This is a genomic window from Frigoribacterium sp. ACAM 257, from assembly GCF_007954365.1.
Lineage (GTDB): Bacteria > Actinomycetota > Actinomycetes > Actinomycetales > Microbacteriaceae > Frigoribacterium.
Map to the genome: position 1 here is coordinate 1 of NZ_VOLO01000005.1, position 54828 is coordinate 54828.

A 54828-nucleotide genomic window follows, 5' to 3' on the forward strand; every position below is an offset into this window, starting at 1 on the left:
CGACGGGGCGGCGGAGGACGACGAGCCGGAGCCGGCGTCGGTGGAGGAGCAGGCCGCGAGGCTGAAGATGAGGGCGCCGGAGGCGACGATGCCGAAGGCGGACTTGGTGATGGTCTTGCGTGAGATGTTCACGATGTTTCTCCTTGTCTGTGGTTCCCGGTGGGGAGTTGACAGGGGTTCGCCACCCTCACTGGATGAGATTGGTGCGTTACCTGACCGTTACCTCCAGCCAGCTGGCCAGCCAGCCAGCCGCAGCAGTATTCAGGAACCGGCGGTGCGAGGGTCCTGAGTCGTGCACAACTCAGGACGAATGTGTCCTGAGTTGCGCGACTCAGGACCCATGTTCCTGAATGAGGAGAGGGAGAGCGCGAACAGGGCGCGCGCGGGCGGCCGGGGGACGGCGGGGCGTCAGGGGTCGAGCAGGACGCGCATGGCCTCGGTGAGGACGCGGTTGCCGGCTCGCAGCGCCGCGACCTCCGCCTCGAGGGCGGCGATCTCGCCGGTGCGGTGCGTCCGAGCGGGTGCGGCGACGGCGGCCCCGACAGGAGGCGCGGGCCGGGTCTCGACGTCTGGCCCGGCGAGCGTGTGCGGGACGCTCGGTCGAGGTCGCGGCTCGTCCGACTCTGCCTCGACCTCCGTGGGCGGCTGCTCCGCCTCGACGTCCGGCTCCGCCTCGACGTCCGGCTGCGCCTCGGCGTCCGGCTCGGGCTGGACCTCGGCCGCCGACTCCTGCGCTGCCTCCGCCTCGGGCGCCGGCGCGGGCTCGATCCGCGTCGTCACGACCTGCGAGAACTTCGGGCGGCGCTTCCGGGCCGGCTTCTCGGGCTCGGGCGCCGCCTCCTCGACCCAGGCTCGCAGCGTCTGCTGCGGGATGCCGAACTCGTCGGCGACCACCGTGAGGACGTTGCGGTCGCCCGGCTTCGTGGCCCGGCGCTCGAGGACCCGTGCCGTCGCCGCCTGGCGCGTGTCGTCGTCGTACCACTCGTCGTAGGGCATGCGCCGATTCTAGGGACGGCCGCGCGCTCGGGGCAGCGGCGCCTCCGGCCGGCCGCGAGCGACCGCGCCCTACGCCGCGATGTCGAAGACCACGACCCGGGCCGCCGAGTCGCGCAGGAAGCCCGCGACCGGCAGGTGCTCGGGGTGCGGGAGGTACGCGTCGAGAGCGGCGCGGTCGCGGAAGCGGACGACGAGCATCCAGTCGAAGCCTCCCTCGAGGCCCTCGCCGCTGACGGTGGGGCCGCTCGAGACGGACAGCACGCCGTCGATCGTCGTCAGGTGCTCGTCGGACATCGTCGTGGCCTGCGCGGACGCGTCGACTCCGTCGTTCCACTCGGCCAGCACCACGTGCAGCACCTCTGTCGTCTCGGCCATGTCGTGTCCCTCTCGTCGTCGACCGGCTCCCGGTCGCTCGCTCCAGCCTGGACCCCGAGGAGGCGCGGCGCCGGGCACGCAGACGGGGAGCGCGACGGGACGGTCGGGGCGTGATGGCCGGGAGGCGAGTGCCGGGCCTCGCGAAGCTGGGAGCGAGCCGGAGGTGCGTGACGGGAGGGGAGCGGGACACGACTTGATGGGGAGCCCTGCACCGCACCTCCCACGAGGATCGCGGGCGGCCGGGGCCGAGACCAGGAGGCACCCCGTGACCGACAAGGGCACCGACGACAAGAGCACCTCGGACGACGTCCGCAGCGGACCGCGTCTGCGCGACCAGCTGGGCAGCCGGGCCGACCAGCTGGGCAGCCGTGCGATCGAGCCCATCGTGAAGGCCGTGCGCGGCGAGATCGGCAAGGCGAAGGCCGAGGTGGCCGACCGTGCCAAGAGCGCGCGGGCCGGGCTCGTCCTCGTAGGGGTCGGCGTCGTGCTCGCCGTCGTCACCGTCGGGCTGCTCGCGGCCGTGGTCGTCGCCGCCCTCGCCGTCGCGCTGCCCCTGTGGGCCGCGACGCTCATCGCCTTCGCCGTGTTCGCCCTCGCCGCGGCGGTCGTCGTGAAGGTCGGCGTCTCGGCGCTGGGACGCGGAGTCCCGCCCGTCCCGAAGGACACGATCGCCGAGCTGACATCCCGCGGCGACCAGCCCGCGACCGCCCGCGACTGACCACCCGCACCTCCGACAGCACCGCACCCGCCAGGGCTGACCTGCGCCTACGATCCGCAGCACCACGACACCCCGCGAACCACACCACGAACCACGGTCCGCTCATCGCGGCCAGACGAGGAGACACCCGTGAGCGAGTCCTTCAGCGAGAAGGCGAAGCGCGCCGCCAGCCGCGCCCTGGACGAGGCGGAGCGCCGCTGGGCGGCCCCGGGCGAGCAGGTCGACGACGGTCGCAGCAGCAGCAGCAGCAGCAGCGGCAGCGGCGGCAGCGGCAGCGCAGACCGGCTGCTGCAGAAGGCGAAGGAGGCGGCGTCCGAGGTGCTGGACCGCGCCCAGGACCGAGGCGAGCGCTTCGCCGACAAGGCCGGCCGGGCCACCGCCGACGTCGTCGACCGCACCGTGGGGTCGCTCGACCCGGACGACGAGGGCGCCGGGGTCGGGGCGTTCGTGCGCCGGAACGCCCGTCGTCGACCGGTCGCGACCGTCGTCGCGGCGGTGCTCGTGGGCGTCGCGATCGGCAAGACCATCAGCCGGTAGCGGGCACCGCAGCCTGGGCCACCGTGGTCGCGGGCGCAGGGGTTCGACACAGGGCTTCCCAAGCGGCCGCAAATCAGTGACACTTGCTCAGAACCTTTCTCGATGCGACGGCGCACTCCTGCGCGCAGACGCCGTGATGGGGGGATCACCGTTCTGCCGCCCCTCACTCGGCGCGGCTCACTCTGAGAAAAAGGATCACCTGTGAAGCAGTCCCGCATCTTCTCCGTGGCCGTGGCGTCCGCCGCGGTCATCGGTTCCGTCGTCGCCGTCTCCGGCACGGCGAACGCCGTGTTCGACCCCACCACCGCCGACCGCGTCACCACGAACGACCAGCTCGGCCAGGAAGTGCCCGGCACGCCCTACCCCGCGACCGGCTGGTTCCTGGGCGACGTGGCGGCTCCCGCCGGCGAGGTCACCTTCGACGGTGCCGGCCTCAACTCGGCCGGCGGCGACGTCCAGGTCCTCAACGCCTTCGACGCTCCCGCCAGCACCCTGACCGACCTCGTCCTCGACGCCGACTTCGCGTCTGTCGGCGACGCCACCTTCCAGGTGCCGATCTTCGCGAACGCCACCGGCACCGGCACCGACTTCACGACCCTGCGTCCCGTCCTGACGGGCGACGAGGGCTTCACCGCCACGAGCCAGTGGGTCACCTCGCAGGCGCTCGGCACCTACGCCGCCGGCGCCGTCGCGACGCTCGCGGAGTTCCAGGCCCAGATCGCCGTCATCGACGCCGCCGGCGACCCGGCTGCCGACGCCGCGATCCTCGCCTACGGCTTCATCACCCCGTCGCCCCTGGCCTCGTCGGTCCAGGCCGTCGCGTTCGGCGACGAGAGCACCTGGTTCATCCCCGCGCCCACCGGCACGTACCAGCCCGCGACCGTGACCGTCACCCAGGCCCGGACCACCGGCATCACCGTCGACGGGGCCGGCTTCTTCCCGAACGAGGAGCTCGAGGTCTACTTCGTGGACGAGAACGCCCAGGGCGCGAGCCCGCTGGACGTCGTCCTGACGGCCGACGCCCAGGGACGTGTCCAGGACACCGTCGTCATCCCTGCCGACGCCGTGCCCGCCGCGGGCTCGTACGTCATCACCATCGGCGGCCTCGAGTCCGGCGTGATCCTCCAGGGCGCCGTCACGGTCACCGCCGACGCCGTCGTCGCACCCGTGCCCGTGCCCGCCGGCCCGACCGCTCCGGTCGCCGTCCCCGTGCGCGCGAACGCCGCCTTCACCGGCTAGTCAGCACAGTCGCACAGCGACGCCAGCACCGCCCGGAGGGCCGTCCGACGAGAGATCGTCGGGCGGCCCTCCGTCGTGTCCGGCGCGACTCAGCCTGCGAGACGCGTCGCTGCCGCACGGTGCCGGCTGCGAAAGCCGACCGGCACGCCTGCAACGACGGGATATCCGGGGGTTGCGGGCTGCTGGGCAGCCTGATGGTCGGCAGGTGCGGAGGTGCGGACTTCCGGAGGCGCGCAGAGGCGACCGCAGGAGGTGCGCGAGCGGCGGGCGGGACGCACCCGCGCCTCCTACGGCGCCGGTTCGGACGAGGACTCGCGGCGCTCGGGCCACTCGCCGACGACGTGGTGCCGTCCGAGCGGCAGCATCATCGGCGCACCCGTCGTCGGGTCGTCGACGACCCGGCTGTCGAGGCCGAAGACGGCGCGGACGCAGTCCTCGGTCAGCACCTCGTGCGGCGTGCCGGCGGCGTGCACCCGGCCCTCGGCGAGGGCGACGAGGTGGTCGGCGTAGCGCGCGGCCAGGTTGAGGTCGTGCAGCACCATCACGACGGTGGTGCCTCGGCTGCGGTTGAGGTCGGTGAGCAGGTCGAGCACCTCCACCTGGTGGCTCACGTCGAGGAACGTCGTGGGCTCGTCGAGCAGCAGCACGTCGGTCTGCTGCGCCAGCGCCATCGCGATCCAGACTCGCTGGCGCTGGCCGCCGGACAGCTCGTCGACCGAGCGGTCGGCGAGGCCGGTGGTCTCGGTCGCCTCGAGCGCCTCGGCGACGGCGAGGTCGTCGGCCGAGCTCCAGCGCGAGAGCAGGCCCTGGTGCGGGTGCCGCCCCCGGCCGACGAGGTCGGCGACCGTGATGCCCTCGGGCGCGACGGGCGACTGGGGCAGGAGGCCGAGCGTCCGGGCCAGCTGCCGCGCGGGCGTCCGGTGCACCTCGGCGCCGTCGAGCACGACCTGCCCGGCCCGCGGCTTGAGCAAGCGCGACATCGAGCGCAGCAGCGTCGACTTGCCGCAGGCGTTCGCGCCGACGATCGCGGTGATGCGGCCGGGCGGCACGACGAGGTCGAGGTCGTCGACGACGACGCGGTCGCCGTAGCCGAGGGTGAGTCGTCGGGCGACGAGCGTGTGGTCGGTGGTCACAACGAGCCTCCGGCACGGTTGGTGCGGACGATGAGATAGATCAGGTACGGGGCGCCGAGCACCCCGGTGACGACCCCGACGGGGAACCGCGTGCCGAGCGCGAACTGCCCCACGACGTCGGCGACGAGCACCAGCAGCGCCCCGACGAGCGCCGACGGCACCAGCAGCGAGCCGTGCGGCCCGACGATCCGGGCCGCGATCGGGCCGGCCAGGAACGCGACGAACGCGATCGGCCCGCAGGCCGCGGTCGCGAACGAGATGAGCCCCACGGCCGCGAGGATGACGACCAGCCGCGTGCGGTCGACCCGCACCCCGAGCGCCGAGGCCGTGTCGTCGCCGAGCTGCGTGACCGAGAGGTCGCGCGAGCGCGAGAGCAGCACGGGCGTCAGCACGACGAGCGCGACCAGCACCGGGACGACCTGCGGCCAGTTCGTGCCGTTGAGGCTCCCCGTCAACCAGCGCAGCGCCTCCTGCAGGTCCCACTGCGCCGCGCCCGACAGCACGTAAGCCGTCAGGCTGTCGAGCATCGCCGCGACCCCGATGCCGACGAGCACGAGTCGCGTGCCGGCGACGCCGCCCTTCTTCGACAGCAAGTAGACGAGCACCGCTACGGCCAGCCCGGCGGCGATGGCGAAGGCCGAGACCTGCGCGTCGTCGAGCGAGAGGGTGACGATCGCGAACGCGGCGGCGGCGCTGGCGCCCGAGCTGATGCCGATGATGTCGGGGCTCGCGAGCGGGTTGCGCAGCATCGTCTGGAACGTCACGCCGCCCAGGCCGAAGCAGAGCCCGGCGGCGATCGCGAGCACGGCCCGCGGCAGTCGCAGGCGGCCGACCGTGAAGGAGGCGCCGGGCACGTCCTCTCCGAGGACCACGCCGAGCACGTCGCCGGGCCCGTAGAAGGTGCGCCCGACCATGAGGGTGAGCACGAAGACGACGAGCACGGCGGCGGCCAGCAGGCCGATCACGGCACGGCGGCGACGGCCGCGACGCGCGCGGCCGCGGGCGACGTCGGCGGCGACGCTCGCGATCCGCGCGGCACCGGCAGCCGTCGAGGAGGCGCCCCTCGCGGAGCGCAGGTCGGCGTCGCTCACAGCGCCCTCAGCTTCGCGCGGCGCACGATCCAGATGAAGAACGGAGCACCGATCAGCGCCGTGACGATCCCCACGTCGATCTCGGCGGGCCGGGCGACGACGCGCCCGACGACGTCGGCGGCGGTGAGCAAGACCGCGCCCCCGACCGCCGAGAACGGCAGCAGCCAGCGGTGGTCGACGCCGGTCAGCAGCCGGCAGGCGTGCGGCACGACGAGGCCGACGAAGCCGATCGGGCCCGTGACGGCGGTCGCGGCGCCGCAGAGCACCACGGCGCCGAGGGCCGACAGCCCGCGGACGACCGCGACGCGCTCGCCGAGGCCTGCCGCGAGCTCGTCGCCGAGGGCCAGCGAGTTCAGCGCCTTGGCCGACAGCAGGCAGACGACGAGCCCGACGACGAGGAAGGGCAGCACCTGGCCGAGGCTCGAGAACGTGCCGCCGCCCACGCCGCCGATCTGCCACGAGCGGATGTTCGCCGAGATGTCGCCGCGGGGCAGCGCGACGGCCGTGATGAACGAGGCGAGCGCGGCCGAGGTCGCGGCACCGGCCAGGGCCAGCTTGAGGGGAGTGGCGCCTCCTCGTCCCAGGGACCCGACCGTGTAGACGAACAGGGCCGTGGCGGCCGCGCCGAGGATCGCGACCCAGACGATGCTGGTCGCGGCGCTCAGGCCGAAGAACGCGAGACCGGTGACGACCGCGAGGGAGGCGCCTGTCGTGACCCCGAGGATCCCCGGGTCGGCCAGCGGGTTGCGCGTCACCCCCTGCATCACGGCCCCGGCGACGGCGAGGGCCGCTCCGGCGGCGACCGCGAGCAGGGTGCGAGGGATGCGCTTCGCGACGGAGGCGCGATCGAATCCGTCCGTCGCGCCTCCCAGTGCTGCCAGCACGTCGTCGAGCGACACCGAGCGCGAGCCGATCGTCAGCGACAGCACCATGACGACGACGAGCACGCCCAGCAGCGCGAGCAGCCAGGCGGCACGGAGACGCCTCGGACGGCGCACGGCGGCGACGTCCGAGGCGGCCCCGGAGGTGGTGGTGAGGGTCACGCTGCTGCTGACTGCTCTCGACGGCTCGGCTGGTGGCTACTTCTGCGACGCCTCGGCGAGGAGGTCGGCGTACTCGGCGAGGATCCACGAGATCGACAGGGGCGTCGGGTTCGCGGCCGTGCCCAGCGGGCCGGTGCTCGGCAGCGCGACGATCGCCTTGTTCGCCACGGCGGGCATCTGCGACAGGACGGGGTCGCCCTCGAGCGTCTGGACGAGCTCGTCGTCGCCGTACGTGACGATCACGTCGACGTCGTCGAACGTGTCGGCCGTCTCGGCGCTCTGCGTGAGCGAGAACAGGTCGGTCGAGTCGGACGCCTCCTGGATGCTCGCGGGCTGCTGCAGGCCGAGGTCGTCGAAGAACTGCACGCGGGTGTCGTGCGTCGTGTAGAAGCTCACCTCGCTGAGGTCGTTCGTGTCGACGTGCGTGAGGAACATCGCGGTCGAGTCGGTCAGCTCGGGGTGCGCGTCGGCGACGTCGGCGATCTCGCCCTCGAGGTCGGCGACGAGCTGCTCGCCCTCGTCGGCCATGCCCATGGCCTGGCTGTTGTAGGCGATCATGTCGCGCCACGAGGTGCCCCACGCGGTCTCGGGGTACGCGACCACGGGAGCGATCTCGCTGAGCGTGTCGTAGTCCTCCTGCGTCAGGCCGGAGTACGCGGCGAGGATCACGTCGGGCTCGGTGTCGGCCACGGCCTCGAAGTCGACCCCGTCGGTCTCGTCGAACAGCACGGGGGCCTCGCCGCCGAGCTCGTCCAGCTTCTCGGTCACCCACGGAAGGACGCCGTCCCCGTCGTCGTCGCCGAAGTCCGCACGCGCCATGCCGACCGGGACGACGCCCAGCGCGAGGGGCACCTCCTGGTTGGCCCAGTTCACCGTGGCGATCCGCTCGGGCTTCTCGTCGATCGTCGTCGTGCCGAGCGCGTGCTCGATCGTGACGGGCGTGAAGTCGCCGGACGCTGCGCCGTCGGTGCTGCCGCCGTCGGTGCCGGTACCGGCACCGGTCGAGCAGGCGGTCAGGCCGAGGGCGAGGACGGAGGCGGCGCTCAGGGCGAGGAGGCGCGAGGTGCGGGACATGGGGGCCTTCCGGAGGGGGGCGAGGGGAGGAGGTGCGGTCGAGGCGGTGCGGACCTGCTGCGGCGAGTGCCACGGCTGCGGGAGGCGTGGCGGACGTGCTGCGGGCACGACGGATCGCCCGGTGTCGGGGAGGGCACGCCGGGTGCGTGCCGCGTCGACGGACAGCCCCTCTCGCCGGTGCTGTCCGGTTCGGGGGCCCTCACGGGTGATCGCCGTGTTAGGTGTGCCTAACCTTATCTGGAGCGACGGGTGTCGGCAACCTCGTCCCGGCCGCAGATGCCGACCGGGAGGCTCCGCGATCGTGGGACACGCCCCGCGTGGAGGTGCATCCCGGGCGTGTCAGTCGGCATCTGCGGAGGTGTGGCCACTGGCGACCCCAGACCGAGAGTGATCCTGTTCCGCGCGGCGGCGGGAGCCTGCGGCGGCGGCCCGGCTGAGGTCGATCACTCTCAAATTACGGCGCAGGTGTGAGCGGGGGCGGGGAGACAGCACGCTCTCGATGTGAGGCGACGCGAGAGCGACGAACCTCCGCGGAACATCGCGTCGCCTTGTCGCTGTCGCGTGGGCTCACCGGCCCCGCGCGAAGGTGAGGTCAGATCCCGGGCGAAGGAGGCGGCGGCCCGGACACAGCAGAACGCCGCGCCCCCGAGACGGGGACGCGGCGCTCTGCGGCGGTGCGGTGCGGTGCGGTGCGGGCGGGCAGAGCCGGCGGGCTAGTGCGCCGAGCTGTCGTCCTTCCGCGAGGCGGCCGAGTCGTGCGCGTGCGTGATCGGCTCGCCCTCGACGGTCTCGCGCTTCTTCTTGTCGGCGTCGCCGCGGGTCTTGGCGAGGCTGGCCACGGTCGCGACCGTGATCGTCGCGCCGATGAAGAGCAGCGACAGCCAGATCGGGATCTCGGGCACCCAGAGCAGCGGCTCGCCGCCGTTGATGAAGGGCACCTCGTTGACGTGCAGGGCGTGGAACACGAGCTTGACGCCGATGAAGGCGAGGATGACCGCGAGGCCCTGCGACAGGTAGACGAGGCGCTCGAGCAGCCCGCCGATCAGGAAGTACAGCTGGCGCAGGCCCATCAGAGCGAACGCGTTGGCCGTGAAGACGATGTACGCCTCGTTGGTGAGGCCGTAGATCGCCGGGATCGAGTCGAGCGCGAAGACCAGGTCGACGAAGCCGATCGCGATGACGCAGAGCAGCAGCGGCGTGACGAAGCGCTTGCCCGAGACCTTCACGGTGAACTTGTCGCCGTTGAAGTCGTCGTGCACCGGCAGGATGCGTCGCGCGACACGGACGAACATGTTGTCGGCCGCGTTGCCGCCGTGGTCGCCCTTGAGCTGCTGGTAGGCCAGCACGAAGAGCAGGGCGCCGAAGATGTAGAAGACCCACGAGAAGTTCTCGATCAGCGCGGCGCCGGCGGCGATGAAGCCGGCGCGCATGATGAGGGCGATGACGATGCCGATCATCAGCACCTTCTGCTGGTACATCCGAGGGATGGCGAACCCGGTCATGATCAGCAGGAACACGAAGAGGTTGTCGATCGACAGCGCCTTCTCGGTGAGGTAGCCGGCGAAGTACTCGCCGCCGAAGCCCCAGCCGCTCGTGAAGCCGATGCCGACGCCGAAGAGCAGCGCGAGGCCGATGTAGAAGGCCGACCAGCGAGCGGACTCGCCGATCGTGGGCTCGTGCGGCTTGCGCACGTGCGTGAAGAACTCGTAGACGAAGAAGGCGATCGTCACACCGATGGTGATGAGCCAGGTGGTCAGGGTGATGTTCACGGGGGTCTCTCCGCAGAGGTCGGGCTGTGAGGCAGCGGGCCCTGCGCACGCGCGGCGAAGGGGGTCTGATCGACCGTAGGGCGATCAGCGCTGTCAGCGTGCCCCCAAGCTGCCTCGACACTGCTGTGAAGCTGCGGCCCCTGCAAGCTTCAGACGGTAGAGCCCTCGACGTCGGGAGCGCGACCCGAGGAGGCGGCGACCCGGTCGATCTCGGCGGTCACGCCTCCCAGGACCTTCGTCATGTACGGCCCCCAGAGCAGCCGGACCACGGCGCGGACCAACAGGCCGCGGCCGGGCTTGGCGTCGAACGAGTACTGCCAGCAGACGCGCGTGCCCGAGCCCTCCTCGTCGTGACGGTCCAGGGGCTCGTACCACCACTCGGCACGGCCGCGCTCGACGAGCGAGCGGAGGGGGCCGCGGAAGTCGCTCAGCTCGTAGACGAACAGCGCCGGACGGGCCACGGTCACGAGCGTCTCGACGAGCTGGCCGCCGCCGGAGAGCTCCAGGCGACGGGTCTGGCCCGGGGCGTCCCAGGGGCCGGTCTGCCCGTGCACGGCGACGACGGCCGGCAGGGGGCCGGAGCGCGGGTAGAACCCGACCGGCGTCATCGGGGTCCCGATCTCCCACGCCCGCTCGAGGGACGCCGTCGTCACTCCCTCGCGGATCGCGCTCGCTGTGGTGGTCATGAGGATGGTTCGGAGTCACCCGCCCGGGGGACTGGTCGGTCTGCGCGCGCTTACCGTCGCCTCCTCGGCTCGCACATCACAGAGTCGCCCGGGAGACCGCTGGGAGCCGCGCACCGCACCACGTGGTTCGTTCTGCCTGTCAGCCGTCGCACCCGCGGGGCCCCACCGAACGGACCACCATGACAGGCCGAGTCGCCGTCTTCGCTCCCTCTCCCGTGCTCACCGTCACCGTCGAGGACCACGGCGCCGGCGCCGACGTGCACGTCCACGCGGGCGGGCAGGGGCTCTGGCAGGCCCGGATGCTGCAGACGCTCGGGGCCGACGTCGTCGTGGTCGCCGCGCTCGTCGGCGAGACGGGCTCGGTCGTCGGGCACCTCTGCGACGACGAGGGCGTGCCGCTGCTCTCGGTCCGCCGCGAGGGGCGCGGCGCGGCCTACGTGCACGACCGCCGAGACGGCGAGCGGGACGAGCTCGTCGAGACCCCCGGCGACGCCCTCAGCCGGCACGACCTCGACGAGCTGTACGGACTCGCCCTGCGGGCCGGGCTCGAGTCGGACGTCACGGTGCTCAGCGGCCCGTCCGGCGACGACACCCTGCCCGTCGACGTCTACCGACGCCTCGCGGCCGACCTGCGGGCCGTCGACCGCGTCGTCGTCGCCGACCTCGCCGGCGAGCGGCTGGAGGCGGTGCTCGAGGGCGGCGTCGACGTGCTCAAGGTCAGCGACCAGGAGCTGCTCGCCGACGAGCTGATCACCGAGAGCACCCCGGAGCAGATCGTCGAGGCGATGCGCGACCTGCGGCTGCGCGGGGCGTCGTCGGTCGTGGTCACCTGCTCCGACCTGCCCACCTTCGTGCTCGACGGGCCGGGTGCGCGCGTCTTCGAGGTGAGCGTGCCCTCGATGCACGTCGTCGACACCCGCGGAGCCGGCGACTCGCTCACGGCCGGCGTGGCCGCCGTGCTCGCCGCGGGCGGCGGACTCGAGGAGGCGGTCGTCACGGGCACCGCGGCCGGCGCGTTGAACGTGACCCGCCACGGGCTGGGCTCGGGCGACCCGGACGCGATCGCGGCGCTGCGCGCGGTCGTGAGCGTGCGCGACCTGTAGCCCGCCTCCGGCCTGCGGGGACCGCTCGGCGGGCGCGGCGTACCCTCGACGGCATGTCAGCGGAGGAAGGCGCCCCGACGGCCCACGGCGACCCGCGCCGCAGCGACCCGCGCGTCGCCGCCGCGCGCTACCGGGCCGAGGGCGAGCGACCGCCCGACGACGCCCCGCGCGACACCCGCACCGCTGCCGAGATGCGCGCCTGGGCTCGCACCGCGATCGACCTCGCGGTGCAGCGCGGCGAGTTCGACGACCTGCCCCTGGCGGGCAAGCCGCTGCCCGGCCTGGCCGGCGGCACGGTCGACCCCGACTGGTGGATCCGTGGCCTGATCGAGAGGGAGGGGCTCACCGGCCTGGCGCCTCCTGCGCTCTCGCTGCGCACCGAGCACCAGCAGCTCGACGACGTGCTCGACGGCCTCGGCACGGAAGCCGCCGTGCGTGCCCACCTCGACGACTTCAACACGCGGATCGTGGAGGCTCGGCGCCAGCTGACCGGCGGACCTCCCGTCGTGACCCCCACCCGAGACGTCGACGACGAGCTGAGGAGGTGGCGCGAGCGCCGCGAGGACCGCCGCGCGGCCCGTGCGGCAGCCGTCCCGCCCGCCCCGCCGACCTGGCGCGAACGACGCGCGCTGCGCCGTGAGCTGAGGAGGCGGCGGCACGATGGGTGAGGTCGCTCACCCGCCGTCGCTGACCCGGATGAACCTGGGAGCCGACTCGGATCGGGGGACGAACCGCGATACAGTCGGATGTTCCCTCCTGACCGACCTACCGTGAGGACCGCCCGCGTGACGACCACCGCGTCCCCGAGCCCGTCAGGTCACGACGCGCACGGACGAGGCGGAGACGCCGCCCCGCTGCTGCGTCCGCGAGGTCGCCGTCGGGCCGAGGCCGCCGTGCTGCCGCAGAGCTGCCGCGCCTCGTTCGTGCAGCCCGAGGCCCTCGTCGACGCGTCCGTCGCCGCCGCCGAGGCCGCCGTCGTGACGGTGCCCGGGCTGAGCGGCCGACGCGCTGCTCGTGCGGCCCTGTCCGCTCGCGTGGAGAGTCGTGGAGTCCTCGCGCTGGCCCGTCGTGCCGCGCGCGCCGAGCGGTCGTCGGCCGGCGCCTCCTCGTCCCCGGCTCCCTCCGGTGCGGCCGTTCCTGCCACGCGTCGTCTCGTCGACATCGTCAAGAAGGCCTCCGTCGTCGCAGCCCTCGTGGGCTTCGCCGCCAGCGGCACGCTGCCCCTCATCGCGGGTCCCGACCAGGAGGCGCAGGCCGCGGCCGGCGGGACGGGCTTCTCCGCCGGTGCCCCCGCGAGCGGTCAGCAGCACCTCTCCGTCGACGCGACGGTCGTCGCGGACGACGTCGAGCGCGACGAGTACTCGGCGACGTCGATGATCGACGTCAGGACGCAGCTGCTGCGCAACGAGAAGGCCGCGGGCTCGACCGAGTGGGACGGCCGGACCACCGCCTCCTACCTGGCCGACCCGCTTTACGACACGCTCGACCGCGACCAGGTGCTCGCCGTCGCGATGCAGTACATCGGCACGCCCTACGTGCACGGCGGCGAAGACCCGACCAAGTTCGACTGCTCGGGCCTGATCACGTTCGTGTACGCCCAGTTCGGCATCTCGCTGACCCACTACGTGCCCACCCAGGACACCGAGGGCACGCGCGTCTCGGCCGCCGAGGCGGTGCCCGGCGACCTGGTCGTCTTCGACAACCTCGCCCACGACGGCATCTACGCGGGCGACGGGATGATCCTCGACGCGCCGAAGCCCGGCGGCCTCGTCAGCGTGCGGCCCATCTGGGACTCGCCGCACCACTTCGTGCGCATCGGCGCGTAGCGCGCCGCGCGTAGCCCGCCCGTGTGCCCGCGCACTCGCTGAAGCCACGCGCCAGCGCGTCCGGACCCGTCGGACCCGCGCGCACCCTCGTGCGCGGGGACGGGTGTGCGCGGGTTCAGCGGGTGCGGGCGGGGCCGAGCATCGCGCAGCGCGGCCCGCCGCAGGCTCAGCCGCCGAGCTGCCCCGTGAGGCGTCCGTGGAACGAGCCGCTGCGCTCGTCGAGGCCGACGAACTCGACGGCGAGGCCGTGCGCGGCGAACTTCGCCTCGACCGAGTCGAGGGCGGCGACGCTCGAGGCGTCCCACACGGAGGCGCGGCTGAGGTCGACGAGGACGGTCGCGTCCGGACGCGACGCGACGGCCGCCTCCTCTGCGAGGGCAGCGTCGTCCGCGTACGCGAAGTGCTCGACGAGGTCGTTGCTGCTGCCGAAGAAGAGCGGGCCGACGACGTCGTAGCGGACCCGAGCGTGCGGGCGGGCGGAGCCGTCCGGGTCCGTGACGGCGGCGGCCGCCGGCTCGACGGCCGGCTCGACGGTCCGTTCGACCCGGATGACGTGCGCGATCCGACGGGCGAACAGCACCATCGCGAGCAGCACGCCGACGGCCACCCCGATCGCGAGGTTGTTGGTCGCGACGACGACGGCGACCGTGACCACCATGACCAGTGTCTCGGGCAGCGGCATGCGCCTCAGCGTCGACGGGCGCACGCTGTGCCAATCGACCGTGGTGATCGCGACCACCATCATCACGGCCGCGAGGGCGACCATCGGGATGCGCGCCATCACCGAGCTCAGCCCCGTGACGAGCAGCAGCAGGAACAGTCCGGCCGCCAGGGTCGAGACCCTGGTCCGCGCCCGCCCGATCTTCACGTTGACGACCGTCTGGCCGATCATGGCGCAGCCCGCGATGCCGCCGTAGGCGCCGGCGGCGATGTTCGCGACGCCGAGGGCCCAGGACTCCTTGCCCTTGTGCGAGGGCGTCTCGGTGATGTCGTCGACGAGCTTCGCCGTGAGCAGCGTCTCCATCAGGCCGACGAAGGCGACGCTGAGCGCCGTCGGCAGGATGATGCCGAGGGTCTCCGGGCTGAACGGCACGAGCCACGGGGTGAGGCCCGGCAGGCCGCCTCCCATCGGCCCTTCGTCGCCGACGGTGTGCACGTCGGTCAGGCCCGCGGCCACGACGATCACGGTCACGACCACGATCGCCACGAGGGGTGCCGGCACGACCCGCGTGAACCGCGGCAGAAGCACGACGATCGCGATGGTCAGCGCGAAGAGCGGGTAGACGATCCACGGCACGTCGACGAGGTGCGGCACCTGCGCGACGAAGATCAGGATGCCCAGCGCGTTGACGAAGCCGATCATCACGGAGCGCGGGATGAAGCGCATCAGGCGCGCGAGGCCGGCCGTGCCGAAGACGATCTGGATGACGCCTGCGAGCAGCACGGTCGGCAGCACGTACTCGACCCCGTGGGTGCGCACGAGCGGCGCGATCACGAGGGCGACCGAGCCGGCTGCGGCGGTCACCATCGCGGGCCGTCCGCCGAGCAGCGACATCACCACGGCGAGCACGACCGACGCGACCAGGCTGACCATCGGGTCGACGCCGGCGATCACCGAGAACGAGATCACCTCGGGCACGAGGGCGAGCGTGGTGACGATGCCGGCCAGCGCCTCCCTGGTGAGGAGGCGCGGCGAGCGGAGCACCGCGCGCACGCTGTCGTCGGGACGAGCGGGCGCGACGGCGCGGGGCTGGGAGGAATCTGCGGTCACGGCGTGCTCCGGGTGGGGTGGTGAGAAGATCGGGGGACCGGCGACACTGCCGTGTGATCGACCCTACCCTCACGTGAGGGTAGAGATGGGCCAGTGACCATGACGGACGTCGACGCACCGATGATGCAGATCGGCGAGCTGGCCGACCGGGCCGAGATGTCGCTGCGCACGATCCGGCACTACGACGAGGTCGGGCTGCTCACCCCGTCGGGACGCAGCGACGGGGGGTTCCGGCTGTACACCGACGCCGATTTCTCGCGGCTGATGGTGATCCGCCGCATGAAGCCGCTGGGTTTCTCGCTCGACGAGATGGCCGAGTTGCTGCTCGTCGTCGACGCGCTCGAGGCGGCCGGTGCCGAGGCAGCCGGTGCCGAGGGCGCAGGAGGCGCGGCGTCCGACACCCGCGCCCGTCTCGACGCCTTCATCGCGGACGCCGTCGAGCGCCGGGCCCGGCTCGAGCGGCAGCTGGCCATGGCGGACGAGTTCCTGGAGCTGCTGCGCAGCCGCTGACGCGGTCTCGCGCACCCGGCCCGCACCTCCTGTCGTCCTGGCTGGCGCCTCCTGCGCCCTACTCGCTGCGGCGCTCGACGAGCCCCTCGGCGAACGACGCCCACCACTCGCCCGCGGGCGGCCCGCCGTTGCAGGTGCCGTCGCTGATGCCCGGCGTCTTCACCCACAGGAACGCGTCGAGGCCCTTGCTGCCGCCCGTGACGTGCGGGTCCTGGCCGAGGCCGGCGCCCTCGGGGTTGCACCAGGTGCCGCGCCAGCCCTGGCCGTTGCGCGAGACGTCGATGACGTAGCGGCTGTCGCCGGTGAGCTCGCTGACCCGCTCGGCGTAGGCGCGCTCGTCGTCGACCGGGTAGAAGCTCGCGACGTTCGTGTAGAAGCCGCGGGCGCGGTCGATCCCGGCCTGCTCGAGGCGCTCGGCCATCTCCCGGGCGGGCACCCAGTTCGAGTTTCCGCCGTCGAGGTAGGCGGGCACCCCGGCGTCGGCGAACGCGGCGACCGACTCGCGGATGAGGGGGAGCCGCTCGTCGGCGAGCTCGGGGCAGCGCGTGAGCATGCCGAGCGAGTCGGGCTCGACCACCACGACCGCACGGTGGCCGCGCAGGGTGTCGGCGACGAGCTGGTTCCAGGCGGGGTAGTCGTCGGCCGCGAGCCCCCCGGCGGAGTAGTTGCCGCAGTCGCGGTCGGGGATCGCGTAGGTGACGAAGACGGCGGTCGCGTCCTGCAGCTCGGCGGCGACGAGGTAGTCGGTGATCTCGTCGACGAGCGCGGCGTCGTCGTGGCCGTCGCCGAGCCAGAGCGCGACGGGGCGCTCGGCGATCAGCTCTGCCGCCCGGGCGGCGTCGGCGTCGCCGCCGGCGGTGAGGCGCTCGGCGGCGCGGGCGGCGAGCGAGTTCGGCTCGACGGCGAGGCCGCCGTCGAAGACGAGGGTGTTGGGGGCCGAGCGGATGGTGTCGGGGGTGATCGCGCCGAAGGGGCGGGGGGCGGCGTCCGCGGTGGGGGCAGGCGTGCTCGTCGTGTCGCCGGGCGTGTCGTCGGTCGGGCTCGGGCTCGCCGTGGCGCCCGCCGTCGGGCCTGTGGCGTCGCGGTCGGCGGAGGTGCACCCGACCACGCCGAGGGCCGCCGCGACGACGAGCGCGCCGAGGGCGGTGCGCAGGAGGTGCGGCGTCACGTGCGGCATCGGTCCCGTTCCCGGGCGCCGTGGGGAGGGCCCCGACGATGGTGGACCTCCATGACAGCACGCCGCGCGCCCGGGCACAGGGGGCGCTTCGGGGGACACGGGCTGTCCCCGGCGCACGACTGCTTCCGCAAATGCCGACCAGAAGAGCTGCCATCACGGGAAATCCCGTTGTTCTGGGGCTCGCGAGGGGCTCACGGTCGGCATGTGGGGAACCGACGGGGCGGGTGGGCTCAGTCCTCCACAGGTGCGGGTTGGTCCACAGGTGTCGTGTGCCGCGCACTGGGGTAGGTGCCGCGAGGAGGCGGTCGCTAGGGTGGACGGACCGCCGCGCCCGAGCAGCGTGACCACGACCGGCCCGCCGCCGGTCCTGCCGCCGCCACACGACGAACCGAGAACCATGTTCCGCCGCCCTGCCCCCTCGTCCGCTCCGCTGCCCGCCGTCCCGTCGACGCCCCGCCCCGTCGCCGTCCGCGCCGTGTCCCGTGCAGCTCCACGTGCCGTCGTCGCGGCTCTGCTCGTCGTGGGCCTCGCGGCCGTCCCCGTGCTGGCGGCTCCCGCCCCTGCCCAGGCGGCCGGTCCGAGCTGGCAGCAGGTGCTCGACGCGCGCGGCTCCGAGCAGGCGAAGGAGGCGGCGCTCGCCGACATCCAGGTCGCGCTCGAGGCGGCGTCGACCCGCGCGGCGGACGCCCAGGCTGCCGCCGACGAGGCCGGTGCGGCCCTGACGGAGGCGCAGCTCGCCGTCGACGAGGCCACCGGCGAGTACGAGACGGTGAAGCAGAAGGCCGAGGCTGCTCGGGCCGACGCCGACGCGGCGCAGGTCGTGGTCGGCCAGGCCGCGGCACTGCTCGCCCGCCCGGGCAGCGGCGGGCTCACCGGCGACCTCCTGTCCTCAGGGGCCGGTGCCGAGGACGTGCTGCGCGACCTGAGCATGTCGACCAAGATCGGCCAGAACCTCAGCACGCTCCGCGACCGGGCCGTCTCGGCCGAGAACCTCGCGACCTCGCTGGCCGACCAGGCCGAGGTCGCCCTGGCCGAGCGTGACGCGCTCGCCGACGAGGCCTCCGACGCCCTCGACGACGCCGTGGCCGCGAGCGACGCGGCCCAGCGCGACGTCGCCGCCGTCGACGAGGAGAAAGCGACCCTGGCCGCACAGGCCGCGGCCCTGCAGGACGACCGGCTCAGCCTCGAGCAGGCCTACGCCTCCGCGCAGGCCCAGGCCGCCGCGGACGCCGCCGCCGCAGCGGCGGCCGCCCGTGCAGCCGCGGCGGCAGCCGCTCCCGCACCTGCCCGCGGCGGCGGCGGGTCACGCCCGGCCGGCCCCGGCTCGCCCGGCACGTCGGTGCCCGACCCGGGCACCGGCTGGGTCGCGGGCATCCGCTCGTACTCGTCGTACCAGGCGTACGGCTACCGGGTGCACCCGATCACGGGCGCCTACAAGCTGCACGCCGGCGCCGACTTCGGCGCGAGCTGCGGCACCCCGATCTACTCGGTCGCAGCAGGCACCGTGACCTACGCGGGCGCGGCCGGCGGCTACGGCAACCTGATCATCGTCGACCACGGCAACGGCATCAGCAGCGCGTACGGCCACATGGAGCGCTCCGGCATCTACGTCGCCAACGGGCAGTCCGTCTCGGCCGGGCAGAACATCGCGGGCGTCGGCACGGCCGGCGGCTCGACGGGCTGCCACCTGCACCTCGAGATCCGCCGTGGCGGCATCGCGACCGACCCGGTCGCCTTCCTCGCCACGAAGGGCGTCCGCTAGGCCCCTTCCGCGCGGGCGACCGACGGCGTACCGTCATCACCGACGGGCCCTCGGGCCCGCCGCGCCGGCCCCCGTCCGGCGGCCCGGCTCCCGACTCGTTTCCCGTGAGCCGGGGGCCATCCCTCTTCCCGGGCAGCGCGAGCCGGTCACAGATGGACGCGAGCTGGGTCCAGGGCGACGTGACCGGGCCTCAGGAGGCGCGACGCGCCTCCTCGGAGGCGGCCTCCGTCGCCCGCGCCTCGGCCGCGATCTCCGCGACGACGGTCTGCACGACGGGCCGAGCAGCCCGCTCCGGCCGCATCAGCGCCTCGACGTGCCGTCCGGCCCGCACGCTGTCGAGCGTCGCCAGGCGGAACCGCCCGGGCGCCCGCCCGGCCGACGTGTGCCGGGGCACGAGCGCGACCCCGAGCCCCGCGGCGACCATCGCCTCGATGACGGGCAAGTGCAGCGTGCGGTGCACCACCTGGGGCACGACCCCCGACTGCAGCGCCATCGAGACGAGCACGCGGTCGATCGGGTAGCCCTCGGGCACGGAGACCCACGGCTCGCCGATCACGTCGGCCACGGTGACGCGCTCGCGTCCGGCCAGCCGGTGGTCGAGCGGCAGCGCGACCTCGAGCGGCTCGCGCAGCAGGGGCACGACGGTGAGCCCCGGGTGCTCGGCCGGCACGACGCCGTCGGACCGGTGCCCGATCACCACGTCGACGTCGGCCGTGAGCTGCGCGAACTCGTCCTCCGAGACGTCGCGGTCGCTGATCTCGAGCTCGATCCCCTCGTGCTCGCGCATCCTCCGGAGCAGGCCGGGCAGCAGCAGCTCGGACGCCGACGGGAACAGCGCCAGACGCACCACGCCGACCAGGCCGCCGCGGTGCGCCTCGAGCGCCGCCTCCGCCTCGGCGACCGCCGTCGACACCGCCACGGAGGCGCGGGCCAGCGCCTGCCCCGCGTCCGTCAGCTGCACCCCGCGTCCCGCCCGCCGCACGAGCTCGACCCCGAGCTGGCGCTGCAGCGTCCGCAGCTGCTGCGACACCGCGCTCGGCGAGCGGTGCACGGCCGCGGCGACGGCGGTCACGCTGCCGCGGTCCGCGAGCTCGCGCAGCAGGTCGAGGTGCTGGATCTCCATGAAGGGACGCTACATCGTCGATGACGAGACCTGCGCTGGTCCTGCATCCGCGCCTCCGGCAAGGTGGTCCCATGAGCCCCCGCGACCGCCTCCTCGCCCTCGTCGTCGTGGTCTGCTGGGGCGTCAACTTCCCGATGACGGCGCTGGCGCTCGACCACTTCCCGCCGATCTTCCTGGTCGCGCTCCGGTTCGCGCTGCTCGCGGTGCCGACCCTGCTGTTCGTGCCGCGGCCGGCGATCCCGTGGTCGCGGTTGCTGATGGTGGGCGTCGGCCTGGGGATCCTGCAGTTCGGGTTCCTGTACCTCGGCATGGCCGCCGGCATGCCGTCGGGGCTCGCGTCGCTCGTGCTGCAGGCGTCGGCGCCCGCCACCGTCGTCATCGCGGCGATCTGGCTGCGCGAGCGGATCACGCGGCGCCAGGCGATCGGCATCGGCGTCGCCGTGCTGGCGCTCGCCGTGATCGCGGCGCACCGGTCGCAGGTCGCGGCCCTGCTGCCCGTCGTCCTCACGCTCTGCGCGGCCGTCGGCTGGGGCCTCGGCAACGTCGCCGTGCGGCGCGCCGCCGCCCCTGACCCGCTGCGTCTGACCCTGTGGATGTCCGTCGTGCCGCCCGTGCCGATGCTCGCCCTCTCGCTCGTCGTCGAGGGTCCCCAGCGCATCGGCGAGAGCCTCGCGGGTGCGTTCACGCTCGCCGCGCTGCCGTCGGTGATCGGCCTGCTCTACGTCGTGCTCGTCGCGACGGTGCTCGGCTACGGGCTCTGGACCCGGCTGCTCGCGGCCTACCCGTCGAGCACGGTCGCCCCGTTCTCGATGCTCGTGCCCGTCGTGGGGGTGGCCGCGTCGTGGGTCGCGTTCGCCGAGGTGCCCGACCTCGTCGAGGTGTGCGCCGGGGTCGTCGTCGTCGCCGGGGTGCTGTTCGCGAGCCGTTCGCCGCGCGGCGGACGACGTGCTGCTGCCGCCGGAGGCCCCGGTGCGCCCGAGGAGGTGCTGGCCGCGACCGCGACGCCGGTCTCGGTCCCCCTGCGGGACGTCTCCGCATCCGCGGCGGCCGCAGCCACCGCCTCCTCGTCCGAGCCGCGGGCCTGAGCCGTCCCGCCGTCCCGTCGCCCCGGGGCGTGGCATCACGTTCCGAGCGTCACGTCGCGCTGTGACGAGACGCGATGCTCGGAACGTGACGCGTCACCGGGTCATGCCGTCACGGGACACGCGGAGGGCACTCGTCGGCCAGGCGACCGTCACCAGTCGACCCGGCATCCGGATCGGCTGCGGTGAACGGAAGGCGGTGCTGTGACGGGTTCACCGACAGGTGCGCCGCTCGAGCGCTGCTGCCGGCGGCGCCGCCGACCGGCTTGCGCATCTGCACCGCCGTCGTCTCGTAGCCGAGCGACTCGTAGAGCGCCCGTGCGGCCGTGTTGTAGCCGAACACGTTGAGGCCGAGGGTCGCGGCGCCGTGGCGGGCCGCCTCCTCCTCGGCGAGCTGCATCGCCGCACGGCCGTGGCCGGCACCGCGGTGCTGCTCGTCGATCTCGACGTCCCACACCCACCAGGCGTCGCTGCCCTCGGCGAACGGCCCGATCCACAGGACGCCGACGACGGTGCCGCCGTCCTCGCCAGCGCCGTCTCCGGCTCCGGCGCCGTCGGTGCCGGACGCCGTCACCACCACGTCGTGCACCAGGTGCCCCGGCGCGGGGCGGCCGCCGGGGAAGCTCTGCTCGAACGAGGCACGCGCCGCCTCCGCCGCGATCTCGGCCGGCTCGCCCGACGCGAGCCGCGACCGTTCGTACTCGGCCTGCGAGCGGGCGATCCAGGGGCCGAGCCGGTCGTCGGGCATGAGGCGGAGCACGGTCGTCATGCCCAGACGGTACCGCCCCGGGGCCCTACCCTGGGGTCAGCCTCGTCACGGCTGCCGACGCCCGCCGACCACGGGTGCGCGACCTGCAGCACGCACGCGACGAGCAGCACGCACACGACGAGCACAGGGCAGGAGGCGACCGTGGCGCAGCAGCGCAGGGCCCGCGAGACGCGGGCGACCATCTTGCAGGGCGCCTCCTCGGTGTTCCTGGCCCGCGGCTACGCCGAGACGTCGCTCGACCAGGTGACGGACGCGGCCGGGGTGACCAAGGGCGCCCTCTACTTCCACTTCCGGTCGAAGGCGGACCTGGCCGGCGCGGTCGTCGCCGAGCAGCAGCGACTGTCTCGGGCGTGGACCGAGCTCGCGATCGCCGGTGCGCCGTCCGCGGCCGGTGCGCTGATGCTGGCGTGCGCCTCATTCGCGACGCAGCTCTCGACCGAGCCGATGGTCGCGGCCGGCCTGCGGCTGTCGACCGAGTCGATCGGCGAGGTGCCGAGCAGGGCGCCCTCGGCGCTCGCCTGGGTGGACGAGACGGCGGGGCACGTGGGCCGCGCGGTGGACGAGGGCACGTTCCGCGCCGACCTCGACGTCGACCGCGCCGCCCGGTTCGTCGTCGGCGCGTTCAGCGGCGTCCAGACGTTCTCGGCCCTCAGCACGGGCCACGCCGACGTCTTCGAGCGCCTGCAGGACATGATGCGCTTCGTGCTGCCGTCGTTCCTGTCCCCGCGGTCCGCCGGCCTGGCGGGCGAGCTCGCCGCGCTGATCAGGCCGACGGACCGTCCCCCGATCGACTGACGACGCGCGTCAGCCGACCGGCGGGAGCCCCCGCCCCATCACTGTTCCTCTGTACCCCATCATGCATACCATGCGACCTGTTTCGTAACCCCCCGTCGGAGGGGCGAGTGATCCTCGCGTCCTACAGCCCCTCGGGTCGCTGGGGCCCGAGCCGCTCGATCGTGCGGTCGACGAGCTGCTGGGCAGCGACCAGGGGGCCGGTGTCGATCTGGGCCAGGCGCTCGCCGTAGTCGTGGGGCACGGTGAGCTGCTGCTGCCACTCGGCCTCGTAGAGCGCGTCGAGGTAGCCGGAGGCGGCGCGGCAGGCGGCGTCGGTCTCGGCGAGGTCGCGCTCCTCGTCGCCGACGGCGGTCGCCGGGTCGTACGAGGTGAAGGTCTCCGCCATCCTCGTCGTCGGCATGTCCGCCGGGTCGTCCGGCAGGTCGTCGGCCCAGGGCCCGGCGCCGACGCCCTGGTCGAGCATGCAGGCGTGCCACGCGTCGGCCGCCCGTCGCACGGAGGCGTCCTGCCTGGCCTCGAGGAACGCCGCGTTGCTGAGCCGGATGGCGATGTCGCCCACCGACCCCGTGCTCGACGACGCGGAGGTGCCCGTCAGCAGCTCGGGGTGCTGCCGGTACGCGAGGTCGAGGCAGGAGGTGCGGTCGGCCGCCTCGTCGGGCGAGGTCTCGCGGTACTCGAAGGCCCGCCAGGCATCGGCCCCGGCGTCGACGGTGGGGGGCACGTGGTACCCGCGCTCCCGGGCGGCGGCGAGGTCGAAGGCGCGGAGCGGCTGGCGCTCGGTGGCGTTGGTGGCCGCGTCGACGTCGCGCCAGGGCACGACCGCGTCGTCGTGGCCGGCGTCGACCATGCAGTCCTGGATGAGCAGCTCGGTCGCGTAGTTGAGGCGGACGACGCCGACCCCGACGTACTGGTCGAGGGGCATCGTCCACGACGCCTGGTCCTTCTCGGGCAGGTCGGGCAGGGTCCAGGCGGCGTTGGCGGGGATGCCGACGGCCACGACGCCGGCGACCAGCGCGGCCACGGCGACGACGGTGACGCGCTTCGCGACGCGCTCCCGGCCCCCGGCCCTCATCGACCGCCTCCTCGGCGCCCTGCCCGTCGGCACCCGCCTCCTCGGCACCCTGCCCTCACCGGCGCGGCCTCGCCGCCGTGTCGGAGGCCGGCACGAGGCCGTTCTCGTAGGCGAAGACCACGATCTGGACGCGGTTGCGCATGCCGAGCTTCTGCAGCACGGCGCGGACGTGGCTCTTGACCGTCGCCTCGCTCAGGTACGCCTCGCCCGCGATCTCGATGTTGCTGAGCCCCCTGGCGACGAAGGTGAACATCTCGCGTTCCCGCGGCGACAGAGGCTCGAGCGGATCGACGCGAGGGGCAGGGGTCGTCGGCACGGCGAACTCGTGCACGACGTCGAGCGCGGCGGCGGCGGTCGGCACGGGGTCGCCCGCCCACGCCGCACGGATCGTCGTGAGCACCTCGTCGGGCGTCGCGTCCTTGGTGAGGAACGCGTACGCACCGGCCTTCAGCGCCCCGAACACCGCCTCGTCCCGCTGGATCGTCGTCAGCGCGACCACCCGGGGCAGGTCGTCGGGCGAGACGCCCTCGAGGATGCGTGCGGTCGCCTCCAGGCCGTTCATCACGGGCATCCGCAGGTCCATCAGCACGACGTCGGGGTGCTCGCGCTCGACCAGCGCCAGTGCCTCGCGCCCGTCGACGGCGGTGCCGACGCAGCGCAGATCGGGCTGCGCCTCGATCAGCATGCGCAGGCCGGAGGCGAACAGCGGCTGGTCGTCGACCACGGCGACGGTGATGACGGCGGGGGCCGCGGGCGAGCCGGCAGGCGAGTCGACGGCGGGGGAGTCGGTCATGAGGAGCTTCTCTCGGTGGGCGGTGCGGATGCAGGTGCGGGTGCGGAGGAGGCGGCGCCCGCGACGACCGAGGAGGCGCCGGTCGTCGGCACGAACGCGGTCACCTCGAAGGCGGTGCCGTCGGCCGACGGCTGCGCGGTGAGCCAGCCGCCCGCGAGGCGGGCGCGTTCGGTCATGCCGCGGACGCCGGCGCCCCGGTCGGCGCCGGTGCGCGCCGCGACGAGCGGGGCCCCGCGGCCCCGCGAGGTGACCTGCAGCGTGAGCCCGCGGCCGCGCCAGTCGAGCTGCACGGCGACGCGGCTCGAGGCGCCCGCGTGCTTGAGCGCGTTCGTCAGGCTCTCCTGCACGATCCGGTAGACCGCGAGCTCCTGGGAGGGGGCGAGGGCGCCGGCCGGACCCTGGGGGCCGGGGGCTCCCTCGATCGTGACGTCCACCTCCATCCCGACCTCGCGCATCGCGACGACCAGGGCGTCGACGTCGGCCAGCGTCTCGCGGGGGGCGGTGACGTCGTCGTCCTGCGTGATGCGCTCGACGAGGCGCCGGACGTCGAGCAGGGCCGTGCGGCCGACCTCGGCGATCGTGCGCAGCGACTCCTCGGCGACCTCGGGCCGGGTCGCCTGCAGGGCGAGCCCGCCCTGGGCCTGCGACACCACGACCGCGAGGGAGTGCGCCAAGGCGTCGTGCACGTCGCGGGAGATGCGCGCCCTGTCCTGGGCGAGCCGCAGCTCGAGGTCGGTCGCCTCGAAGCGCGTCTCGGTCGCCTCCAGGGCCTGGCGGATCACGAGCACCCGTCGGATGCTCGCGAACGCGACCCCGATCGCCCAGGCGCCGGCGAACACACCGAACAGGGCTGCCGTGAGCAGCGAGAACTCGATGCGGAGGCCGGTCGTGCCCGCGCCGACCCAGGTGCTCCAGCTCTGCGGCCGGGTCAGCGTGGGCACGGCGAGCAGCCACGCGGCGAGGCCGGCGGCGACCGCGGCGACGAGCAGCGCGGCGAGCCGGAGCCAGGGCGACGGCTTCACCGCCACGAAGGCCATCACCAGGGCGATGGCGACGTAGGCCGTCCAGGTGTCCTGCGACGGCGCCTCGGCGAGACCGAGCAGCTGCAGCAGCGGGACGATCACGACGAGCGCGAGCGACGTGGTCGGGATCCACCAGGCGAGGGCGATGGCGACGGCGAAGAGGCCGAACACCACGGTGTTGTCGGCGACGCCGCCGCGGCCCCACGAGCTCGCGACCCAGAAGACGAAGTAGACGAGGGCGGTCGCCGGCGCCACGGCGTGCCGCCCCCACCGCCTCGCGTCAGCCATGTGCGTCAGGTTAGGTGCAGGGCCGCGTGCCGCGCGCCTCCTGCCCCGGGTTTTCATCCCGAGGTCGCACCCGTCGCCGCGCCTCCTCATTCAGGAAGATCTGTCCTGATCCTCGCGAGGAGGGGACACATCGTCCTGAGCCGTGCACGGATCAGGAACACGAGGCGGCGACTTCCTGAATCACACGAAGGAGGCGCGGTGCAGGAGATCCCGCACCGCGCCTCCTGCGAGGATCAGCCGCTGCTAGAAGGTCAGCAGGCCCTGCGTCTTGGACGTCGCCGCGGCGTAGCGCTGGCCGACGTTGTCCCAGTTCACGATGTTCCAGAAGGCCTTGACGTAGTCGGCGCGGACGTTCTGGTAGTCGAGGTAGTACGCGTGCTCCCAGACGTCGAGCATCAGCAGCGGGACGAGGCCGAACGGCACGTTGCCCTGCTGGTCGAAGAGCTGGAAGACGCTGAGGCGCTGACCGATCACGTCGTAGGCGAGCACCGACCAGCCGGAGCCCTGCACGCCGAGCGCGGTGGCGGTGAAGTGCGCCTTGAACTTCTCGAGGTCGCCGAAGTCGCGTCCGATGGCCTCGAGCAGGTCGCCGGTGGGCTCGCCGGTCTCGGGGGTCAGGTTCGTCCAGAAGATCGAGTGGTTGACGTGGCCGCCGAGGTTGAACGCCAGGTCTTTCTCGAGCTTGTTCACGTTCGCCAGGTTGCCGGTCTCGCGGGCCTCGGCGAGGGCGGCGTTGGCCGTGTTCGCGCCGGTGACGTAGGTGTTGTGGTGCTTGGAGTGGTGCAGCTCCATGATCGTCGCGCTGATGTGCGGCGCGAGGGCGCTGTAGTCGTAGGGGAGATCGGGGAGGGTGTACTCAGCCATGGGGGAGTCCTTTCACAGTTGTCCTCCGTCCACCGTACGACTCTCGTGGGGGCTCGTGTCGAGCAACTCCCAGCGGGGACGCAGCCTCTCGGAGGAGGCGCCCGGCTGTGGACGGCCCTGGCACCATGGGTGCATGGCCGAGACGACCCACTCCCGACGACCTGCCGCCGTCGCCCGCCTCGCCCTCGTGGCGGTCGCGGCGAGCTTCATCCTGGGCGCGTGCGCGCAGGCCGGGCCGGGCGACGCGCCCGACGCGGGGGAGGTGCCGACGGGGTCGTCGAGCCCGTCGGCACCGGCGGACGACGGCGCCGGCACGGACGACGGCGACGCCGAGGGCACGGGCGACGGCGCCGCCGAGCTCGTCTCCCTCGAGCTGCCGTAGCAGCTGCGCCGCCGCAGGAGCGAGCCGCAGGCACGCGGTCGCCGGCCCGCGTGTCGGTCGGGCCGGTTAGCCTGGCGTCGACCACGAGGAGGCGCACCATGGCAGGTTTCACGGGCTTCGGCCGACGTCGCGAGCTCGACCCGCGCCTCCCCCCGGGGCAGCACCTCGAGAAGGGGTTCCCGGTGCTGTCGGCCGGCCCGACCCCGAACATCAAGCGCTGGGAGCTGCAGCTCGGCACCGAGCAGGGCAGCCGCTCGCTCAGCTGGGCCGACTTCCAGGCGCTGCCGCACGAGCAGATCGAGACAGACATCCACTGCGTCACCAGCTGGTCGAAGCTCGGCACGCACTGGTCGGGCGTCTCGCTCGACACCCTCTTCGACGGGCTCGACACGACGCACGAGTACGCGATGACGACGAGCTACGGCGGCTACACGACGAACTTGCCGCTGAGCGAGCTGCTCGGCGGCAAGGCCTGGGTGGTCGACACCTACGAGGGCGAGCCGCTCGGCGCCGAGCACGGCGGCCCGGCCCGGCTATTCGTGCCCGGCCTCTACTTCTGGAAGAGCGCGAAGTGGGTGCAGGGCATCCAGACGATGGCCTCCGACCGCCGCGGCTTCTGGGAGAGCATGGGCTACCACGCGCTCGGCGATCCCTGGCGCGAACAGCGCTACGCGTGAGCTCCCCGGGCGGCGGCGAGGCCGCTTCCTCGCCTGCGTCGCCGCCCGGTGACCCGTTCAGGTGGTTGCCGGCGACGATCGTCGCCGCGACAGGGCAGACCCCGACCGGGCGCTCGATCGTGCTCGAGGTGCCGGGGCTGCGACCGGCCAGGGCCGGGCAGCACGTCGACGTCCGGCTCACCGCGGACGACGGCTACCAGGCCGTCCGCTCGTACTCGTTGTCGGACGTCACGCTGTCGGACGTCTCGCGGTCGGACGTGCGGGCGAGCCCAGGAGGCGCGGGCCGGGCACCGCAGGTCGAGCTCACCGTCGAGGAGCTCCCCGACGGCGAGGTCTCGCCCTACCTCGTCTCGTTCGCCGAGGTCGGCGACCCGGTCGAGGTGCGCGGCCCGATCGGCGGCTGGTTCGTCTGGCCGCCGACCGAGTTCGACCCCGACTCGGCCGTGCACGCCGTGCTGCCCGAGCCGGACGGGGCCCCGGCGCCGGGTCGGTCGCCGGTGCAGCTGATCGGGGGCGGGTCGGGCATCGCCCCGCTCGTCGCGATGGTGCGTGCTCGGGCTGCGGGGGCTGGTGCTGCTGACGTCGCAGGCGTCGCTGACGCTGCTGCGGGAGACGCGGCGGCCAGCGGTGCGGCCGGGACCGCCGCTGCGTCGCCGCCGATGCGGCTGCTCTGCTCGGTGCGCACGCCGGCCGACCGCTGGTTCGAGGCCGAGCTGACGGCGCTCGCCGAGGAGTCGGCGGGCGGGGTGCAGGTCGACTGGGTCTTCACGCGGGAGGCTCCCTCGGGGGCGACCCGCGCCTCCGGCAGGCTCACCCGCGACGAGCTGCTCGACCTCGTGCTGCCCGCGTCCGAGCACCCGCTCGTCTACGTCTGCGGCACGAACTCGTTCGTCGAGACCGTCGCCGGCTGGCTGGTCGACGCCGGCCACGACCCGACCCGCGTCCGCACGGAGCGCTTCGGCGGCGTCTGACCTGCCCCGCGCCCGCGCGTGCGCGCCCGCCCCGAGTGGTCAGAACTGGTCGCTCCCGGCTCGATCGGGGACAGTTGCTGACCACTCGGCGCAGGGCGGCCTGACTGGTCGACGCACCGAGTGGTCAGTTCCGGTCCTCCCGAGCGAGACCGACGACCGTTGCTGACCACTCGTTCCTGCGCGGGCGACGTCGCCCCGAAGGAGGCGCGGGCCGGGTCAGGCGCGCGGGTCGCCCTCGTCGAGCCACGACGGCCGCGAGGGTCGCGGGTGCCGGAGCGTCTGCACGACGCCGATCAGGCAGACGACGAACACCACGGCGACCAGCACCACGAAGGCGATGCCGAACGGCGTGAGGCCCTCGCCGCGGCTGAGCGAGAGCGAGGCCGTCACCAGGTGCAGCGACAGCGGGAACGCGAGCACGCCCCAGAGGAACGGCGACCCGCGGAAGGTCGGCCACTGCAGGCGCGCCCTGCCTCGTCCGCGCACCTCGGCGGCGTGGTCCGTGTGGGCGGTGTGGGCGGTGTGGGCGGTGTGGGCGGCGTGGTCCGCGTCGTCGCGTCGATCGTGCCCTGCGTCGTGGTCGCTCATGGAGTCCCCCTCGTGGTCGTCGTCGATCCGTCCACGGTACGCCGCGCCTCCTTCGCCCCTCGGGCCGCGGCGCAGGTGCTGCACCGCGGGAGGCGGCGTCCAGGGCGGTGCTGCGACCATGGAGGCCCACCGACCCCCTCACCAGGAGCCGCCATGTCGCCCCGCGCCCTCTTCCGCTCGTTCGCCGTCGCCGAGGTCGTGACCTGGGCCCTGCTGATCGGCGGGATGCTGCTGAAGTACGTCGCGAAGGTGGGCGACTGGCCCGTCAGCGTCGCGGGGCCGATCCACGGGTTCGTGTTCCTCGCCTACCTCGTCGCGGGGGTCGTCGTCGCCGTCAACCAGCGCTGGTCGATCGGCGTGACGGCACTGGCCCTGGCCAGCGCGGTCGTGCCGTTCGCCTCGCTGCCCGTCGAGCGCTGGATCGACCGGCGCGGCGGGCTCGACGGCGACTGGCGTCGCGAGGCGACCGGCGACCCGCGCGACCGCCGTCCGCTCGACCGCCTCCTCCGCTGGGTGCTCGGGCACCTCGCGCTCGCGGTGGTGCTGCTGCTCGCTGCCGTCGTGGTCGTCTTCGTCCTGCTGTTGATCGTCGGCCTGCCGGTCGGCGGCTGACTCGTCGAGGAGGCGGCGGTCACCTGGCCTGGACTGCTCACTGATACCCCCCTAGGGTATCTTCATGACTCATCCGCACGACCAGCACACCGCGCACGCCGAGCACGACGCGCACACCGCGCACGCCGAGCACGACGCGCACGCCGGCCACGCCGGCCACGCCGGGCACGCCGGCCACGACGCGCACGCGGGGCACCACGGGCACGGAGGCCACGGAGACCACGCCGCGCAGTTCCGCGACAAGTTCTGGGTGAGCCTCGTCGTGGCGATCCCGGTGGTCGCCTTCAGCTCGATGTTCGCCGGCCTGCTCGGCTACGACGTCCCGTCGTTCCCCGGCTCTGAGTGGATCTCGCCGGTGCTCGGCACGTTCCTCTTCGCCTGGGGCGGCTGGCCGTTCCTCAGCGGAGGCGTTGCGGAGGCACGCGCGAAGCAGCCGGGCATGATGCTCCTGATCGCGATGGCGATCACCGTGGCGTTCCTCGCGAGCTGGGCGACGACGCTCGGGATCGGCGGCCTCGACCTCGACTTCTGGTGGGAGCTCGCGCTCCTCGTCGTCATCATGCTGCTCGGGCACTGGATCGAGATGCGGGCCCTGGGCGCCGCCTCCGGGGCCCTCGACGCGCTGGCCGCGCTGCTGCCCGACACGGCCGACCGCGTCGACGGCGGCCCCGGCGCGGACTCGGGCACAGGCACAGGCACCTGCGCCGGCGCAGGCGCCGGCGCAGGCGCCGGCGCAGGCGCCGGCACGACGACCGAGGTCGCCCTCGCCGACCTCGTCGCCGGCGACGTCGTGCTCGTGCGCTCGGGCGCCCGGGTGCCCGCCGACGGCGTGGTGGTCGACGGCTCCGCCGAGATGGACGAGTCGATGGTCACGGGCGAGTCCCGCACCGTCGCCCGCGGCGAGGGCGACCGCGTCGTGGCGGGAACCGTCGCGACGGACGGCACCCTCCGGGTCCGGGTCACCGCGGTCGGCGACGACACGGCCCTCGCGGGGATCCGGCGGCTCGTCGCCGAGGCCCAGGCCTCGTCGTCGCGTGCCCAGGCGCTCGCCGACCGTGCCGCCGCGCTGCTCTTCTGGTTCGCCTCGGGTGCGGGCGTCATCACCTTCGTCGTGTGGCTCCTCCTCGGCGACCTCGACCAGGCGATCACGCGCACGGTGACCGTGCTGGTCATCGCCTGCCCGCACGCCCTCGGGCTCGCGATCCCGCTCGTCATCGCCATCTCGACCGAGCGCGCCGCCCGGGCGGGCGTGCTCGTCAAGGACCGCCTCGCCCTCGAGCGCATGCGCACCGTCGGCACCGTGCTGTTCGACAAGACCGGCACCCTCACGAGGGGCGAGCCCGGTGTGACCGACGTGGCCACCGCCTCCTCTGCCGGGGGGCTGACGCGCGACGAGGCCCTCCGCCTCGCCGCGGCCGCCGAGCGCGACAGCGAGCACCCGGTCGCCCGGGCGCTGGTGCGTGCGTCCGCCGAGGCGTCGGTCGCAGCCCCGCAGGAGGCGCGGGTCGAGTCGTTCCGCTCGCTCACGGGCAGCGGCGTCTCGGCCCGCGTCGACGGGGTCGACGTCAGCGTCGGAGGCCCAGGGCTGCTCCGCGACCAGGGTCTCGAGGCGCCCGCCGACCTCGCGGCGGCGACCGGGCCGTGGCGGGGCGACGGCGCGGCCGTGCTGTACCTGGTGCGCGCCGGGCTCGTCGTCGCGGCGTTCGCGCTGCGCGACGAGGTGCGGCCCGAATCGGCGGAGGCGGTGCGTCGGCTGCACGACGCCGGGGTGCGCGTCGCGATGGTGACGGGCGACGCGCAGCAGGTCGCGGACTCCGTCGCGCGCGAGCTCGGCATCGACGAGGTCTTCGCGGAGGTGCGCCCGGACGAGAAGGACGCCCGCGTCGCCGAGCTGCAGCAGCGCGGCCAGCGGGTCGCCATGGTGGGCGACGGAGTCAACGACGCGCCGGCCCTGGCGCGGGCCGACGTGGGGATCGCGATCGGCGCCGGGACCGACGTCGCGGTCGAGTCCGCGGGAGTCGTGCTCGCCTCGAGCGACCCGCGCGCCGTGCTCTCGGTGATCTCGCTGTCGAGGGTCGGCTACCGCAAGATGATCCAGAACCTCGTGTGGGGCGCGGGCTACAACGTGCTCTCGGTGCCTCTGGCCGCGGGGGTCCTCGCACCGATCGGCTTCGTGCTGTCGCCGGCCGCCGGAGCCGTGCTCATGAGCCTCTCCACGGTCATCGTCGCGCTGAACGCGCAGCTCCTCCGCCGCTGGCGCCCCGCCGCCTGAGCAGTCGCCTGAGCGCAGGAGGCGCGGGCTGGGAGATCGCTGATGATTCAGTTGCTAAGAGATCGCCCGGGGATAGCGTCGGCGGCATGAGCACAGCAGCGACCCGTCCCGCCTCCGCCACGGCACCTCCTGCGTCCGCCGACGTCGTCCGCCAGGTCGTCGTCGTGGTGGGCGCCGTGCTCGCGATCGTCCTCGCGGCGTTCGGCTCTGGCGCCTTCGGCGGCACCTCCGTGTCGGGGGCGTCGGGCGGCGCGCTCAGCGCCGACGCGACGCCGATCGCCCCGGCGACCACGGCCTTCTCCATCTGGTCGGTCATCTACGCGGGCCTCGTCGCCTACGCCGTCTACCAGGCGCTCCCCGGCCAGCGGGCCGTCGACCGGCACCGCCGCCTCGGCTACTGGGTCGCCGCCTCCATGCTGCTCAACGCGGCCTGGCTCTTCGCGGCCGTGCAGCTCGGCCAGGTCTGGCTGAGCGTCGTCGTCATCGTCGCGCTGCTGGCCGTCCTGGTCAGGATCTTCCTGCTCGTCGTGCACACCCCCACCCGCAGCCGGGTCGACGCCGTCGTCACGGACGGGACGATGGGGCTCTACCTCGGCTGGGTCTCGGTCGCGACGGCCGCGAACATCGCTGCCGCCCTCGTCGAGTCCGGCTTCGGCGGCTTCGGCCTGCCGAGCGGTCTCTGGTCGACCGTCGTCCTCGCGATCGCAGGGCTCTCGGGAGTAGCGGTGGCCGTCGCCGGACGGGGTCGCGTCGCGCCGATGCTCTCGCTGGTGTGGGGCCTGGTGTGGGTCGCCGTGGGCCGCTTCTCCGGGCAGCCGCTCGACGTCGCCGCGGGCGTCACCGCGCTGCTCGCCGCCGCCGTCGTGCTGGTCGCCGTGGTGGTGCTGCGGGTGCGTGCCGAGCGGAGCGGCTCGGCCCGCGCCCCCGGGGAGCCGCTGCGCGCCTCCTGACGGGGCTTGCCTCCGCGAAAGCGACGAACCGACGTGATTTTCCACGTCGGTTCGTCGCTTTCACGTTGCTTCGCGCGCGGGCGCGGGCGCCGGCGAGCGGCCGAGGCTCAGCGGCCGCCGGTCAGCTTGCGGTCGCGCTGCGCGACTCCCGCCGTGCCGTACGGGTAGTCGTCGACGCGCGGGCTGCTCGCCGCGTCGAGGCGGGCCAACTCGTCGTCGGTGAGCTCCTTCGCGAGGTCGGATGCGCCGAGGTTGTCGTCGAGCTGGGCGACGGTGCGGGCGCCCAGGATCACCGACGTCACGGCGGGCTGCCGCAGCAGCCACGCGAGCGAGACCTGCGACGAGGAGGCGCCGTGCGCGTCGGCGACGGAGGCGACGGCCTCGATGGCGGACCAGGTCCGCTCGTCCCCGTTGCGCGCCTCCCACGCCTCCATGCCGCGCTTCGGGTCCTCGCCCAGGCGGGTCGCGCCGGTGGGGGCCTCGTCGCGGCGGTACTTGCCGCTCAGCCAGCCGCCGGCCAGCGGCGACCAGGGCAGCAGGCCGATGCCGGCGTCGAGCGAGGCATGCACGATCTCGTGCTCGATGTCGCGGACGAGGAGGTTGTACTGCGGCTGCAGCGTGACGGGCGGCGCGAAGCCGAGGGCCTGGGCGCGGGCGACGGCCTTGGTCAGCTGCCAGCCGAGGTAGTTCGAGAAGCCGTAGTAGCCGATCTTGCCCGCGGTGATCGCGTCGTCGAGGAACCGCAGCGTCTCGTCGATCGGGGTGAAGGCGTCCCAGGCGTGCATCTGGTAGAGGTCGACGTGCTCCACGCCGAGCCGGCTGAGCGACGCGTCGAGCGCCGTCCGGAGGTGTCGGCGCGAGAGGCCCACGTCGTTCGGGCCGTCCCCCATCGGGAACCGTCCCTTCGTCGCGAGCACGACCTGCGCCGCCTCCGTGGGGTGCGAGGCGAGCCAGCGCCCGATGATCTCCTCCGAGGTCCCGGCCGTGTACACGTCGGCGGTGTCGACGAGCGTGCCGCCGGCCGCGACGAACGCGTCGAGGATCTGGTGAGAGGTGGTCTCGTCGGCTTCTGCGCCGAACGTCATGGTGCCCAGTGTCAGCTCCGACACGGAGGCACCGCTGTTCCCGAGGGTTCTGTAGTCCATGCCCCGACGCTACGCCGCGAGCTCGCCGAGGCGTCCGATACCAGGCGGTCGGGTGAGAGTCGCCCGAGTCCGGCCTGGGAGGTAGCATCACGAAGATCGGTGGATCAGGCCGATGCGAACCGAGGTGCGTCGACCACCGGCCTCGTCGCCCACGAGAGCACCTCGTGCTCCGCTGCACCGCCTGGGAGGGGCGCATGGCGAGTCCCGCGACCCCGACGGCCTGGAACTCCGTCGGCGCCCGTCGTCCCGACTTCGACGATCCTCGGGTGCGCGGCGTCGAGACGGACGACCCGGCGGTCGCGCACTCCATCATCGGTCGCATCTACCGCCTCCGCGGCCTCACGCCCGCCACGGGGCCGGACTTCAGCTTCGGCCGGGTCGTCTCGGGCGACGACCGCTTCGCCATGGGCCAGATCCACTACCGGGGGCAGCTGCACGCGGTCAGCGAGCCGCTGCCCGAGTTCTTCTGCATCAGCCGCGTGCTCGAGGGGCGGTACGGGCTCTCGGACGGCCGGGCCGAGCTGCGGGCCCAGGCCGGTGACCGCTTCGTGTTCCCCAGCGACCGCGTCAAGGAGCACCGGTGGGACGACATGCACCTCGGCCAGGTGATGCTCGACCGGGTCGCCGTCGAGCGCGAGCTGGCCGGGCTCTCGCTCGCGACGCCGGCCGAGGGGCTGCAGACCCTCACGATGGAGCCCGTCTCCGAGGCGCTGGGCGAGCACTGGGGCAGCACGACGCGCCACGTGCTCGACGGGGTCCTCTCGAACGACGCCGCGATGGCGAGCCCGCTCGTGCGGTCGGCGGCGTTCCGCTCGTTGGTGACCGCCTTCGTGGAGGCGTTCGACACGAACGTCGTGGGGACGGGCAGGTCGTCTGACGCCCGCGCCCTGCCGTCGACCGTCCGCCGGGCGCTCGCGTTCGTCGAGGAGCACGCCCACGACGACATCGGCGTCGTCGAGATGGCGGAGGCGGCCCGTCTGACCCCGAGAGGGCTCCAGCTGGCCTTCCGCCGCCACCTCGACACGACCCCGATGGCCGCCCTGCGCGCGGCTCGCCTGCGCGGCGCCCACGCCGACCTCGTGCTCGGCGACCCGACGCTCGGGCACACCGTGGCCGGGATCGCGCTGAGCTGGGGCTTCGCGAACCCGGGGCGCTTCGCCGCGCTGTACTCGACGCAGTTCGGCCGGACGCCCCGCGAGACGCTCGAGTCGTGACCGGCAGGCAGGAGGCGGTCGTCGGGAATCAGATCCGGCGCCTCCTTCGCTCGGTGTCCTGTGCATTCGTTCTGTGACCACCTGGTGGCCAGCAGGGTCAGATCCGTCGCACAATGAGGGTGCCTCGCGATTTGGGTTCAGGATCGCGAGTCGTCACGCGGCACGCGCAGGGACGTCGGGTCCCGGTCGCGGCTGCGAGGGGTGCGGGTGAGGGCGTCGGGTCCCCGCCCGCACCCCCTTCTGGGCTCCGGGGCCTCCTCCCGTCCTGGAGCGGGCGATGCTCCCGTAGGGTCGTCCCATGTCTGGCAGCACCTTCGGTGAACTCTTCCGCGTCACGAACTTCGGCGAGTCGCACGGCGTCGCCATCGGCTGCGTCATCGACGGGTGCCCTCCGGGCCTCGTGCTGACCGAGGCCGACATCCAGGCGGACCTCGACCGTCGCCGCCCTGGCACGTCGCGCCACGTGACGCAGCGCAGGGAGCCCGACGCCGTCGAGATCCTGTCCGGCGTGTACGAGGGCCGGACGACGGGCACGCCGATCGCCCTGCTCATCCGGAACGTCGACCAGCGCAGCAAGGACTACGGCAACATCCTCGACACGTTCCGGCCGGGGCACGCGGACTACACGTACTGGCGCAAGTACGGGGTGCGCGACCCTCGCGGCGGGGGCCGCTCCTCCGCCCGCCTCACGGCGCCGATGGTGGCCGCCGGTGCCGTCGCGCGCAAGTGGCTGCAGGAGCAGGGCGGCATCTCGTTCACCGGCTGGATGAGCCAGCTCGACGACATCGCCGTCCCGTTCACCGACGAGTCGCAGATCACGCAGAACCCCTTCTTCGCCCCCGACGCCGCGATCGTGCCGCAGCTCGAGGCGCGCATGGACGAGCTGCGCAAGGCCGGCGACTCGTGCGGCGCGCGCATCGACGTGGTCGCCCGCAACGTGCCCGCGGGCCTCGGCGAGCCCCTGTTCTCGAAGCTCGACGCGGACATCGCCGCCGCCATGATGGGCATCAACGCGGTCAAGGGCGTCGAGATCGGCGCGGGCTTCGACAGCGTCTCGCAGCGCGGCAGCGAGCACGGCGACGCGCTGACCCCGGACGGCTTCGCGAGCAACGACGCGGGCGGCGTGCTGGGCGGCATCTCGACCGGCCAGGACCTGCGCGTCTCGGTCGCGATCAAGCCGACGAGCTCGATCCGCACGCCGCAGCGGTCGATCGACCGTGAGGGGAACGAGACGAGCGTCGAGACCTTCGGGCGCCACGACCCGTGCGTGGGCATCCGCGCGACGCCGATCGTGGAGGCGATGCTCGCGCTGGTCGTGATGGACCACGTGCTCGCGTTCCGGGCTCAGATCGGACCCGTTCCGTTCACGCCCCCGGGGGCCTGATCGGCGCTGCTCGGACCAGCGCCCTGCTCGGACGAGCCGCGCCTCCTGCTGGGCGGCTGAGCCCTCCGGGGCTCAGTCGCGGGCCGAGACGTCCGTGTGGACGAAGTTCGTCGCCGACCGGCTGGCCGTCGGCCCCCGCTGGCCCTGGTACCGCGAGCCGTACTCGCCCGAGCCGTAGGGGTGGTCGGCCGGCGAGCTGAGGCGGAAGAAGCAGAGCTGCCCGATCTTCATGCCCGGCCAGAGCTTGATCGGCAGCGTCGCCACGTTCGACAGCTCGAGGGTGACGTGGCCGGTGAAGCCGGGGTCGATGAAGCCGGCCGTCGAGTGCGTCAGCAGGCCGAGGCGGCCGAGCGAGCTCTTGCCCTCGAGCCGGGCGGCGACGTCGTCGGGCAGCGTGACGCGTTCGTAGGTGCTGCCGAGCACGAACTCGCCCGGGTGCAGGATGAACGGCTCGTCGGCGGGGGTCTCGACGAGGCGGGTCAGCTCGGGCTGCTCGGCCGCGGGGTCGATGAACGGGTACTTGTGGTTGTCGAACAGCCGGAACAGGCGGTCGAGCCGAACGTCGATGCTCGACGGCTGGATCAGCGAGGAGTCGTAGGGGTCGAGGCCGATGCGCCCGGCGTCGAGCTCGAGCTTGATGTCGTGGTCGGAGAGCAGCACGCGGTCAGCCTAGTCAGCGGGCAGGGGGCGCAGGGTCGGGACGGGCGCCTCCTCGACCTCGTGGCTGACGATGGCGATGTGGGTGCGGACCTGGTGCTCGGCGGCGTCGCCGTCGCCGTCGGCGACCGCACGCGCGGCGGCGACGTGGGCGTCGAGGGTCCCCGGCCAGGGGACGGCCGGCGTGAGCCCGAGATCGGCGCGCCCCTCCAGGATCTCCCGGACGGGCGACGCGAGCTCGGCGTAGAGCAGGTTGCCGCTGGCGGCGAGCAGCAGCGAGTGGAACTCGACGTCGACCGCGAGGTACTCGGACGAGTCGCCTCGCCCGGCCCTGCCGAGGTCGTCGAGCTCGGAGGCGAGGCGCACGAGGCCCGCCCGCTGGTCGTCGGTGGCGTTCCGGGCCGCGAGCCGGGCGGCGGCCGGCTCGAGCGCGGCGCGCAGCTCCATCAGCTCGACGAGGTGTCGCTGCCGCAGCGGGCCGGCCAGGGTCCAGCGGATGAGCTGCGCGTCGAGCACCCGCCACGACGCCCGCGGCTGCACGGTCATCCCCACCCGTCGGCGCGACCGGATCAGGTCGAGCGACTCGAGGACGCGCACCGCCTCGCGCACGGACGTCCGGGAGGCCCCGAACTCGAGCTCGAGCGCGGCGAGGGTGAGCACGGTGCCCGCGGGCAGGTCGCCCGAGGCGATGCGGCCGCCGAGGGCGTGCACGAGCCGGGCGTGCGTCCCCTCGGCCCCGGGGCGAGATGTCATGAGGGTCATCCTGTCGTAGGCCGAGAGCTCGGCACGACTTGAAAAGTACTACCTTTGATGGCACCCTGGCCTTCACCGCGGTCGCGCACCTCCTGCGCGCCACGACCGCGGACTCGACGGGCGCAGCCCACGGTATTCAACGGAGAAGATCGACATGGACGACTGGACACAGACCCTCGGGGCGGCACCGCTCCTCGCGATCGCCGCGGGGGCGATCGCGTTGATCCTGGTGCTCGTCATCAAGTTCAAGCTGCACGCGTTCCTCACCCTCGTCATCGTCGCGGCGCTCACGGCGCTCGCGACGGGCATCCCCACGGGCGCCATCGCCGACCTGCTCGTCACGAGCTTCGGCAGCACCCTCGGCTCGGTCGCGCTGCTCGTCGGGCTCGGGGCCATGCTCGGCCGGCTCGTCGAGTCGTCGGGCGGCGCCCGGGTGCTCGCCGACCGCATGGTCGACGTCTTCGGCGAGAAGCGGGCCCCGTTCGCCCTCGGTCTCGCGTCGCTGATCATGGGCTTCCCGATCTTCTTCGACGCCGGCCTGATCGTCATGCTGCCGATCGTCTTCGCCGTGGCCCGGCGCATGGGCGGCAAGTCGCTGCTGCTCTACGGCATCAGCTCCGCCGCGGCCTTCTCGGTCATGCACGTGTTCCTGCCGCCGCACCCGGGTCCGGTGTCCGCGACCGAGCTGCTCGGCGCCGACCTGGGCATAGTGCTCGTCGCCGGCCTCGTCATCGTGTTCCCCGTCTGGTACATCTCCGGCTACCTGTGGGCGAAGTACGTCAACAAGCGCATCCCGCTGCCCGTGCTGTCGCTCTTCGGCACCCCGGAGGACGACGTCCAGGCCGTCAACCCGCCCAAGGCCGGCACGGTCATGGCCGTCCTCGCCGTCCCGCTCGTCCTGATCCTGCTGAACACGGGGCTCAGCTCGCTCAGCTCGGTGGGAGTCGTGGACGGCGACGCCGGCTGGGTCCAGGCGTTCGTGCTCGTCGGCACCAGCGGCATCGCCCTGCTCATCTCGGTGCTCGTCGCGGCCGTCGTCCTGGGCCGTGCCCGCGGCGTCGCCGGCAGCGCGCTCGAGAAGGTGCTCGAGAGCGCCCTCGGCCCCATCTGCTCGGTCGTGCTCATCACCGGAGCTGGCGGCATGTTCGGCGGCGTCCTCCGCGCCTCCGGCATCGGCGACGCCCTCGCCGACGTGCTGGGCGACCTCGGCCTGCCGGTCATCGTGGCCGCGTGGATCATCGCCGCCATCCTGCGCCTCGCCCAGGGCTCGGCGACCGTCGCCCTCGTCACCGCCGCGGGCCTCGTCGCCCCGGCCGTCGCGCTGGCCGACCTCAACCCCGTCCAGCTCGCCGCCGTCGTGCTCGCCACGGCCGCGGGCTCGGTCTTCGCCGGCCACGTCAACGACTCGGGCTTCTGGCTCGTCGGCCGTCTCATGGGCATGGACGTCAAGACCACGCTGCGCGTCTGGACCGTGCAGCAGGGCGTGGAGTCCGTGCTCGGGTTCGCCGCGGCGCTGCTGATCTTCGCCGTCGGCGCCCTCGTCTGACCGACCGCCCTGACCGGTCGGCCGACCTGACCGACCGACCGACCGCCCTGACCGGCCGCCCCGGCTCCCCGCGCACCCAAGGAGAACCATGACCTCGTCCCTGTTCGACCTCACCGGACGGCTCGCCCTCGTGACCGGCTCCTCCCGGGGCCTCGGCCGCTCGTTCGCCCTGGCCCTCGCGGAGGCGGGGGCCCGGGTGGTCGTGCACGGCCGGGACGCGGAGGCGCTGCGGGAGACCCAGGACGCCCTCGAGGCCGCCACGGGGACGCGGCCCGCGACGACGGTCTTCGACGTGACGGACGCCGCGGCCGTCGAGGCGGCGGTTGGCGACCTGGTGGCCGAGCACGGCGTCCCCGACGTCCTGGTCAACAACGCCGGGGTGCAGAAGCGGGCGCCGTTCACCGAGTTCCCCGTCGAGGACTGGGACGCGGTCGTCGCGACGAACCTGTCGAGCGTCTTCTACGTCTCGCGCTTCGTCGCGCCCGGCATGGTCGAGCGCGGCTCGGGCAAGATCGTGAACGTCGCGAGCGTCCAGTCGATGCTGGCCCGGCAGACCATCGCCCCCTACTCGGCGACCAAGGGCGGCGTCGCGCAGCTGAGCCGCGGCATGGCCGCCGACGTGGCGAGGCACGGCGTGCAGGTGAACACCCTCTCGCCCGGCTACTTCGCCACCGAGATGAACACCGCGCTCTGGCAGGACGAGGACTTCGACGCGTGGCTCCGTCAGCGCACCCCGGCTCAGCGCTGGGGCCGCGTCGAGGAGCTCACGGGGACGCTCATCTACCTCGCCTCGAGCGCGAGCGACTTCGTCTCGGGGCAGAACATCTTCGTCGACGGCGGCATGACCAGCGTCGTCTGAACCAGGGAGAACGAACCGTGAAGACCATCCAGATCGACTCCGCGCTCGTCCTGACCGAGCGCGAGGTCCCCACGCCCGACCCCGGTGAGGGCGAGGTGCGGATCCGCGTCGACTTCGTCGGCATCTGCGGCTCCGACCTGCACTACTACTTCGAGGGCGCCAACGGCGCCTTCGTGGTCGAGGAGCCCCTCGCGCCCGGGCACGAGCTGTCGGGCCGCGTCGACCTCGACCCCAGCGGCCGCTGGGCCGTCGGGACGCCCGTCACCGTGCACCCGGCCCGGTTCGGCACGCCGACCGACGGCACCGAGGACGCGCCTCACCTCTGGCCGGGCGGCTCCTACCTCGGCAGCGCGTCGACGCACCCGCACACGCAGGGCGCCCTCAGCGAGTACCTCGTCGTCGACGAGGGCATGCTCCGTGCGCTGCCCGAGTCGCTCCCGCTCGAGCGGGCCGCGCTCGCCGAGCCGCTCGCCGTCGCCCTGCACGCCGTGACCCGGGTGGGCGACGTCGCCGGTGCCCGCGTGCTCGTCTCCGGCGCCGGCCCGATCGGCCTGCTCGCGGCCGCCGCCGCCCGTGCGCGCGGAGCGGCCAGGGTCACCGTCGTCGACGTCCTGCCCGAGCCGCTGGCCCGCGCGCTCGCCGTGGGGGCCGACGAGGTCCTCCGCCTCGGCGAGGACGCCGTCCCCGCCGACGCCTTCGACGTCGTGCTCGAGTGCTCGGGTGCCGCCCCCGCCGTCAGCGCCGCGTTCGTCGCCGCCCGTCGTCGGGGCGTCGTCGCCCAGGTCGGCATGGTGCCCGACGTCGCCCGCCCGGTGAACCTCGCGCCCGCCATCTCGAAGGAGCTCACCGTGCTCGGCGTCTTCCGGTTCCGTGACGAGATCGACGAGGCCGTGCGGATGCTCGCTGACGACCCGGCACTCGGCCAGGTCGTCACGCACGTGGTCGGCAGCGACGACGTCGTGCGGGCCTTCGACGTCGCCCGCGACTCGTCGGTCAGCGGCAAGGTGCTCGTCGCCGCCTGGCCCGACAGGACGTAGGAGGCGCGGGCCGACCCTCCTGGACCGGTCGCGCAGGGCGACGCCCTGCGCTGCAGGAGGAGGATGGGGGGCATGCGTGCCGTCACCGTCCCTGTTCCCGGAGGGCCCTCCGCCCTCGTCGTCAGCGAAGTCCCCGAGCCCGTCGCCGGCCCGCACGAGGTCGTGATCGACGTCGCGGCGGCCGGCGTGAACCGCGCCGACGTCTCGCAGCGCGAGGGGCACTACCCGTCACCGGCCGGGGCTCCTGCCTGGCCGGGGCTCGAGGTGAGCGGCACGGTCGTGAGCGTGGGCAGCGAGGTGACCGGCGCCTCCCTCGGCGACTACGTCCTGGCGCTGCTGTCCGGAGGCGGCTACGCCGACCGCGTGGCCGTCGACGAGGGCCTGCTGCTGCCCTACGCCAAGGGGCTCGACCTCGTCGAGGCGGCCGGGCTGCCCGAGGCGCTCGCGACCGTGTGGTCGAACGTGTTCATGTCGGCGGGGCTGCAGGCGGGCGAGACGCTGCTGGTGCACGGCGGGTCGAGCGGGGTCGGGTCGATCGCGATCCAGCTCGCCGTCGCCCGTGGCGCCACCGTCTACGCGACGGCGGGCTCGGCCGAGAAGACCGCCTTCTGCGAGCAGCTCGGCGCCGCGCGCGGCATCGACTACAAGCAGGAGGACTTCGTCGAGGTCGTCCGCGAGCTGACCGACGGGCGGGGCGTCGACGTCGTGCTCGACCTCGTCGGCGGCGACTACCTGGCGCGCGACGTCGAGGCGGTCGCCCCCGGGGGCCGCGTCATGGTCATCGCGACGCAGGGCGGCACGGCCGCGACGATCGACGTGGGGCGCCTGATGGCCAAGCGCGCCCGCATCTGGGGCACGACCCTGCGGGCCCGTCCGCTCGAGGAGCGCCGCGCGATCATGGCCGAGGTGCGCGAGCACGTCTGGCCGCTCGTCGCCGCCGGCACGGTGCGACCCGTGCTCGACAGCGTCTACCCGCTCGAGTTCGCGGCCACCGCGCACAGGCGGATGGAGTCGGGGCAGCACCTCGGCAAGATCGTGCTCGCGGTGCGCTGAGGCCGCTCGCATCGCCGCCACGACGCGTCGCAACGCGTCGCGGCGGGTCGGGTCGGGTCGCCTCACGTTCCGAGCATCGCGTCACGGCGTGCCGAGACGTGATGCTCGAAACACGATGCGACCCGTGACCCGTCGGCCGGCCGGCCCTCCCGGCGTCAGCTCTCGTCGTCGTCGCCCGGGATGTGCACGTCGGTGACGGACACGTTGACCTCGGCCACGTCCATGCCGACGAGCTGCTCGATCGCGGCGGCCACGGACTCACGGACCTGGTCGGCGACCTGGCTGATGGCGACGGGGTACTCCACGACGATGGTGACGTCGGCCGCCACCTGGGTCTCGCCGACCTCGACGCGGACGCCCTGGCCCAGGTCGGTGTTGCCGACGACGTCGCGGAGGGCACCGAAGGCGCGGGCCGCTCCGCCGCCGAGGGCGTGCACGCCGGGCACCTCACGGGCAGCGATGCCGGCGACCTTGGCGACCACGGCGTCGGCGACGACCGTGCGGCCGGGCGTGGTGCCGTCGGTCACGAGGCCGGTGACGCCGGCGGTCGTGACGTCGGCGGGCGTGGGGGTGCTGTTCTCGGCCATGGTGTCTCCGTTCGGTGGCTGTCTGGTGTAGTCATGATGGGACGCACCCCGCGACCTGATCGTCACGGAATCCGTCCCGGTCGTTCCACCCACCGCCCTCACGAGGGCTGCCGCGCAGAGGAGGCTCCGATGTCCGTCGACCTCGCCGACGCCGCCGACGGCACGCTCGCGTCCCGCGCCGCTGAGGGCGACGAGCGGGCCTTCGAGGTGCTGCTGCGGCGTCACCTCGGGCTGATGACCGCCTACGCGACGCGGCTGACCTCGTCCAGGGCCGACGCCTCCGACGCCGTGCAGGAGGCGTCGATCACCATCTGGCGAGAGCTGCCGGGCCTGCAGACCCCCGAGGCCGTGCGCGGCTGGATGATGACGATCGTGTCGCGCAAGGCGTTCGACCTGATCCGCAGGCGCCGTCCCGCCGCGGACGTCGACGAGCTGGAGGTGCCGTCGACGGACGGCGCCCACGACGACCCCGAGCGGCGGGCGCAGTCGTCCGACGCGATGGCGGCGCTGCAGGAGGCCCTCGGCCGCCTGCCCGCCGCCCAGCGCCGCGTCTGGACCATGCGCGAGGTCGGCGGCGAGTCGTACGCTGACATCGCGCAGCGGACCGGCTCGTCCGTGACCGCCGTGAGGGGCCAGCTCGCCCGTGCCCGAGAGTCCCTGACCCGAGAGATGGAGGCCTGGCGATGAGCGACCCGACGCCCTTCTCGCCTGCCGCACAGCCGGATGAGAGCCCCGTCGCAGGCCGGGCCGCCGAGCCCGGCGCCGGCGTCGACGTCGAGGGTGCCGACACGGGTTCGGTCTCGATCGAGCGGCTCGCCGACTACCTCGACGCGGGACGTGAGCCCTACGACCCCCTCATCGAGGACGACCCGGAGTGCCTGGCGCAGCTCCTCGCCCTCGAGCGGCTTCGCGCGCTGTCCTCCGCGCTCGTCGCCGACGACGTCGCGGCGGCGCCGGCGCCCGACCCGTCGTGGATCGCCGGCGTCATGGACAGGGTCCGGCTCGAGTCGCGCACGGGGCGGGACATCCCCCTCGCCTCGCCCGACGCCCGCAGCACCCTGCACATCACCGAGGGCGCGGTGCGCTCGCTGGTCCGCGAGGCCGGCGACTCGGTGCCCGGCGTCGTCGTCATCTCGTGCGGGCTGGCCGGCGACGTGGGCGTCGTCGACGCGCCGATCCGGGTCGACGTGGCCGTGAGCGTCGTTTACGGGGCCGACCTGCGAGGGGTCGCGGAGCTCGTCCGCGAGACGGTGTCCGAGGCTCTGGCCCGGCAGACCGAGATCGTCGTCGAGTCCCTCGACGTGACCGTGCGTGACGTGCACCTCGACGCCAGGGAGGCAGGACTGTGACGGACGACCTGACGATCGACGACGGCGCAGGCGCGGGCGCAGGCGCACGCGCGGGTGCCGACGTCGCCGCCGCGACCGTGCCGCAGGGTCGGCTGGAGGATCTCGCGCTCGAGCTCGGAGCGCTGGCGGCGGAGACGGACGGCGTCGCCCGCGTGCACGCACGTCCCGGTGCGGTCGAGATCGCCCGCCAGGCGCTCGGCGGGCTCAGGGCAGCCGTCGGCAGCGTGGCCGGCGCGACCGGTGCGGCCGTGACCGGTGCGGCCGTGACCGGTGCCGCCGCGGTCGGCTCGGCCGACGGGGCCGCAGGTCGGTCGAGGCTCCCCGTCACGCTCGCCGTCACCGACGACGAGACGCGGGTGGTGCTCGACCTCGCCGTGGACGAGACCGCCTCGGGGCCGGCTGTGGCCCGGGCGGTCGCGGCGCGCCTCCTCGCCTACCTCGACGCCCAGCAGCTGCCCGCCCCCACGATCGACGTCCGCGTCGTCGGCACCTCGTCCTGACCGGCGCGGGCAGCACGACGAGGCGCGCCCGCCGCCCGCTGCCCGCTGGCCGCACGCGGCACTCCTCATTCAGGAAGTCGGGTCCTGATCCCCGCACCGGGGGGATCGGGCGTCCTGATCCCTGCACGATTCAGGAACTCCGTGTCGATCGTTCCTGGATCGCGCTCCCGGTCACGGCGTGGGTCGTGACCGCTCAGCGCGTCATGCGGTCGAGCGAGAAGGCCGAGGAGGCGAAGGGCCCGCCCTGAGGACCTGCTTGCCCGGCTGACCGCCCGGCTGACATCCCGGCCGACCCCTCGGCCGACCCCTCGGCCTCGGGAGAGACGGTTCCGGCCGGCTCGGGCAGGGGGCCGTCGGCGACCGCCGAGGCGTCGTCCTGCGGCCGGAAGCCGACGGCCTCACCGGCCGCGAGGTCCCACCAGCCCTCGCTGTTCGCCGACACGGCGTAGAACACGGCGACGTGCACGTCGGTCGTCATGGCGGCGACGAACGCGCGCACCCCGTCCGGCCTGCTGAGCCAGGTGTGCAGGTGGCGGGAGTCCTCCGGCGCCTCGCCCCAGCTCCCGATGCGGACGGAGATCGTGCTCAGCCCGAACTTGTCCGAGTAGAGGCGGCAGAGGGCCTCGCCGGCGACCTTCGAGACGCCGTAGAAGCCGTCGGGTCGCGGGGGCATGCCGACGTCGACGGTCGTGTCGGTGTCGTACGAGCCGGTGAGGCGGTTGCTGCTGGCGAAGACCACCCGTCCGACGCCGGCCCGGCGAGCAGCCTCGAGCACGTGGTACGTGCCCACCACGTTGACCGCGGCCAGGTCGTGGAAGTCGGCCTCGTCGCTGAGTCCGCCGAGGTGGACGACGCCGTCGCAGCCGGCGAAGAGACCGGCCAGCGCCTCGAGGTCGGCGACGTCCACGACCTCGCGTCGTTCGGGCGTCGTCGGGCCGGTGCCGGCGTGCGCGGCCGGGGGAACCTCGACGACGTCCGTCGAGACCAGCTCGACCCCGAGCTCGTGCAGCGCTGAGCGCAGGTGCACCCCGATCCGGCCGGCCGCACCGGTCACGGCCCATCGGGCGCCTCGGAGACGGGCGGGGTCGGGCTCGGCGTGGTCGTTCATGCCCCCACGGTACGGCGCGACCGCGACCGCGACCGCGACACCCGCCTCCGTCTCCGCCTGCCCCGACACCGATCTGCCGCAAATGCCGACAGTTCGCGTCGATTCGAGTCGTTCGCACGTGGATGTCCCCGCATTGCAGCGCGTGCGGTCGGCATCTGCGGAAGCGCGCGCCCAGCCGAGCCGAGCGGGCCGGGCCCGGGCAGCAGTCGAGCCCGGCACCTCTGCAGGTGCCGGGCTCGACCGGGGCGGGCTCACGACGTGCGGAGCCCGGGGTGGATCAGTGCTGGTCGCCGTCCTTGGCGCGCTCGGTGGCGAGACGGTCCTCGCTCATCGACTTGTCCTTCTGGCCCTGGGCGGTGAGCTCGGCGTCGTCGGTCTTCTTGCCGACGGCCTCCTCCACGTGTCCGGCTGCCTTCTGCACTGCGTCCTTGGCCTTGTCTCCGATGGACATGCGGTTCCTCCTCCTGCTGAGTTCCCGGGACGTCCCGGCTGTGTGGTGGACGGTAGGCCCGCCTAGTCACCCTCGACCGGCGTCCGGCAGATGTACAGGGAAGACACACGGGCGCAGGAGGCGGCTCGCAGGCGGCCCGGGACCGTCCCGGGATCGTCCCGGCCGGCAGCAGGCGGCCCCGCGGTCGATGCGGCGGCCTAGACCTCGCGACCGGCGGGCATCTGCGTCTTGCGGGGGTCGGTCTCGGCGAGCCCCTCGAAGATCGACTCGATCTTCGCGAGCACGTCGGCCTCGAGCACCACGCCCGACGCCTTCGCGTTCGACTCGACCTGCTCCGGACGCGAGGCGCCGATGATCGCCGACGCGACGTTCTCGTTCGAGAGCACCCAGGCGAGCGAGAGCTGCGCCTGCGTGAGGCCCAGGTCGTCGGCCACCGGCTTCAGCTGGGCCACGGCGTCGAGCACGTCGTCGCCCATCCAGCGCTCGATCATCGCGGCGCCGCCCTTCTGGTCGGTCGCCCGGCTGCCGGAGGGCAGCTCGCCGCCCTTGGTGTACTTGCCGGTGAGCACGCCCTGCGCGACGGGGGACCAGACGATCTGCGAGATGCCGAGCTCCTTCGAGGCCGGGACGACCTCCTCCTCGATGACCCGCCAGAGCAGCGAGTACTCGGGCTGGTTCGAGACGAGCTGGATCTTCAGCTCGCGGGCGAGCGCGTGCGCCTCGCGCAGCTGCTCGGCGTTCCACTCGGACACGCCGATGTACAGCACCTTGCCCTGGCGGACGAGGTCGGCGAAGGTCTCCATCGTCTCCTCGAGGGGAGTCTCGACGTCGTAGCGGTGCGCCTGGTACAGGTCGACGTAGTCCGTCTGCAGCCGCTCGAGGGAGCCGTTGATCGACTCCGTGATGTGCTTGCGGCTGAGGCCGGTGTCGTTGTGGCCCTTGGGGCCGGTCGGGCCGTAGACCTTGGTGAAGATCTCGACCGACTCGCGACGCTCGCCCTTCAGCGCCTCGCCCAGCACGACCTCGGCCTGGGTGTTCGCGTACACGTCGGCCGTGTCGAAGGTCGAGATGCCGACGTCGAGCGACTTCCGCACGCACGCCGTGGCCGTGTCGTTCTCGACCTGCGAGCCGTGGGTGAGCCAGTTGCCGAACGTGAGCTCGGAGACCTTGAGTCCTGAGTTGCCGAGGTACCTGAATTCCATGGGGTTCTCCTTGTCGGGGGCGCTCCGCTGCGCACCGCCGTCGACGCTACGCCCCGTCGGCGTGAACGTTCACGCCGGGGTACGCCCGCGTGCGGGGGTTGTCGAGTGGTCAGCTCCTGTCCTTCCCGGCTCGGTGAGGGACATCATCTGACCACTCGAGCGCGACAGGGCCGAGCCGAGGAGGCGCGGGCTGGCTCACCGGAGCCGGCCGGCTGCCGATCAGGGCCAGCTGTCCTCCTCCGGGTGCGTGACGCGCCGCCGCGTCGCTGACGCCGTGCGGTCCCCCTTGCCGGGCGGCGCGACCTCCGCATAGCATCGACGGGTACCTCGTCGCGAGCCGCGACGTCGGTGCGGCCACCTCACCGGCCGACCGGACGGCTCGCGGACACGGGGGCTCCCCGCACGGAAGACGGCCCATTGCGCACCAGCACCGGTACTGCGTCCACGACGCAGCAGCTGCCCTCGCACTGACTCCGCCCGTGCCCGCCCGCTGACCCGGGCGAGGCCGACGCTCCCCCGCCTCCGGCCGGGAGCGCGGTGGTGTCGTGCGCCGACACCACCACCGGGAGCACCGTGCCCACCACCCCTCGCACCACCACGCCCTCACCGTCCGTCGTCCTCACCGACTGCTCGTTCGCCTGGCCCGACGGCGCTGTCGTCCTCGACCGGGTCACCACGGCCTTCGGGCGGGGTCGCACCGGCCTCGTCGGGGCCAACGGCGCCGGCAAGTCGACGCTCGTCCGCCTCGTCACCGGCGATCTCGCCCCCACGGGCGGGAGGGTCTCGACGACCGGACCGGTCGACCTGCTGCCGCAGCGCCTCCGTCGCGGACCCGACGACACCGTCGCCGACCTGCTCGGCATCCGACCGCGGCTCGACGCCCTGCACGCGATCCTCGGCGGCGACCCCGATCCGCGGCACTTCGACGCCCTCGCCGACGACTGGGACATCGAGGCCCGGGCCGTCGCCGCCCTCGGCGAGGTCGGGCTCGACCTCGACGCCGGGGACCTGCTGCGTCCGGTCGCGACCCTGTCGGGCGGGCAGGCCGTCCTCACCGCCGTCACCGGCGTGCGGCTGCGCGACCGGCCCGTCGCCGTGCTCGACGAGCCGACGAACGACCTCGACGTCCGGTCGCGCGGGCTGCTGCTCGACCTCGTCGACCGCTGGCGCGGCACGCTCGTCGTCGTGAGCCACGACCGCGAGCTGCTCGAGCACGTCGACGAGGTGGCCGAGCTGCGCGACGGCTCGATCCGCACCTCGGGAGGGACCTGGTCCGACTTCGAGCAGCGCCTGGCCGTCGAGCGGTCGGCGGCAGAGCGCGACCTGCGCGACGCCGATCAGCTGCTGCGTGCCGAACGGCGGCAGCGCATCGAGGCCGAGACGACGATCGCCCGGCGGGCGCGCGCCGGGCGGCGCTCGGCGGAGTCGATGCCCGCGATCATCGCCCACGCGAGGAGGAACACGGCGGAGGCGACGGCGGGCCGGCTGCGCTCCGGCCACGGCGCCGCGGAGGCGCGGGCCAGGGACCAGGTCGACGTCGCCTCACGCGCGGTGAGGGACGACGACGCCGTCCGGGTCGACCTGCCCGATCCGGCGATCCCGGCGGGGCGACGCCTCGCGGAGCTGACCGTCCGCGGGCGGACCACCGTGCTGCAGGGCCCCGAGCGGATCGCTGTCGTCGGCGCCAACGGCACGGGCAAGACCACGCTGCTCGAGCAGATCGTCGTCGCGCCCGGTGCGCCCGGCACGCGGCCGCACCCCCTGGCGGACACGGGGGCGACGTCGTTCACGGACCGGGTCGCCTGGCTGCCCCAGCGTCGCGACGGGCTGCTCGACGACGACGACACGGTCCTCGAGCACGTCGCCCGCGCGGCTCCCGCCGTGCCCGACCGTGAGCTGCGCAACGCCCTCGCGCGCCTCCTCCTCCGTGGTGCCGTCGTCGACCGGACGACGGTGACGCTGTCCGGAGGGGAGCGGTTCCGCGTGGCCCTCGCGGGCCTGGTGCTCGCCGACCCGGTCCCCCAGCTGCTCGTCCTCGACGAGCCGACGAACGACCTCGACATGGCGACGACCGACCACCTCGTCGAGGTGCTCGCGGCCTGGCGCGGCGGCCTCGTGGTCGTCAGCCACGACGAGAGTTTCCTCGATCGGCTCGGGCTGCACACTCGCGTGGCCCTCGACTGACGGCGAGGCGGCCGCCCGCCCCGCTCACGCGACGGCGTGCGTGGCGCCTCCGACGACGACGCCGATCAGGGTGGACCACCCGACGATGGCGAGCCCCTGCCAGAACAGCACCCGCGCCTTGCTCACCCCGGAGCCGGCGAGCATGGTGGCGGTGAACTGGGTGGGCAGCAGGAGGGGGCCGAGCAGGCTCACGCCCGGAACGCCGTATCGCACGAGCGCGTTCTGGAACTTCGCCCTGCGGGCGGACTTCCTGCTGCGCTCGTCGACCTCGTCGACCTCGTCGACCGGCCCCGTGGTGGCCGGTGCGGCTCCTCCTCCGGCGGGGACCCCGACGACGGCCTCGCGCCGGCTCGCCGCGGCCCGCCTTCGCCGTGAGACGACGACCGACCGCGCTCTCGCGCTGGTCGTCACGAGCACGAGGACGCACAGGAAGTTGCCGACGGCGCCCGCCGTGACGGCGAGGGCAGGGTGCAGGCCGCCGACGATGCCGATCGCTGCCGCTCCCTCGCCCTCGATGAACGGGACCGCACCGGCCAGGGCGACGACGAGAGGCTGCAGGATCCCGGGCATCTGAGCCACCAGCTCCTGGAATTGCGTGATCAGGTCCATGACGGTCGCTCCTGTCGTCTCGGGAGGGGCCTGGTCGACCTCTCCGCTGTGGTGCCCAGTCCACAGCAGGGGAGATGTCACCGGCAGTGTCGGGCAGTCACGGCCGTGGGGGTCATCTGCCCGTCGGGTCCGTGACTTCTGTCACGGACATATGGTGGGGCCATGACCGCTCCGGCCGATGCCCGCACCGTTGAGGCGCCGTCGTCCCCGCTGGTCCACCGGGGCACGGCACGTGCCGTCACGGCGACCTGGTGGTACACCGTGGTGGCGCTCGTGTTCTTCGAGCTGGCCGTCGTGCTGGTCTGGGCGGGCACGCTCCTGCAGGCGCGCCTCGACCGAGGTGCCGTCCTCGCCCTCCTGGTCGGCGGTCTCGTCTGGATCCTCTCCACGGCTCCTCTGCTGCGCGCCTATCGGCACGGCGGAGGCGACTCCGCCGCTCTCGACTGGCGCAGCACCCTCGTGCCGCTGGTCGTCGCCGCCGCCTACGGCGTCACGGGGTGGTCTCTGACCGGCCTCTGGGTCCTGCTGGTCCTTCCCCTCGCCCAGTCCCTGCAGCTGCTCCACTGGCCACGGTTCGTGCGGGCGCGGATGGTGCTGGCGGTCACGGCCCTGCTGGCGGGCGTGCTGGTCGTCGACGTCCACACGGCCCTCTCCGAACCACCGTTGTCAGCTCACGGGGACCCGTATGTCGCAGGCGTCTTCTCCGTCCTGCTGCCCCTGACCACGGTGTTGTCGCTGTGGTGGTGGGACGTGCTGATCACGCTCGACCGTGCCCGCGTCTCCGAGGCTCGGCTCGCCGCGACCCAGGAGCGACTCGCGGTCGCCACCGACGTCCACGATCTCCAGGGGCACCACCTGCAGGTCATCGCCCTGCAGCTCGAGCTCGCGGAGAGGCTGCTGCCCGACGACCGCGACGCCGCCCTCCAGCAGCTGAGGGCCGCACGCCTCAGCGTCGACGAGGCCCGGCAGGGCACCCGCGATCTCGCGACCCGGTTCCGCGCCGTTCCCCTTCCCGACGAACTCGCCAACGCTCGTGACCTGCTGCGCGCCGCCGGCCTCACGGTCGAGGCGGTCGTCGACGTCGACGCCGACAGCGCCCCGGCCTCGGTCTTCGGGCCCGTCATCCGGGAGACGACGACCAACGTCCTCCGACACGGCGGGGGGAGGCGCGCCCGACTCGCGCTGACGCGGCTGGACGGCAGGTGGCGGTACGAGATCAGCAACGACGTCCTGGTGCCCTCGCTGTCGGTGACCGCAGCGTCACCCGACGACGCCGGGGCGCCTCCTGGGCGCACGCGGCAGGGCACCGGACTCGAGGGCACGGCCAGGCGCGCCGGAGACGCCGGCGGGTCCATGGAGGTGGTCGCCGGCGAGGACGACTTCACCGTGATCGTGACGGTCCCGGCAGGCGCAGGCGCAAGTGCGGGCGTGCCCCGATGAGCGTCGAGACGACTCCGGACGGCGTCGCCGGGGCCCCGCCCCGCCCCATCCGGGTCCTCCTCGCCGACGACGAAGCGATGATCCGCTCGGCGCTGGCCGCGCTGCTGCGCCTCGAGGGCGACATCGAGGTCGTCGCCGAGTGCGCCGACGGCGAGCAGGCCGTGGCGGCGGCGGAGCGTCTGCACCCGGACATCTGCCTGCTCGACCTCGAGATGCCCGGCCTCGACGGGGTCCAGGTCGCCGAGCGGCTGCGACGCACCGTGACCGCTCGCTGCGTGGTGGTCACCCGGCACGCTCGCCCCGGCGTGCTCCGCCGGGCACTCGCCGCGGGAGTAGCAGGGTTCCTGCCGAAGAGCCGCGACGCGAAGGAGGTGGCAGCAGTCATCCGACGGGTGGCCGCGGGAGCACGGTACGTCGACCCCGAGATCGCGGCCGATGCGCTGAGCGACGAACGCTGCCCCCTGACCGATCGCGAGCGGGACGTGCTGCGGGTCGGGAGTCACGGGCAGACGACGGCCCAGATCGCTCGTGAGCTCTCCCTCGCGCCCGGCACCGTGCGCAACCACGTCTCGGCCGTCCTCACGAAGCTGTCGGTGCCGACCCGGCAGCAGGCGGTCCTGGTGGCGCTCGAGCGAGGCTGGATCTAGGTGCAGCTCCCGGCCCGCTGAGGCAGGCCGTCCGACACGCGCCGGGTGGGCACCTCGCTCGTCAGGATGAAGTTCCCCCGCCCTGCCCGGAACGTGCCCGTGCCGCTCCTACTGTCGGGGCATGACCTCCTTCCGCCTCGTCGCCCACGTCGTCGCCCCGGTCGGCGGCGCCGTCTTCGTCACCCTCTGGACCGTCGCCGAGGCCGGCCGGTCCGGGCTCGCGGGCGTCGTGACCGTGGCGACGACGCCGCGCTCTTCTCGTCGCCGAGGGCCGCCCGGGTCGAGCACGTCGCCGACGCCGTGCGCGGCCTGTTGATCGACGAGGATCGCTGACCGGCCCAGGTGGCCGCCGGGGCCGACCCGTGAGGTCAGGCGTCCCCGCGAGGCGACGCGTCGGGCAGCGCCACGGCGAACTTGAAGCCGACGTGGGAGTCGACGAAGCCGAGCCTGCGGTAGAACCGGTGGGCATCGGTGCGAGCGGCGTCCGAGGTGAGCTGCACGAGCGGTGCGCGGAGCTCGACCGCGGCCACGTCCACGACCCACCGCATCAGCGCGCCGCCGATGCCGGACGAGCGCTGCGTGCTCGCGACGCGGACCGCCTCGACGAGCAGTCGGGTGCTCCCGCGTCGCGCCATGCCGGGGATGACCGTCAGCTGCAGCGTGCCCACGATCGTCCCGTCCTGGTGCGTCGCGACGAGGATCTCGTTGCTCGGGTCGTCGATGATCCGTCGCAGCGCCGACGCGTACGCGTCTTCGTCCTCGTCGCTCGCGACGTCGCCCCGGCCCGCGCTGACCGGGTCGTCGGACAGCAGCCGCACGATGGCGCGCAGGTCGTCGGGCCCGGCTCGGCGAACGAGCACGACGACGCCGCGCGCCGACAGGAGGACGGGGAGGCTCAGATCGGTGACCATGCTCCATCATCCCTCCAGGATCATCCGACCGTGCGGGCCTCAGCGCTGATCTGCCAGCCAGCCCCTGATCGTGCCGGCGACCTCGTCCAGGTGCGACTCGAGCAGGAAGTGCCCGCCGTCGAGGAGCTCGACGCGAGCGTCGGGGCGGTCCTCGTGGAAGGCGCTCGCGCCGGCGGCGGCGAAGATCTCGTCGTGCCGCCCCCAGACGGCCAGCACGGGAACCCCGGAGGTGCGGAGCCAGTCGTGGACCGCCGGGTACAGGAGGCGGTTGGTCGCGTAGTCGCGGAAGAGCGCCAGCTGGACGTCGTCCTGGCCGGGACGGGCCAGGAGGGCGAGGTCGTGCTCCCAGGCGTCGGGGTCGACGGTCGTCGGGTCGGGCACCCCGTGGGTGTACTGCCACTCGACGGCCTCTCGTCCCAGCGCGGGACGGAGCGCGTCGCGGGTCTCCTCGGTCCGCTCGGCGCCGTCGGCCCAGATGCCGTCCCAGAAGCTCGGCACGAAGCCCTGCTCGTAGGCGTTCCCGTTCTGCGAGATGACCCCCGTGACGGCCGCGGGATCGGCGAGGGCGAGGCGCCAGCCGATCGGGGCGCCGTAGTCCTGGACGTAGACCGTGTAGCGCTCGATCCCGAGGACGGCGAGGAACCGCCCGGTCACGGCGGCCAGCCGCTCGAAGGTGTACTCGAACTCGGCGGTCGACGGCGCGGACGAGCGGCCGAAGCCGATGTGGTCGGGCGCCACGACGCGGTGCTCCCCGGCCAGCGCCGGGAGGAGGTGCCGGAACATGTGCGAGCTCGACGGGTACCCGTGCAGGAGGAGGAGCACGGGTGCGTCGGCGGGCCCGGCCTCCCGGTAGAACACGTCGAGCCCGTCGACGGAGACGGTGCGGTGGTGGACGGCGACCATGTCTAACCCCTTCGGTTTGTTTTACTGGTTAGGTGACGGTAGCATGAGTTCGTCGTGCCGACCGGTGCGGAGAGGACAGGACAGATGCTGACGGACGAAGAGCTGCTGCTGGCCGTGCTCAACAGCGCGCCGGTGGTCGACGGCCACGTGACGGACGCCCTCGAGGGCGACTCCGGACGAGAGCTGGCCCTGAGCTGGGGTGGCGTCGGCACGGTCGAC

57 protein-coding genes (1 of these 57 only partly in view) are annotated in these 54828 nt (G+C 73.6%); 30 read left to right on the plus strand and 27 right to left on the minus strand.

Going from position 1 to position 54828, the window contains the following annotated elements; translation table 11 throughout:
* Positions 1-408 precede the first annotated feature (408 nt).
* Together ES689_RS13035 and ES689_RS13040 are read right to left on the minus strand one after the other, a co-directional pair.
* Positions 409-996 carry a hypothetical protein gene (locus ES689_RS13035; RefSeq protein WP_146905432.1) on the minus strand — a complete coding sequence of 196 codons (588 nt, stop codon included), beginning with the start codon at positions 994-996 and terminating at the stop codon, positions 409-411.
* Between the two features lie 69 nt (positions 997-1065).
* On the minus strand, positions 1066-1371 hold the full coding sequence (locus ES689_RS13040; protein WP_146905435.1) for a Dabb family protein: 306 nt from the start codon (positions 1369-1371) through the stop codon (positions 1066-1068).
* 265 nt (positions 1372-1636) lie between these two features.
* Between ES689_RS13040 and ES689_RS13045 the strand changes: the two genes are divergently transcribed.
* The 3 genes from ES689_RS13045 to ES689_RS13055 all read left to right on the plus strand — a co-directional run bounded on the left by ES689_RS13045 (position 1637) and on the right by ES689_RS13055 (position 3865).
* Positions 1637-2089, plus strand: coding sequence for a phage holin family protein (locus ES689_RS13045; RefSeq protein WP_223269604.1), 453 nt, complete (start codon positions 1637-1639; stop codon positions 2087-2089).
* Positions 2090-2218: 129 nt separating this feature from the next.
* Positions 2219-2626, plus strand: coding sequence for a hypothetical protein (locus tag ES689_RS13050; protein WP_146905440.1), 408 nt, complete (start codon positions 2219-2221; stop codon positions 2624-2626).
* Between the two features lie 201 nt (positions 2627-2827).
* Positions 2828-3865, plus strand: a complete 1038-nt coding sequence (locus ES689_RS13055) for a hypothetical protein (protein ID WP_146905443.1) — start codon at positions 2828-2830, stop codon at positions 3863-3865.
* Between the two features lie 287 nt (positions 3866-4152).
* On the opposite strand, the gene ES689_RS13060 is transcribed toward ES689_RS13055, so the two are convergent.
* The 6 genes from ES689_RS13060 to ES689_RS13085 all read right to left on the minus strand — a co-directional run bounded on the left by ES689_RS13060 (position 4153) and on the right by ES689_RS13085 (position 10661).
* Positions 4153-4998, minus strand: a complete 846-nt coding sequence (locus ES689_RS13060) for an ABC transporter ATP-binding protein (RefSeq protein ID WP_146905446.1) — start codon at positions 4996-4998, stop codon at positions 4153-4155.
* Positions 4995-6026: an iron chelate uptake ABC transporter family permease subunit gene (locus ES689_RS13065; protein ID WP_146905870.1), complete on the minus strand. Its 1032-nt coding sequence runs from the start codon at positions 6024-6026 to the stop codon at positions 4995-4997. Before ES689_RS13065 ends, ES689_RS13060 begins: the two co-directional genes overlap by 4 nt.
* A 59-nt stretch (positions 6027-6085) precedes the next feature.
* Positions 6086-7132 carry an iron ABC transporter permease gene (locus ES689_RS13070; RefSeq protein WP_223269605.1) on the minus strand — a complete coding sequence of 349 codons (1047 nt, stop codon included), beginning with the start codon at positions 7130-7132 and terminating at the stop codon, positions 6086-6088.
* A 36-nt stretch (positions 7133-7168) separates the two neighbouring features.
* Entirely contained in the window at positions 7169-8206 is a 1038-nt protein-coding gene (locus ES689_RS13075) for an iron-siderophore ABC transporter substrate-binding protein (RefSeq protein ID WP_146905449.1), read from the minus strand.
* A gap of 713 nt (positions 8207-8919) precedes the next feature.
* Positions 8920-9975: a TerC family protein gene (locus ES689_RS13080; RefSeq protein WP_146905451.1), complete on the minus strand. Its 1056-nt coding sequence runs from the start codon at positions 9973-9975 to the stop codon at positions 8920-8922.
* A gap of 149 nt (positions 9976-10124) precedes the next feature.
* Positions 10125-10661: an SRPBCC family protein gene (locus ES689_RS13085; protein WP_146905454.1), complete on the minus strand. Its 537-nt coding sequence runs from the start codon at positions 10659-10661 to the stop codon at positions 10125-10127.
* Between the two features lie 179 nt (positions 10662-10840).
* Here ES689_RS13085 and ES689_RS13090 point away from each other — a divergent pair, with 179 nt between their 5' ends.
* The 3 genes from ES689_RS13090 (at position 10841) to ES689_RS13100 (ending at position 13590) form a co-directional block, all read left to right on the plus strand.
* Entirely contained in the window at positions 10841-11764 is a 924-nt protein-coding gene (locus ES689_RS13090) for a PfkB family carbohydrate kinase (protein WP_146905457.1), read from the plus strand.
* 53 nt (positions 11765-11817) lie between these two features.
* Positions 11818-12432, plus strand: coding sequence for a DUF1992 domain-containing protein (locus ES689_RS13095; RefSeq protein WP_146905460.1), 615 nt, complete (start codon positions 11818-11820; stop codon positions 12430-12432).
* A gap of 117 nt (positions 12433-12549) precedes the next feature.
* The gene (locus tag ES689_RS13100) at positions 12550-13590 is read left to right on the plus strand and encodes a C40 family peptidase (RefSeq protein ID WP_191330455.1); all 1041 of its coding nucleotides are present in this window, start codon (positions 12550-12552) and stop codon (positions 13588-13590) included.
* A gap of 166 nt (positions 13591-13756) precedes the next feature.
* Here the strand turns inward: ES689_RS13100 and ES689_RS13105 are convergent, their stop codons facing one another.
* Positions 13757-15361, minus strand: a complete 1605-nt coding sequence (locus ES689_RS13105; RefSeq protein ID WP_146905465.1) for a SulP family inorganic anion transporter — start codon at positions 15359-15361, stop codon at positions 13757-13759.
* A 99-nt stretch (positions 15362-15460) separates the two neighbouring features.
* Here ES689_RS13105 and ES689_RS13110 point away from each other — a divergent pair, with 99 nt between their 5' ends.
* Positions 15461-15871, plus strand: coding sequence for a MerR family transcriptional regulator (locus ES689_RS13110; protein ID WP_146905876.1), 411 nt, complete (start codon positions 15461-15463; stop codon positions 15869-15871).
* Positions 15872-15929: 58 nt separating this feature from the next.
* On the opposite strand, the gene ES689_RS13115 is transcribed toward ES689_RS13110, so the two are convergent.
* A complete protein-coding gene (locus ES689_RS13115; protein WP_191330457.1) occupies positions 15930-17039 on the minus strand; it encodes a glycoside hydrolase family 6 protein in 1110 nt (369 codons plus the stop codon).
* Positions 17040-17445: 406 nt separating this feature from the next.
* On the opposite strand from ES689_RS13115, the gene ES689_RS13120 reads away from it, so the two are divergent.
* Positions 17446-18810, plus strand: a complete 1365-nt coding sequence (locus ES689_RS13120) for a M23 family metallopeptidase (protein ID WP_146905470.1) — start codon at positions 17446-17448, stop codon at positions 18808-18810.
* Between the two features lie 190 nt (positions 18811-19000).
* On the opposite strand, the gene ES689_RS13125 is transcribed toward ES689_RS13120, so the two are convergent.
* Positions 19001-19933, minus strand: a complete 933-nt coding sequence (locus ES689_RS13125) for a LysR family transcriptional regulator (protein WP_146905473.1) — start codon at positions 19931-19933, stop codon at positions 19001-19003.
* A gap of 71 nt (positions 19934-20004) precedes the next feature.
* Here ES689_RS13125 and ES689_RS13130 point away from each other — a divergent pair, with 71 nt between their 5' ends.
* Positions 20005-21018: an EamA family transporter gene (locus ES689_RS13130; protein WP_146905476.1), complete on the plus strand. Its 1014-nt coding sequence runs from the start codon at positions 20005-20007 to the stop codon at positions 21016-21018.
* Between the two features lie 109 nt (positions 21019-21127).
* Here the strand turns inward: ES689_RS13130 and ES689_RS13135 are convergent, their stop codons facing one another.
* Positions 21128-21784 (minus strand): N-acetyltransferase, encoded by a 657-nt coding sequence (locus tag ES689_RS13135; protein ID WP_146905479.1) that lies wholly within the window; start codon positions 21782-21784, stop codon positions 21128-21130.
* Positions 21785-21925: 141 nt separating this feature from the next.
* On the opposite strand from ES689_RS13135, the gene ES689_RS13140 reads away from it, so the two are divergent.
* On the plus strand, positions 21926-22579 hold the full coding sequence (locus ES689_RS13140) for a ScbR family autoregulator-binding transcription factor (RefSeq protein ID WP_191330459.1): 654 nt from the start codon (positions 21926-21928) through the stop codon (positions 22577-22579).
* 121 nt (positions 22580-22700) lie between these two features.
* On the opposite strand, the gene ES689_RS13145 is transcribed toward ES689_RS13140, so the two are convergent.
* From ES689_RS13145 to ES689_RS13160, 4 genes are all read right to left on the minus strand, one after another.
* Positions 22701-23651, minus strand: a complete 951-nt coding sequence (locus tag ES689_RS13145; RefSeq protein WP_146905486.1) for a hypothetical protein — start codon at positions 23649-23651, stop codon at positions 22701-22703.
* A gap of 55 nt (positions 23652-23706) precedes the next feature.
* On the minus strand, positions 23707-24444 hold the full coding sequence (locus ES689_RS13150; RefSeq protein ID WP_146905489.1) for a response regulator transcription factor: 738 nt from the start codon (positions 24442-24444) through the stop codon (positions 23707-23709).
* Complete coding sequence (locus ES689_RS13155; RefSeq protein ID WP_191330460.1) at positions 24441-25754, minus strand: sensor histidine kinase; 1314 nt, start codon at positions 25752-25754, stop codon at positions 24441-24443. The genes ES689_RS13150 and ES689_RS13155 overlap by 4 nt, the downstream gene beginning before the upstream one ends.
* Positions 25755-25997: 243 nt before the next feature.
* Positions 25998-26618, minus strand: coding sequence for a superoxide dismutase (locus ES689_RS13160; RefSeq protein WP_146905495.1), 621 nt, complete (start codon positions 26616-26618; stop codon positions 25998-26000).
* A 133-nt stretch (positions 26619-26751) separates the two neighbouring features.
* Between ES689_RS13160 and ES689_RS13165 the strand changes: the two genes are divergently transcribed.
* The 3 genes from ES689_RS13165 to ES689_RS13175 all read left to right on the plus strand — a co-directional run bounded on the left by ES689_RS13165 (position 26752) and on the right by ES689_RS13175 (position 28648).
* On the plus strand, positions 26752-27000 hold the full coding sequence (locus ES689_RS13165) for a hypothetical protein (protein ID WP_146905498.1): 249 nt from the start codon (positions 26752-26754) through the stop codon (positions 26998-27000).
* A 98-nt stretch (positions 27001-27098) separates the two neighbouring features.
* Complete coding sequence (locus tag ES689_RS13170) at positions 27099-27677, plus strand: molybdopterin-dependent oxidoreductase (protein ID WP_146905501.1); 579 nt, start codon at positions 27099-27101, stop codon at positions 27675-27677.
* Positions 27674-28648 carry an FAD-binding oxidoreductase gene (locus tag ES689_RS13175; RefSeq protein WP_146905504.1) on the plus strand — a complete coding sequence of 325 codons (975 nt, stop codon included), beginning with the start codon at positions 27674-27676 and terminating at the stop codon, positions 28646-28648. The genes ES689_RS13170 and ES689_RS13175 overlap by 4 nt, the downstream gene beginning before the upstream one ends.
* Before the next feature lie 216 nt (positions 28649-28864).
* Here the strand turns inward: ES689_RS13175 and ES689_RS13180 are convergent, their stop codons facing one another.
* Positions 28865-29236, minus strand: coding sequence for a hypothetical protein (locus ES689_RS13180; RefSeq protein ID WP_146905507.1), 372 nt, complete (start codon positions 29234-29236; stop codon positions 28865-28867).
* A gap of 153 nt (positions 29237-29389) precedes the next feature.
* On the opposite strand from ES689_RS13180, the gene ES689_RS13185 reads away from it, so the two are divergent.
* The 3 genes from ES689_RS13185 (at position 29390) to ES689_RS13195 (ending at position 33070) form a co-directional block, all read left to right on the plus strand.
* Positions 29390-29848, plus strand: coding sequence for a DUF3817 domain-containing protein (locus tag ES689_RS13185; RefSeq protein ID WP_146905510.1), 459 nt, complete (start codon positions 29390-29392; stop codon positions 29846-29848).
* Positions 29849-29912: 64 nt separating this feature from the next.
* The gene (locus ES689_RS13190; protein WP_146905513.1) at positions 29913-32120 is read left to right on the plus strand and encodes a heavy metal translocating P-type ATPase; all 2208 of its coding nucleotides are present in this window, start codon (positions 29913-29915) and stop codon (positions 32118-32120) included.
* Between the two features lie 86 nt (positions 32121-32206).
* Positions 32207-33070, plus strand: coding sequence for a tryptophan-rich sensory protein (locus tag ES689_RS13195; protein WP_146905516.1), 864 nt, complete (start codon positions 32207-32209; stop codon positions 33068-33070).
* Positions 33071-33177: 107 nt separating this feature from the next.
* Here ES689_RS13195 and ES689_RS13200 read toward each other — a convergent pair whose 3' ends face one another.
* Positions 33178-34215, minus strand: a complete 1038-nt coding sequence (locus ES689_RS13200; protein WP_146905518.1) for an aldo/keto reductase — start codon at positions 34213-34215, stop codon at positions 33178-33180.
* Positions 34216-34409: 194 nt separating this feature from the next.
* On the opposite strand from ES689_RS13200, the gene ES689_RS13205 reads away from it, so the two are divergent.
* Together ES689_RS13205 and aroC are read left to right on the plus strand one after the other, a co-directional pair.
* Entirely contained in the window at positions 34410-35429 is a 1020-nt protein-coding gene (locus ES689_RS13205; protein ID WP_146905521.1) for a helix-turn-helix transcriptional regulator, read from the plus strand.
* Between the two features lie 298 nt (positions 35430-35727).
* Entirely contained in the window at positions 35728-36813 is a 1086-nt protein-coding gene (gene aroC / locus ES689_RS13210; RefSeq protein ID WP_146905525.1) for a chorismate synthase, read from the plus strand.
* A 72-nt stretch (positions 36814-36885) separates the two neighbouring features.
* Here the strand turns inward: aroC and dcd are convergent, their stop codons facing one another.
* The gene (gene dcd, locus ES689_RS13215) at positions 36886-37473 is read right to left on the minus strand and encodes a dCTP deaminase (protein ID WP_123548404.1); all 588 of its coding nucleotides are present in this window, start codon (positions 37471-37473) and stop codon (positions 36886-36888) included.
* Between the two features lie 9 nt (positions 37474-37482).
* Complete coding sequence (locus ES689_RS13220; protein ID WP_146905527.1) at positions 37483-38223, minus strand: FadR/GntR family transcriptional regulator; 741 nt, start codon at positions 38221-38223, stop codon at positions 37483-37485.
* 154 nt (positions 38224-38377) lie between these two features.
* Between ES689_RS13220 and ES689_RS13225 the strand changes: the two genes are divergently transcribed.
* From ES689_RS13225 to ES689_RS13240, 4 genes are all read left to right on the plus strand, one after another.
* On the plus strand, positions 38378-39769 hold the full coding sequence (locus tag ES689_RS13225) for a GntP family permease (protein ID WP_146905530.1): 1392 nt from the start codon (positions 38378-38380) through the stop codon (positions 39767-39769).
* 88 nt (positions 39770-39857) lie between these two features.
* The gene (locus ES689_RS13230) at positions 39858-40628 is read left to right on the plus strand and encodes an SDR family oxidoreductase (RefSeq protein WP_146905533.1); all 771 of its coding nucleotides are present in this window, start codon (positions 39858-39860) and stop codon (positions 40626-40628) included.
* 17 nt (positions 40629-40645) lie between these two features.
* Positions 40646-41665, plus strand: coding sequence for a zinc-binding dehydrogenase (locus tag ES689_RS13235; RefSeq protein WP_146905536.1), 1020 nt, complete (start codon positions 40646-40648; stop codon positions 41663-41665).
* Between the two features lie 72 nt (positions 41666-41737).
* Entirely contained in the window at positions 41738-42718 is a 981-nt protein-coding gene (locus ES689_RS13240; RefSeq protein ID WP_146905539.1) for an NAD(P)H-quinone oxidoreductase, read from the plus strand.
* Positions 42719-42873: 155 nt separating this feature from the next.
* On the opposite strand, the gene ES689_RS13245 is transcribed toward ES689_RS13240, so the two are convergent.
* Positions 42874-43305 carry an Asp23/Gls24 family envelope stress response protein gene (locus tag ES689_RS13245; protein WP_146905542.1) on the minus strand — a complete coding sequence of 144 codons (432 nt, stop codon included), beginning with the start codon at positions 43303-43305 and terminating at the stop codon, positions 42874-42876.
* A 129-nt stretch (positions 43306-43434) separates the two neighbouring features.
* Between ES689_RS13245 and ES689_RS13250 the strand changes: the two genes are divergently transcribed.
* Genes ES689_RS13250 through ES689_RS13260 form a run of 3 tightly spaced genes read left to right on the plus strand, consistent with a single transcriptional unit; the run spans position 43435 to position 45154 of the window.
* Positions 43435-43992: an RNA polymerase sigma factor gene (locus ES689_RS13250; protein ID WP_146905546.1), complete on the plus strand. Its 558-nt coding sequence runs from the start codon at positions 43435-43437 to the stop codon at positions 43990-43992.
* Positions 43989-44654 carry an Asp23/Gls24 family envelope stress response protein gene (locus ES689_RS13255; RefSeq protein ID WP_146905549.1) on the plus strand — a complete coding sequence of 222 codons (666 nt, stop codon included), beginning with the start codon at positions 43989-43991 and terminating at the stop codon, positions 44652-44654. Before ES689_RS13250 ends, ES689_RS13255 begins: the two co-directional genes overlap by 4 nt.
* Positions 44651-45154 carry a hypothetical protein gene (locus ES689_RS13260; protein WP_146905552.1) on the plus strand — a complete coding sequence of 168 codons (504 nt, stop codon included), beginning with the start codon at positions 44651-44653 and terminating at the stop codon, positions 45152-45154. Before ES689_RS13255 ends, ES689_RS13260 begins: the two co-directional genes overlap by 4 nt.
* Positions 45155-45347: 193 nt before the next feature.
* Here the strand turns inward: ES689_RS13260 and ES689_RS13265 are convergent, their stop codons facing one another.
* The 3 genes from ES689_RS13265 to ES689_RS13275 all read right to left on the minus strand — a co-directional run bounded on the left by ES689_RS13265 (position 45348) and on the right by ES689_RS13275 (position 47915).
* Entirely contained in the window at positions 45348-46262 is a 915-nt protein-coding gene (locus tag ES689_RS13265; RefSeq protein WP_146905554.1) for an NAD(P)-dependent oxidoreductase, read from the minus strand.
* Between the two features lie 277 nt (positions 46263-46539).
* A complete protein-coding gene (locus ES689_RS13270) occupies positions 46540-46713 on the minus strand; it encodes a CsbD family protein (protein ID WP_123548416.1) in 174 nt (57 codons plus the stop codon).
* 197 nt (positions 46714-46910) lie between these two features.
* Positions 46911-47915, minus strand: a complete 1005-nt coding sequence (locus ES689_RS13275) for an aldo/keto reductase family protein (RefSeq protein ID WP_146905557.1) — start codon at positions 47913-47915, stop codon at positions 46911-46913.
* Between the two features lie 573 nt (positions 47916-48488).
* Here ES689_RS13275 and ES689_RS13280 point away from each other — a divergent pair.
* On the plus strand, positions 48489-50099 hold the full coding sequence (locus ES689_RS13280) for an ATP-binding cassette domain-containing protein (RefSeq protein WP_146905560.1): 1611 nt from the start codon (positions 48489-48491) through the stop codon (positions 50097-50099).
* A gap of 24 nt (positions 50100-50123) precedes the next feature.
* Here ES689_RS13280 and ES689_RS13285 read toward each other — a convergent pair whose 3' ends face one another.
* On the minus strand, positions 50124-50708 hold the full coding sequence (locus tag ES689_RS13285) for a small multidrug efflux protein (RefSeq protein WP_146905563.1): 585 nt from the start codon (positions 50706-50708) through the stop codon (positions 50124-50126).
* A gap of 162 nt (positions 50709-50870) precedes the next feature.
* Here ES689_RS13285 and ES689_RS13290 point away from each other — a divergent pair, with 162 nt between their 5' ends.
* The 3 genes from ES689_RS13290 to ES689_RS13300 all read left to right on the plus strand — a co-directional run bounded on the left by ES689_RS13290 (position 50871) and on the right by ES689_RS13300 (position 53111).
* Positions 50871-52148 carry a sensor histidine kinase gene (locus ES689_RS13290; protein ID WP_146905566.1) on the plus strand — a complete coding sequence of 426 codons (1278 nt, stop codon included), beginning with the start codon at positions 50871-50873 and terminating at the stop codon, positions 52146-52148.
* Positions 52145-52795: a response regulator transcription factor gene (locus tag ES689_RS13295; protein ID WP_146905570.1), complete on the plus strand. Its 651-nt coding sequence runs from the start codon at positions 52145-52147 to the stop codon at positions 52793-52795. The genes ES689_RS13290 and ES689_RS13295 overlap by 4 nt, the downstream gene beginning before the upstream one ends.
* Positions 52796-52916: 121 nt before the next feature.
* Complete coding sequence (locus tag ES689_RS13300; RefSeq protein ID WP_146905573.1) at positions 52917-53111, plus strand: hypothetical protein; 195 nt, start codon at positions 52917-52919, stop codon at positions 53109-53111.
* 52 nt (positions 53112-53163) lie between these two features.
* Here ES689_RS13300 and ES689_RS13305 read toward each other — a convergent pair whose 3' ends face one another.
* Both ES689_RS13305 and ES689_RS13310 read right to left on the minus strand, forming a co-directional pair.
* A complete protein-coding gene (locus ES689_RS13305) occupies positions 53164-53706 on the minus strand; it encodes a GNAT family N-acetyltransferase (RefSeq protein WP_146905576.1) in 543 nt (180 codons plus the stop codon).
* A 39-nt stretch (positions 53707-53745) separates the two neighbouring features.
* Positions 53746-54609, minus strand: coding sequence for an alpha/beta fold hydrolase (locus ES689_RS13310; protein WP_146905578.1), 864 nt, complete (start codon positions 54607-54609; stop codon positions 53746-53748).
* A gap of 84 nt (positions 54610-54693) precedes the next feature.
* Here ES689_RS13310 and ES689_RS13315 point away from each other — a divergent pair, with 84 nt between their 5' ends.
* Positions 54694-54828, plus strand: the beginning of a protein-coding gene (locus tag ES689_RS13315) for a CGNR zinc finger domain-containing protein (RefSeq protein WP_146905581.1). Its footprint extends 363 nt past the window's final position; 135 of the gene's 498 nt are visible here — the first part of the coding sequence; it begins with the start codon at positions 54694-54696; the stop codon falls past the right edge of the window.

Bases quoted from the DNA above. Each gene is read 5' to 3' on its own strand.
- ES689_RS13035 (WP_146905432.1), bottom strand. From the start codon at position 996: ATGCCCTACGACGAGTGGTACGACGACGACACGCGCCAGGCGGCGACG.
- ES689_RS13040 (WP_146905435.1), bottom strand. From the start codon at position 1,371: ATGGCCGAGACGACAGAGGTGCTGCACGTGGTGCTGGCCGAGTGGAAC.
- ES689_RS13075 (WP_146905449.1), bottom strand. From the start codon at position 8,206: ATGTCCCGCACCTCGCGCCTCCTCGCCCTGAGCGCCGCCTCCGTCCTC.
- ES689_RS13085 (WP_146905454.1), bottom strand. From the start codon at position 10,661: ATGACCACCACAGCGAGCGCGATCCGCGAGGGAGTGACGACGGCGTCC.
- ES689_RS13090 (WP_146905457.1), top strand. From the start codon at position 10,841: ATGACAGGCCGAGTCGCCGTCTTCGCTCCCTCTCCCGTGCTCACCGTC.
- ES689_RS13095 (WP_146905460.1), top strand. From the start codon at position 11,818: ATGTCAGCGGAGGAAGGCGCCCCGACGGCCCACGGCGACCCGCGCCGC.
- ES689_RS13110 (WP_146905876.1), top strand. From the start codon at position 15,461: ATGACGGACGTCGACGCACCGATGATGCAGATCGGCGAGCTGGCCGAC.
- ES689_RS13120 (WP_146905470.1), top strand. From the start codon at position 17,446: ATGTTCCGCCGCCCTGCCCCCTCGTCCGCTCCGCTGCCCGCCGTCCCG.
- ES689_RS13125 (WP_146905473.1), bottom strand. From the start codon at position 19,933: ATGGAGATCCAGCACCTCGACCTGCTGCGCGAGCTCGCGGACCGCGGC.
- ES689_RS13130 (WP_146905476.1), top strand. From the start codon at position 20,005: ATGAGCCCCCGCGACCGCCTCCTCGCCCTCGTCGTCGTGGTCTGCTGG.
- ES689_RS13135 (WP_146905479.1), bottom strand. From the start codon at position 21,784: ATGACGACCGTGCTCCGCCTCATGCCCGACGACCGGCTCGGCCCCTGG.
- ES689_RS13145 (WP_146905486.1), bottom strand. From the start codon at position 23,651: ATGAGGGCCGGGGGCCGGGAGCGCGTCGCGAAGCGCGTCACCGTCGTC.
- ES689_RS13150 (WP_146905489.1), bottom strand. From the start codon at position 24,444: ATGACCGACTCCCCCGCCGTCGACTCGCCTGCCGGCTCGCCCGCGGCC.
- ES689_RS13155 (WP_191330460.1), bottom strand. From the start codon at position 25,754: ATGGCTGACGCGAGGCGGTGGGGGCGGCACGCCGTGGCGCCGGCGACC.
- ES689_RS13160 (WP_146905495.1), bottom strand. From the start codon at position 26,618: ATGGCTGAGTACACCCTCCCCGATCTCCCCTACGACTACAGCGCCCTC.
- ES689_RS13165 (WP_146905498.1), top strand. From the start codon at position 26,752: ATGGCCGAGACGACCCACTCCCGACGACCTGCCGCCGTCGCCCGCCTC.
- ES689_RS13170 (WP_146905501.1), top strand. From the start codon at position 27,099: ATGGCAGGTTTCACGGGCTTCGGCCGACGTCGCGAGCTCGACCCGCGC.
- ES689_RS13180 (WP_146905507.1), bottom strand. From the start codon at position 29,236: ATGAGCGACCACGACGCAGGGCACGATCGACGCGACGACGCGGACCAC.
- ES689_RS13185 (WP_146905510.1), top strand. From the start codon at position 29,390: ATGTCGCCCCGCGCCCTCTTCCGCTCGTTCGCCGTCGCCGAGGTCGTG.
- ES689_RS13190 (WP_146905513.1), top strand. From the start codon at position 29,913: ATGACTCATCCGCACGACCAGCACACCGCGCACGCCGAGCACGACGCG.
- ES689_RS13195 (WP_146905516.1), top strand. From the start codon at position 32,207: ATGAGCACAGCAGCGACCCGTCCCGCCTCCGCCACGGCACCTCCTGCG.
- ES689_RS13200 (WP_146905518.1), bottom strand. From the start codon at position 34,215: ATGGACTACAGAACCCTCGGGAACAGCGGTGCCTCCGTGTCGGAGCTG.
- ES689_RS13205 (WP_146905521.1), top strand. From the start codon at position 34,410: ATGGCGAGTCCCGCGACCCCGACGGCCTGGAACTCCGTCGGCGCCCGT.
- aroC (WP_146905525.1), top strand. From the start codon at position 35,728: ATGTCTGGCAGCACCTTCGGTGAACTCTTCCGCGTCACGAACTTCGGC.
- ES689_RS13220 (WP_146905527.1), bottom strand. From the start codon at position 38,223: ATGACATCTCGCCCCGGGGCCGAGGGGACGCACGCCCGGCTCGTGCAC.
- ES689_RS13225 (WP_146905530.1), top strand. From the start codon at position 38,378: ATGGACGACTGGACACAGACCCTCGGGGCGGCACCGCTCCTCGCGATC.
- ES689_RS13230 (WP_146905533.1), top strand. From the start codon at position 39,858: ATGACCTCGTCCCTGTTCGACCTCACCGGACGGCTCGCCCTCGTGACC.
- ES689_RS13240 (WP_146905539.1), top strand. From the start codon at position 41,738: ATGCGTGCCGTCACCGTCCCTGTTCCCGGAGGGCCCTCCGCCCTCGTC.
- ES689_RS13245 (WP_146905542.1), bottom strand. From the start codon at position 43,305: ATGGCCGAGAACAGCACCCCCACGCCCGCCGACGTCACGACCGCCGGC.
- ES689_RS13250 (WP_146905546.1), top strand. From the start codon at position 43,435: ATGTCCGTCGACCTCGCCGACGCCGCCGACGGCACGCTCGCGTCCCGC.
- ES689_RS13255 (WP_146905549.1), top strand. From the start codon at position 43,989: ATGAGCGACCCGACGCCCTTCTCGCCTGCCGCACAGCCGGATGAGAGC.
- ES689_RS13265 (WP_146905554.1), bottom strand. From the start codon at position 46,262: ATGAACGACCACGCCGAGCCCGACCCCGCCCGTCTCCGAGGCGCCCGA.
- ES689_RS13270 (WP_123548416.1), bottom strand. From the start codon at position 46,713: ATGTCCATCGGAGACAAGGCCAAGGACGCAGTGCAGAAGGCAGCCGGA.
- ES689_RS13275 (WP_146905557.1), bottom strand. From the start codon at position 47,915: ATGGAATTCAGGTACCTCGGCAACTCAGGACTCAAGGTCTCCGAGCTC.
- ES689_RS13285 (WP_146905563.1), bottom strand. From the start codon at position 50,708: ATGGACCTGATCACGCAATTCCAGGAGCTGGTGGCTCAGATGCCCGGG.
- ES689_RS13290 (WP_146905566.1), top strand. From the start codon at position 50,871: ATGACCGCTCCGGCCGATGCCCGCACCGTTGAGGCGCCGTCGTCCCCG.
- ES689_RS13295 (WP_146905570.1), top strand. From the start codon at position 52,145: ATGAGCGTCGAGACGACTCCGGACGGCGTCGCCGGGGCCCCGCCCCGC.
- ES689_RS13300 (WP_146905573.1), top strand. From the start codon at position 52,917: ATGACCTCCTTCCGCCTCGTCGCCCACGTCGTCGCCCCGGTCGGCGGC.
- ES689_RS13305 (WP_146905576.1), bottom strand. From the start codon at position 53,706: ATGGTCACCGATCTGAGCCTCCCCGTCCTCCTGTCGGCGCGCGGCGTC.
- ES689_RS13310 (WP_146905578.1), bottom strand. From the start codon at position 54,609: ATGGTCGCCGTCCACCACCGCACCGTCTCCGTCGACGGGCTCGACGTG.